Raw genomic sequence first — 56,733 nt, forward strand, 5'->3', positions numbered from 1 at the left:
CTCGGAAGCTGACTAATGCGTATTTTGCTGACTCTGTTGTGTTTGGCCATGGCTCCTTTGGCCCAGGCCGCGCCAGCCAAAGTTGAAGATCTTGCCGCAGTCTTTGAACTGTCTGGTGTGCGCTTGTTATGTGATCAAACCTTGCCGCTGATGCAGCGGGGGCTGGACGCCAAGCAAAAAGCCCAGGTCGACAAGCTTTTTACCGCTGACAAGCTCTGTGATGACCTGGCGAACAGGCTTTCAGCCCAGATCGACTCTGAGCAACTGGAACAGGCGCGTCAGTTGCTGAGCAGTCCACTGGCCGAGCATTTCACCCAGGCCGAGCGAGCTGTTGCAGTTGATGGGGCAGAACAGCTTGCTGATTACCGCAAAAAGCTTTCAGAGCGTGCGCCCAGATCCAGCCGCCTGGCCTTGGTGAAGCGTCTTGATAGCGCCGCTCGCACCACGCAGATGGCGACTTTGCTTCGCTATGAGTCGGGTAAGACCCAGGCGCTTATGACACTCAAAGCGCGGGGCGAGCGCCTGGACGAACAAGGGTTGAGTGCCAAGACCGCTGAACATCAGCGGGCGCTCCATGACTCCAGCCAGAAAGCGGTAGAAAGCTATATGCTGTTTGCCTACCGGCGTATTCCTAGCGATCAACTTGAGCAATATGCTGCCTTGTACGAGCAGCCGGCGGTCAAGCAGTTGCTAGATAGCACCATGCAGGCGCTGCCTGAGTTATTTGCCGAGCGGCGCGCACAGCTGCCTTGAATTGATGCTGTGCATTCAAAGGGCCGCGACGCAGGCCCTTTGTGTTGTACAGGCTGTTAATGCGTTGGATGAATCAACGACGCCAGCTCACGCAATGCCACTTCGGCTGCCAGTACTTCACTGACCACCGCTTCAGCTTTATCGCGGTTGATTTGCAATGAATCGAGCAGGCTTTGCGGGACCTCGGAGCATGGCCCGGAGCCTATTCCTCGGTTGCGTAGCAAATGCACGGCGAGGTTCACCAGCCTTGGATAGGCTGCATTGGCCTCGCTGTAATCCGGGTCGTTCTGAAAGCGCAGGGCATTGGCCAGTTCTTCAGGCATGTCCCATGAACGCATCAGCCAAGCACCAATCTGATCACTGCTGATGCCCAGCAGATGATGCTCGATGTAGTTATGGGTCAGGTGTGGATTGGCCTCGATGTGGCGGCAGATCAGCGACAAGTGCGGCGGGAACACATGGGCCAAGACCAGATAGCCGAAGTTGTGCAGCAAGCCGGCCAGGTATGTCAGGCCGGCCTCGGGACGTTCGGCACGTGGCATGCTACGGGTCAGGCCTTCAATAACCGCAGCGGTGTAGAGCGCCTGGTGCCAGTAAGGTGTCGACTGCTGTGGCTGGTCCTTGGGCGGGCTTAGGGTTTTGCCTAGAGCGAGCCCCAGTGCCAGGTTGATTACCAGGTCAAAGCCAAGCACGCGGACGATGGCGTCTTCGACCGAGCGGATTTTGCCGGGCGCGGCGTAGTAGGGCGATGCAGCCCAACTAATGACCTGTGCCGCGAGCGCCGGGTCGGTTTCAACCACGCCAGTGATGTCATCGATAGTGGCGTTGGGGTCGACACGTAATTTGATGATTTTCTGCGCTGACTCGGGCAGCGGCGGAATCTCGATGGTCTCTTCAAGGCGTTGTTGAATCCGCCGTGCGGTGAAGGCTTGTACGGCGTTGGTGATTTCGCTGCGGTCGTCGTCGGGGCGGTCGAGGTTGAGCTTGATGTTCTTCAGTGGCTCGCCGAGCAAGGCCGCGCTGGATTTGCTCAGCAGCACTTGCAGGTCAGCACGAGCGATTTCCAGCAAGACGCCGCTTTGGCCTGATTCGATAAATACCGAAGGCGCTTTGAGTAAGCGATCATCATAAAGGCATGGCGAGTTGAGCAGGGGCGGGAGTGCGGGCAACTGGTCTAGCCCGTGCTTGCTGAGCATGCGTTGTTGACGCTCGGCTGTCACTGTAACCAGCTTGCGCCCGGTCAAGTCGGCAAGACGACTCAGGTCGAGTAACTGGTCTTGGCTGAACAGCACCAATAGTGGGCCGACTGCATCTTCAAGCATCACCGCTTGGACGCATTGTGCCGCAGGCAAGTTATTGGTTTTACGTCGAACGCTGAATGTCACCCCAAGCTTTTGCAAAAATTGCACGATAACCAAAGGCGGTTGCAGCAGGTTGTCGTGTGCGTTGTTGGCTTCATTCATTAGAAAATCCGACGTTAATGCGCGAGTAAAAACAACAAATCTAGTTCAAGGCTGCTGTTACACAGGATTGCTGGAAGCATCTTCGCCCATTGTATCGGCGGTGTTACAACAAGGTATACCGCTTGTCGTCAAACTTGGCCGTATTGTTGGCCGTGGCGCAACCATCGTTCAAGCAGCGGGCTGACGTGATTTGGCCAATCATGCAGTAAATGCTGGGCGGCATCCCTAACGGCTGGCAATAGATCTGCATCTCGCATCAGATCCGCCACTTTGAACTGCAGCAAGCCGGTTTGACGCGTGCCGAGCATTTCCCCCGGGCCACGTAGCTCCAGGTCCTTTTCGGCGATGATAAAGCCGTCGCTCGTCTCGCGCATGATGCCCAGGCGTTCACGGCCAATTTGCGAAAGTGGTGGGTGATAAAGCAGTACGCAATGACTCGCTGCGCTCCCGCGACCGACCCGACCGCGTAGCTGGTGCAGCTGTGCGAGGCCCAGTCGCTCAGGGTTTTCAATGATCATCAGGCTGGCATTAGGTACGTCCACGCCGACCTCAATCACAGTGGTTGCGACCAACAACTGCAATTGACCCTGTTTGAAGCGATCCATCACAGCGGCTTTTTCCGAGGGCTTCATGCGGCCGTGGATCAAGCCAACATTGAGACCGCCAAGCGCTGCGCTCAGGTCTTCAAAGGTGGTTTCGGCAGCCTGGCAGGTCAGCTCCTCGGATTCCTCGATCAAAGTGCAGACCCAATAGGCCTGGCGGCCTTCATTGCAGGCTGAGCGAACCCGGTCGACCACTTCGAAGCGTCGGCTGTCAGCCACCAGCACAGTATTGACCGGTGTTCGCCCTGGCGGCAGCTCGTCGAGGATTGAGGTGTCGAGGTCGGCGTATGCGCTCATCGCCAGTGTGCGCGGGATGGGGGTTGCCGTCATGATCAATTGATGCGGGCACATACGCCCGCCAACACCTTTCTGACGCAGTGCCAGGCGCTGTTGCACGCCAAAGCGGTGCTGCTCGTCGATAATCACCAAGGCCAGGCGCTTGAACTTTACTTCATCCTGAAACAGCGCATGGGTACCAACCACCATGGGCACACCGCTGGCAATTTGCTCCAGTGCTGCGGCCCGTGTTTTACCCTTGAGCTTGCCAGCCAGCCAGGCAACTTCGAGCCCCAGCGGTGCGAGCCATTTGCTGAAGTTGATGAAGTGTTGTTCGGCGAGAATTTCCGTCGGCGCCATCAACGCGACTTGGTAGCCTGCTTCCAGGGCTTGCAACGCAGCAAAGGCGGCGACCACGGTTTTACCCGCGCCAACGTCGCCCTGGACAAGGCGTAGCATGGGCTCGGGTTGCGCCAGATCGTAGGCAATCTCGGCGCCGACACGGCGTTGCGCGCCAGTGGGCTGAAAACCAAGGTGGTCGAGAAACAGGGCAGGCAGGCGTGTCGCCACCGGTAGCTCAGGCGCTTGCTGGGCGCGCAAGCTTTCACGCAGCCGCTGCAGCGACAGTTGATGGGTCAGCAGCTCTTCGAATGCCAGGCGGTGCTGCGCCCAGTGCCGGCCCTCAGCAAGCTCTTCGAGATCGGCATCCGGTGGCGGGCGGTGCAGGTAGCGAATGGCTTGATCAAGCGGCTGCAACCTGTACTCATCAGCCAGCGCCGGTGGCAACCAGTCGGGCAGGCTGTGTGGGCCAAGGCGGGCAAGTGTCTGTTCACTGAGTTGGCGCAGGCGTTGCTGGGTCAGCCCCTCGGTCGTCGGGTAGATGGGGGTCAGGGTTTGTTCGACGGCAATGGGTTCAGTACCGGAGGTGGCGCGGTATTCCGGATGGTAGATTTCCAGTCCTGATGAACCCGGGCGGACTTCGCCGTAGCAGCGCACATGGATGCCGCGCTTGAGGCCTTCCTTCTGAGCTTGGCTGAAATGGTAAAAGCGCAGGCTCAGGGTGCCGCTGCCGTCTTGCAGGCGCACCAACAGACTGCGGCGGCGGCCCATGACGATATCCGCGCCAGCGACCACGCCTTCAACCACGGCATCCTGACCGGGGCGCAAGGCGCCAATCGGCACGATGCGGGTGCGATCCTGATAACGCAGCGGCAAGTGGAACAATATGTCCTGGAGCGTTTCCAGTCCGACCTTTGCCAGCTTTTCAGCCAACGCTGCGCCAACGCCCTTGAGCGAGGTGACTGAAACCGCTGCTAACTCCGACATGCCAATCCTTACTCGTTTGACGCCTGCGGCTTGACCACCGAACACAGACGTATGGAGTCAGCCAGGATCTCAATCGCCTTGGGCCGTGGAAAGCTGGCACGCCAGGCAATCGCAACGGTGCGAAATGGCGCGGGCGCCGACAGCGGCCGTACTTCAATCACCCCTGGTGAGTAATGATGACTGTTGACCGCCGAGAGCGGCAGAATCGATACCCCAAGGCCGGAGGCGACCATGTGCCGGATGGTTTCCAGCGAGCTGGACTCGACCGTGGTGTGCTTGGCATTGTTGTCACCGCCCTTGCGCAGCGCCGGGCAGGCTTCCAGTACTTGATCGCGAAAGCAATGCCCTTCGCCAAGCAGGAGCAGGCTTTTGTCGTTGAGCAACTTGCTGTCGATGCTTTTAAGCTCGGTCCATGGATGGCCGGCGGGCAGCAGCGCGTAGAAGGGCTCATCGTAGAGCGGCAGGGTCAGTACGTCGGCTTCCTGAAAAGGCAGGGCGATGATTACTGCATCGAGCTCACCGGTGCGCAGCTTGTCGCGAAGCACGTGGGTGAAGTTTTCCTCGATATACAACGGCATTTGCGGGGCGACGCGGTGCAGTTGCGGAATCAGGTGCGGGAACAGGTACGGGCCAACGGTATAGATAGCGCCAATTTTCAAGGGCGCTGCCAGCTGGTTTTTACCTGCCTGGGCCAGTTCACGGATACCTTGAGCCTGTTCAAGCACCTTTTGCGCTTGAGTGACGATACCTTCACCGACGGGGGTGAGGCGAACTGCACTTTTACTGCGCTCGAAGATCAACACACCGAGCTCATCTTCAAGCTTCTTCACGCCGACAGACAGTGTTGGCTGGCTGACATGGCAACGCTCAGCCGCACGGCCGAAATGCTGTTCATGGGCAAGGGTGACTATGTAGCGCAGTTCGGTCAGGGTCATAGTGTTTATCCATTAAGTTGCGCCTTAGCATAGCCTTTGCAATGCCTGGAACCAACAGCGCTAAACTGTGACGCGAATAAAATCTGGAGAATGATGTGATGGCGTTACCAAGCGTGTTGATCGCGGGGTGCGGAGATGTAGGCACCCGTTTGGGTTTACAGTTGGCTGACCAGGGTTGGACAGCCTATGGCTTGCGCCGCTCGGCCCAGGCCCTGCCAGAGCCGATCAGGCCGGTGGCGGGCGATTTGAGTGTCGCCCAGTGTCCGGCGGACTGGCCGCAAGGCTCGATTGATTATCTGGTTTATTGCGCAGCAGCCACTGTGCACGATGAGGCCGGTTATCGCACCGCCTATATTGATGGTATGCGTCATGTGTTGGCATGGTTGAAGCAATGCCAGCAAACACCCAGGCGACTGCTCTTCGTATCGAGTAGCGGTGTTTATGGCCAGCAAGATGGCAGCTGGGTCGATGAGACCTCGGCTACCGAGGCGACAGGGTTCTCCGGCAAGGTCATGGTTGAAGCCGAGCAACTGGCGCTGGATTCGACTATTGCCACCACCCTGGTGCGCTTGACCGGGATTTATGGCCCAGGCCGTGAGTGGCTGCTCAACCAAGTGCGTCAGGGCTACCGGGTAACGAGCGAGCCGCCGCTCTATGGCAATCGCATTCATGTCGATGATGCGGCCGGCCTGTTGGCGTTTTTGCTGCAAGCAGACGCCAAAGGTGTGCCGCTACAGGATTGCTACATCGGCGTTGATGATGCACCGGCGCCACTGCATGAAGTGGTTGCCTGGTTGCGTGAGCAACTGGGCGTCAGTCACTGGGCCGAAGAATCGAGGGTGCGTCGTGCGGGCAGTAAGCGCTGCAGTAATGCGCGGGCTAAAGCCTTGGGCTGGACGCCAAAATACGCCAGTTATCAACAGGGCTATGCGGCGATTTTGCAGGCGTTGGGCTGATGAACGAGGGAAGGGAGGCTATCAACTCATGGCCAGTTTAATCGCTGGCCATGAGCAGTGTCTGGACTTGCCGGCGGCTTATTCGATAACCAGGATCGCGTCCATCTCAACCTGCGCGCCTTTTGGCAGGGCCGCAACGCCAATTGCCGCGCGCGCCGGGTATGGCGGCTCGAAGTAACGGCCCATGACTTCGTTCACAGTGGCGAAGTGCGACAGGTCGGTGAGGAAGATATTGAGCTTGACGATATCCTTGAAGGTACCGCCTGCAGCTTCAGCAACGCATTTGAGGTTCTCGAACACCTGGACGGTCTGCGCTTCAAAGCCTTCAACCAACTCCATGGTTTTTGGGTCGAGCGGAATCTGGCCGGACATGTACAGGGTGTTGCCCGCTTTGATCGCTTGCGAGTAAGTGCCAATGGCTGCTGGTGCTTTGTCGCTGGTGATTACGCTTTTGCTCATGGAATGCTCCTGATTGATGGAAAGCAGACGGGCGTCTGCTCATAGCCGGCTATTGGCGGGCTGTGCCTATGCCTTGACGCGGGTGATGCGCATGACCCCTTTGAGGGCACGCAGCTTCTTGATCACGCGGGCCAGGTGCACGCGGTCATGCACGCTGACCACCAGTTGTACCACGCTGATGCGACCGTCGCGCTCGTCCATGCTGATTTTTTCGATATTGCCGTCAGCGCCGTTAACGCTGCTGGCCAGCAAGGCAATCAAGCCACGCTGGTGTTCAAGTTCGACCCGCAGTTCAACATTGAATTCGCCGGTGACATCTTTCGCCCACGACAGCTGAATGCATTTTTCTGGGTTATTGCGCACGTCGCCGATATTGCGGCAGGTTTCCAGGTGAACAACCATGCCTTTGCCCGCCGACAAGTGACCGACAATCGGGTCGCCCGGAATCGGTGTGCAGCACTTGGCATAACTGAGCACCAAGCCTTCGGTGCCACGGATCGCCAGCGGGCTCTCGGTATTGGGCAGTTCTTCGCCGTCACTGGCGAGCAGGCGGCGAGCGACCACGTAGGCCATGCGATTGCCCAGGCCGATGTCTTCGAGCAGATCCTCGATCACTTCTAGCTTGTACTCATTGAGTGCATGCTGGATGCGTTCAGCCGGGATTTTCTCAAGGTTGTACTCGAAGCTGGCGAGCACTTTGTTGAGCAGTCGCTCACCGAGGCTTATCGACTCGGAACGGCGCTGCTGCTTGAGCGCGTGGCGAATATGGGTGCGGGCCTTTCCTGTCACCACGAAATTGAGCCATGCCGGATTCGGGCGGGCACCTGGAGCGCTGACAATCTCGACCGTCGAGCCGCTTTCAAGCGCTTGGGACAATGGCGCCAAGCGACGGTTTATGCGACAGGCAATGCAGGTGTTACCAACGTCGGTGTGCACCGCATAGGCGAAGTCGACCGCGGTGGAGCCTTTCGGCAGCTCCATGATGCGGCCTTTAGGGGTGAAGACATAGACCTCGTCCGGGAACAGGTCGATCTTCACACTCTCGATGAATTCCAGCGAGTTACCCGCACGTTGCTGCATTTCCAGCACGCCTTTGACCCACTGGCGGGCGCGTGCGTGAGTGCCTTTGGGTTGTTCGTCGTCGTTGGATTTATACAGCCAGTGGGCGGCGATACCGTTGTTGGCCATCTCTTCCATTTCGTGGGTGCGAATCTGGATTTCGATGGGCACCCCGTGCATGCCGAACAAGGTGGTATGCAGCGACTGGTAGCCGTTGGCCTTGGGGATCGCGATGTAATCCTTGAAGCGCCCAGGCAATGGCTTATAAAGGTTATGCACGGCGCCGAGCACGCGGTAGCAGGTGTCGACCTTATCCACCACGATACGGAAGGCGTAAACGTCCATGATCTCGTTGAAGGCCCGGCGCTTGCCGCGCATCTTCTGGTAGATACCGTAAAGGTGCTTCTCGCGGCCCAATACATTGCCTTCGAGGCCTTCGCGCTCCAGGCAGTGCACCAGTGACTCTTCGATCTTGTTGACGATCTCTTTGCGGTTGCCGCGCGCGCGTCTGACCGAGGCGCGAATCAGCTCGGAGCGCATCGGGTGCATGGCTTTAAAGCCAAGGTCCTCAAACTCCACACGCATGCTGTGCATGCCGAGTCGATTGGCGATGGGCGCGTAGATTTCCAGGGTTTCCTTGGCAATGCGCCGGCGCTTTTCGCCAGACAGCACCTCAAGCGTGCGCATGTTGTGCAGGCGATCAGCGAGCTTGACCAGGATCACGCGAATATCGCGGGCCATGGCCATGGCCATCTTCTGGAAGTTTTCAGCTTGGGCTTCAGCCTTGGTCTCGAAGTTCATCTGGGTCAGCTTACTGACCCCGTCGACCAGTTCCGCCACGGACTCGCCAAACTGCGCTTGCAGGGCTTCCTTGGCGATACCGGTGTCTTCGATTACGTCATGCAGCATTGCGGCCATCAGGCTTTGATGGTCCATGTGCATTTCGGCAAGGATGGAAGCTACCGCCAGCGGGTGCGTGACGTAGGCTTCGCCACTGCGGCGGCGTTGGCCGTCGTGGGCTTGTTCAGCGTAGTAGTACGCGCGGCGGACCAGATTGACCTGGTCGTGGCCGAGGTAGGTCGAAAGTCGATCGGCGAGGGCGTCTAGACTCGGCATAAGAAATTCTCCTGCTGAGTGTTGTGACCCTGCGCCTTGCGACGTCGACCCGGCATAGGCTTACTGAGACTCGTTAGCCTCGTCCTCGAAGGCTGCAAACAGCGGCTCTTCTTCGACGATCTCGTCTTGGGCGATAACGTCGTAATCAACCAGACCAGCAGCAATTTCACGCAGCGCAACTACGGTTGGCTTGTCGTTTTCCCAAGCCAGTTTTGGCTCTTTGCCGCCAGTGGCGAGTTGACGTGAACGCTTGGTGGCCAGCATGACCAGCTCAAAGCGGTTATCAACGTTGTCCAGGCAATCTTCAACGGTAACGCGGGCCATGGTGTTCCTCGTAACAAATGCAAGTAAAGCTGGGCCCAAATGGGCGAGCGGACTCAATAGTCTAAAAAATCACCAGCATTAAGGGAAGCTTTAGTTTTGCCAGAGCGCCGTACGGCTTACCCCAACAGCTCGCTGAGCAGGCCGGCGTGACGCTGCTGTTGTGAGTTCTGCTGCAGCTGATTGGCGCGGAAAATCGCTTTCAGGTCGCTCAGTGCATGGGCAAAGTCATCATTGATGATCAGAAAGTCGTATTCGACATAGTGGCTCATTTCGCTGACAGCTTCACGCATGCGTTGTTCGATGATTTCGCCGCTGTCCTGGCCGCGGTTGGTCAGGCGATGGCGCAAGGCTTCCTGGGTCGGCGGCAAAATGAAGATCGAGCGCGAATCAGGCATCAGGCGGCGTACTTGCTGGGCGCCTTGCCAGTCGATTTCAAGAATCAGGTCGTAACCTTCAGCCAGAGTTTGCTCGACCCAGGTTTGCGAAGTGCCGTAGAGATTGCCAAAGACTTCAGCGTGTTCAAGGAATTCGCCCTTATCGAGCATGGCCTGGAACTGCGCACGGTCGACGAAGTGGTAATTAACCCCGTCCGTTTCGCCTGGGCGCATGGCGCGGGTGGTGTGCGAGACCGAGACACGAATCATCGCCTCGCTGTCGATCAGCGCCTTGACCAAGCTGGTCTTGCCGGCGCCGGATGGGGCGGAAATGATGTAGAGGGTGCCGGTGGTAAGGCTCATGATTGCATCCTGAAAAAGCGGTTTGCCAAGCGTAGCAGCGTATGGCGACACATTATAAGGATGTTGTCGGCGGCTGCATCGGGCAATCGTGATTTTCCTCAGTTGCCGGCCACGGCATGGAGCGCAGGTTGATTGGTCAAGACCAACTCTGCGGCGCTTGTGAGCTGGGAATTATTACATCGCCAGGGTTTCTTTAAGCCTCAGGTAAGCCGCGGCATGTTTTTCTGGCGTCATGCTGGCCAGGTTTTGCAGTTTCCAGCGGACGGCTGGTAGCTGGTCAATATTGGGAAGTCCAAGAAGAGTCCAGTCAGGTGTACGATTTTTGAATGACAGTAAAAATGCCCGTTCCTGGGGTGTCAGTGAGGTGTTGATGAGGCTTATCAGTTGTTCCCGTGTTGCTTCAAGGTCAGCCTGGGGGATGTCTTGATCGGCCATATTGCGAAATTCCCCTGCGTAGACACCGGTAATGTCTTTGAGGTTTGGCCTGAGCAGTTCGGCAATAGGTCGAGGATGGCTGATGATGTATACCAGCAGAGCTTTGCGAAGATCAGCTGTGAGTCCTTCGGTGTCGAGTAGTTGCTTGACGTCGAAAAGGTCTCGCGGGTGTTGGCGATCCAGCGCGGCGCATATTTTGCCAGCATACAAATCCGCGAAACTCACGACTGCCATCTCGGCGAAACCAAACTCATCTTCAACGGCTTCACTGACCGCTACTACTTCAGGCTTGAAGACCGTACCGCGCAGCACAGGAGAGAGTTCTATTTTGATTTGAACGCCATCCCGCTCTACCAATAGACGCAGAGCATCCGCTTTATCCTTGAACGAGTAGGTAACCCTCGTATTGTCGATACTTGTCATGATGCTGAGAGCTAGTGAGTTCAGGTTATCCCTTATGGTCTGCAGGGCCTCATGCCGCTCAATCATGGGCAGGAAAACTAGATCGATATCCACCGAAAGCCGGGGAAAGTTACGAATAAACAGATTGATAGCTGTTCCACCCTTGAGGGCGAAGCAGTCGTGCTGGGCAACGAAAGGAATAAGCTGCAGCAGTAGCTGGACTTGTCGATAGTAATGGCTTTGTCTGTCCATGCCATTTACATCTCTTTTGGCACGGTGATTTGCCAGGTTGGCTCAAGCTTGCCCCCTTTTGCGAGCAGTCGCTTACCGTTTCCCAGGGCATATTGATCTGGTCTTAGGTGCTTGAACCAGGCGGGTTGGTGTTTTTCTGCCAGCCAGAGAAAGAGCCGTTTCGCTTTGATGCTGCAACATGCTTTCAGCAAGGTGTCCAGCTTGCGTGGCGAGAGGTTGTGCAATCCCTGCATAAGCTGGTCAGCATGTTCAAAACTGATGCTGTTTGGCACCCCTACCAAGAGCTCTAGAATGGCTTTTTCTGGGCAGGAGTAGTGCAGTGGATCGCATGATGCCTGCCAGCTGTCTTGCCGGAGATACTTATCGTCTTGCATCAGTGTCTCTGGCCACAGGCGGCGTGTGCCGTGCCACTCAAACTGCGCTGGGATTTCAATTCTGCTGAGCCACCGAGGAAGCGCTATATCGCAATAGAGCTGAACTCTTGGCTTGCTTCCTTTGGACAGGTAATGGCCAAGACCTTCTAGCTCTAATGCGGTTAAACCTCCGATATGGACAGGTACCTCGGACATGCGCTGCAAAGAGGCAACAATACCTTTCCAGGATAGCCTTGCTTCCTGTCTTGCATAAACACCGGCTACTAGCGGGATCAACGTCCGGTTTCGCACCGCATTGTCTAGAAAGTGCAGGTTAAGCCCTTGTGCCTCCAGCCATGACTTGGTGGCTACCATATCCAAAGGCAGCACCTTCTGTAGCCGCTGTCTGGCTTCAGTATTCAACATGGCTGGTCTCAATCTGGTTTTAAAAAGGTGAAATGTACGTCAACTATTGACGTGATTTCGACATTTATCAAACCGATTGGCTTCTTTTGGTTTGAAAAATTATAATTTCACGTCAATTAATGCCGTGAAATTAATGATTTTTAAACTCTATCTTGTCGAATATGGTTCAGGCTTTCTCACAAATAAGGGCGCATCTGCATTGCTAATATCTGGACCTGTATGGCATTGCTGGATGGTTGAAAACATCACTCGATATTCTGCACTTGCTCGCGCATTTGCTCGATCAGGACCTTGAGATTGACGGCCGCCTGGGTGCTGCGCGCATCAAACGCCTTGGAGCCCAGGGTGTTGGCTTCGCGATTGAGTTCCTGCATCAAGAAATCAAGGCGGCGGCCAGCGGCTCCCGGCGTTTTCAGTACCCGGCGAACTTCTGTAACGTGAGTGCTTAGCCGGTCGAGCTCTTCGGCTACATCACTTTTTTGTGCAAGCAAGACCATTTCCTGTTCCAGGCGTTGCGGGTCCAGTTCGGCTTGCATCTCCTTGCAGCGCTCGAGAATCTTCTGGCGCTGGGTGCTGAGCATCTGGGGAACCAGCTCGCGCAGTGCGTTGACTTCCTCAGTGATGCCGTCCAGCCGGTCATTGAGCAGCTTTGCCAGTTCAATGCCTTCGCGGGCGCGGCCTTGCTTGAGCTCATCAAGGGCCTGTTTGAAGCTGCTGAGCGCGGCCTTGTTGAGTGCTTGAGGATCTGCCGAGTCGGCGACCAGAACGCCGGGCCAGCCAAGGACCTCGAGCGGGTTGAGCGGCGCGGGCTGTTTGATCAGGCCCGCGACAATTTCGGCGGCTGCTACCAGTTGTGAAGCGCGCTCGCGATCGACTTGCAGGGGTTTGCCGGCGCTTTCTTCGGTAAAGCGCAATGTGCATTCGAGCTTGCCACGCGAAAGCCCCTGGCGCAGGGCTTCACGCACAGCGCCCTCAAGGTCGCGAAATGCTTCTGGCAGCCGCAGGTGGGGTTCAAGATAACGGTGGTTAACCGAGCGCAGTTCCCAGCTAAGGGTTCCGTGGGCCGTCACCTGTTCGGTGCGGGCGAAGGCAGTCATGCTGTGGATCATGCGCGAACCTCTGGAATAAATCGGGGTAAAACAGGCCTGTGTAAGGCCGGTGATTGTAGCGCAGTGCGTCGGCCCGGCCCAATTGGTCATGTCGTCGTAGCCTATGGCGCCCTATAATGACGCCCAGATTTCAATTCAGAGCAGGAATTCCTTGATGAAACGTCCAAGTGGCCGCGCCGCTGATCAACTCCGTGAAGTCCGTATCACCCGTAACTACACCAAGCATGCGGAGGGTTCGGTGCTGGTTGAGTTCGGTGATACCAAAGTGATTTGTACGGTCAGCGTCGAGTCTGGCGTACCGCGCTTTCTTAAAGGCCAGGGCCAGGGCTGGTTGACCGCCGAGTACGGCATGTTGCCGCGTGCCACCGGTGATCGTAACCAGCGTGAAGCCAGTCGCGGCAAGCAAGGTGGTCGTACGCTGGAAATTCAGCGTCTGATTGGCCGCTCATTGCGCGCTGCCCTGGATATGTCCAAGATCGGTGAGTTCACCCTGTACGTCGATTGCGACGTGATCCAGGCGGATGGCGGTACCCGTACTGCATCGATTACCGGCTCCATGGTTGCCCTGATTGATGCGCTCAAAATGATCAAGAAACGTGGCGGCCTGAAAAATGGCGATCCACTCAAGCAGATGATTGCTGCGGTGTCGGTAGGCATGTATCAGGGTGAGCCGGTGCTTGATCTCGATTATCCGGAAGACTCCGCTGCCGAGACAGACCTGAACGTGGTGATGACCAACGCTGGTGGCTTTATTGAGGTGCAGGGCACCGCTGAAGGCGCACCTTTCCAGCCGGAGCAACTCAATGCCATGCTCGCCCTGGCGCAAAAAGGCATGGACGAGTTGTTTGCTATCCAGCAAGCGGCGTTGGCTGACTAATTTAGCTGGGAGGCAGTGATGGAAGAACAAGTGCCAGTTCCGACACCAAGTCAGGAAGCGCGTCAGTGGGCGATGTTTTGTCACTTCGCGGCCTTTCTTGGCTTCATTTTCCCGTTCGGTAATCTGGTTGGCCCCTTGGTGGTCTGGCAGATCAAGAAGGATCTCGATCCTTTTGTTGATGAGCAGGGTAAAGAGGCGCTGAATTTTCAGATCAGCATTACCATCGCCTTTATGATCAGCGTGCTGTTGATGTTGGTGGTGATTGGTTTTGTGTTGACCACGCTCGTGACCATCGTTGCTGTCGTGCTGGCGATAATCGCCGGTATTAAGGCCAACGAAGGCCAGTCATACCGCTATCCGTTCTGTTGGCGCATCGTCAAATAGGCAGAACTGAGCTACAAAAAAACCGGCATTGAGCCGGTTTTTTTGTAGCTGCTGGTTTTACACGCTGAGAATCCAGTCGTAATCAACCATCAGTGGTGCGTGTTGCGAGAAGCGTGGCTGGCGTGGCAGGCGCGCGCTGCGCACGGTGCGACGCATGCCCGAGGTGAGCAGTTGATAGTCGAAACGATAACCCAGGTTGAGCATTTCAGCTTGCTCGCTATCTGGCCACCAACTGAACTGCTCGCCTTCACGGCTCACTTCACGCAGGGCATCAACATAGCCCATGGTGTTGGTGATTTCGTCCATCCACGCTCGCTCAGGCGCCATAAACCCGGGCGACTGTTGGCAGTCGCGCCAGTTTTTGGCGTCGAGCTTCTGGTGCGCCACATACAGCGAGCCACAATAAATGTACTCACGACGCTTGCGGCGCTGCTTGTCCAAGTAACTGGTAAATTCGTCCATGAACTTGAACTTCTGGTTCAAGCTCTCGTCCCCGCTGAGCCCCGATGGCAACAGCAAGGTGGCGATACTTACCTTGTCGAAATCCGCTTGCAGGTAGCGCCCATAACGATCGGCTGCTTCAAAGCCTAAACCGCTAATCACCGCCTTGGGTTGTAATCGTGAATACAGTGCCACACCACCTTGGTCTGGTACTTCTGCATCACATGCATAGAGGAAATAGCCATCCAGTTGGAAGGCTTGGTCGTCCAGCTCAAAGGCGGAGGCTCGGGTGTCCTGCAGGCAAATCACGTCGGCATTCTGTGCTTGCAGCCAACTGAGCAAACCGCGCTCGACTGCAGCATGAATACCATTCACGTTCACACTGATGATCCGCATAAATGGCCCCCAAAAACACGTGGGTGTATGATACCCGAGGTCGCCATTTTTAGCTAAATTACTAGCCTCATCTGTGTACTTTGGGACAATTGATGCAAGCCTATCAGCGTGATTTCATTCGTTTTGCCATCGAGCGTGGAGTCTTGCGCTTTGGTTCCTTCACCCTCAAATCAGGGCGTACCAGCCCATATTTCTTCAATGCGGGCTTGTTTGACAGTGGTTTGGCACTGGCGCAACTGGGGCGCTTTTATGCCGCAGCTGTGGTTGAGAGCGGAATCGATTTTGACGTGTTGTTTGGCCCCGCCTACAAGGGAATTCCACTGGCAGCCACCACTGCCGTCGCGCTGGCAGAGCATCATCAGCGTGATACGCCTTGGTGTTTCAACCGCAAGGAAGCCAAGGATCACGGTGAAGGTGGCACCTTGGTTGGGGCGCCATTGGCTGGCAAGGCATTGATTATCGACGATGTGATTACCGCAGGGACGGCGATTCGTGAAGTCATGCAAATCATTAAATCGCAGGATGCAGGCTGTGCTGGCGTATTGATTGCATTGAATCGCCAAGAGCGTGGCCAAGGCGAGCTTTCGGCTATTCAAGAAGTTGAACGCGACTTTGCGATACCGGTTGTAAGTATCGTCTCGCTCGAACAGGTACTTGAGTATCTGGCAGAAGATGCTGAACTTAAACAGCACCTGCCTGCGGTAGAAGCCTATCGTGCTCAGTACGGAATTTAATACCTTCAATACCCAGAGCTAAGGACTTATTGTGCTGAAACCGGTTTTGCGTTGCTGTTCGCTATCTCTATGCATACTGCTTTCGGTTACGGCCAATGCAGGCGACTTGCTGTATCGCTACACCGACAGCAAAGGCGGCATCGTGATTAGCCGCCAGGGCGTGCCGCCGGAGTTCATCAGCAAAGGGTATGACATTCTCAATGATCAGGGCCGGGTGGTGCAGGTGATTGCGCCGGCACCAACACTTGAAGAGCGCCAACGCCTGCTCAAGGAAAAGGCCCGGGCCAGCTCTGATGCCCAGCTCAAGCGCTTGTACAGTTCGCCTGAAGATATTGATCGGGCGCGTGATCGCAAGCTGGCTGAGCTTGATGGGGTCATTAGCGTGGCGCGCAGCAATCTGCAATCGGTGCGTACGCAACAGGCTAACTATCAAGCGCAGGCCGCAGATTTCGAGCGTAGCGGACGTGATGTCCCAGAGAGCTTGCTGGTGCAGATCAACAACCAAAAGGTTGAGCAGAAGCGGTTGATTGACGATATCAAGCGTTACGAAGCGGTGCGCAAGGAGTCGGAAGCCACATTCAATGCTGACCGCGCACGCTTTGCAGAGATCATGTCGCGCTGAAAAACGCGGGGCGGGGTGGGTGAGGCTTTCATCCGCGATTTGTGGCTGCAATATCGGTTTGCTTGAACACGCCATCGGTTGGGCGATGGCGTGCAATACAGCTCAGCCTAACTGGCAATAAACGTCGGTTATCGCCATTAAATGTCAGTTGCGCGGCAGATCAGCACTGTCGGTGCTGATCTGCCGGCCTGTCATCAGTGGCGCTTGCGGTTGCAGATCTGGGTGCCGACGCCGCTGTCGGTGAAGATTTCCAGCAGCACCGCATTGGGTACCCGGCCATCAATGATGTGCGCGCTGGTCACGCCGCCTTGCACCGCTTCGAGGGCGCAGCGGATCTTAGGCAGCATGCCGCCATAGATAGTGCCATCGGCAATCAGTTCATCAACCTGCTCTGTGGTCAGGCCGGTGAGTACCTCGCCTTGCTTGTTCATCAAACCGGCGATGTTGGTCAGCAGCATCAGCTTTTCAGCTTTGAGTGCTTCGGCAACTTTGCCCGCGACCAGATCGGCATTGATATTGTACGACTCGCCATCAGCGCCCACGCCGATCGGGGCGATCACCGGGATAAAGTCGCCTTTGACCAGCATGTTCAGCAGGTCAGTGTTGATCCCGGTGACTTCGCCAACATGGCCGATATCAATGATTTCGGGCTTGGTCATTTCCGGCGTTTTACGCTCAACGGTGAGCTTTTTCGCGCGGATCAGCTCAGCGTCCTTGCCAGTCAGGCCAATTGCGCTGCCGCCGTGGCGGTTGATCAGGTTGACGATGTCCTTGTTGACCTGGCCGCCGAGCACCATTTCAACCACGTCCATGGTCTGAGCGTCGGTTACCCGCATGCCATCGACGAAGTGGCTTTCAATCGACAGGCGTTTGAGCAGGTCGCCAATCTGTGGGCCGCCGCCATGCACCACCACCGGATTGATACCCACGGCCTTCATGAGCACGATGTCGCGGGCGAAGTTGGTTTTCAACTCGTCGCTTTCCATGGCGTTGCCGCCATATTTGACGACCAGGGTCTTGCCGACAAAGCGGCGAATGTACGGCAGTGCTTCAGAAAGTACTTTAGCCACTTGGGTAGCGGCATCACGCTCAAAGGTCATGCGGGACTCCATAGCGTTAAAACGGTAATTTGATGTCGGGTGCGAGTGCCGTCATTTGCTCACGGAAAATCACTTTGATGCGTTCCAGCTCGGCTTCTGTTTCGGCTTCGAAGCGCAGCACCAGAACCGGTGTAGTGTTGGATGCACGCACCAGGCCCCAGCCTTTTGGATAATCGACGCGGACACCATCGAGGGTCGTGATATTGGCATCGCCCCAAGCACCTTCGCGTTGCAGGCGATCAATGATCTGGAACTTGCTCTCTTCGGTGACCTGGATGTTGATTTCCGGTGTTGAGACGTCGCTCGGGAACGCAGAAAACACATGTTCGGCATCACGTTTGTCCTGACTGAGAATTTCCAGCAGGCGTGCCGCGCTGTAGATGCCGTCGTCAAACCCGAACCAGCGCTCCTTGAAGAAGATATGGCCGCTCATTTCACCCGCCAGCAGGGCGCCGGTTTCCTTCATTTTCTTCTTGATCAGCGAGTGACCGGTTTTCCACATCACTGGGCGGCCGCCGTAGCCGCTGATCAGAGGGGTCAAGCGACGTGTGCACTTAACGTCGAAGATGATATCGGCACCCGGGTTGCGCGAGACAACGTCCTTGGCGAACAGCATCAGCAGTCGATCAGGGTAAACCATGGTGCCGGTATTGGTGACAACACCAACGCGGTCGCCATCACCATCAAAGGCCAGGCCCAGGTCAGCTTTCTCGGACTTGACCTTGGCGATCAGGTCGACCAGGTTCTCGGGCTTGCCCGGGTCTGGGTGGTGGTTAGGGAAGGTGCCGTCGACATCGCAGAACAACGGAATCACTGTGCAGCCCAAGGCTTCGATCAGTTGCGGGGCGATTACCCCGGCAGCGCCGTTACCACAGTCAACCACTACTTTCAGTGGCTTGGCCAGGGCGATGTCGTCGCGAATCTGCTTGAAGTAACGATCCAGCACATCAACCTGCTGGACGCTGCCGATACCGCTGCTGAGGTTGTTGGTGTCGATGCGGGTTTTCAGTGCCAGAATCTGCTCGTTGGCCAGTGTGTCGCCGGCGATCACAATCTTGAAACCGTTGTAGTCAGGCGGGTTGTGGCTGCCGGTGAGCATCACTGCGGATTTTCCGCTGAGGATATTGGCGGCGTAATACACCACTGGCGTTGGCACCATGCCGACGTCACTGACGGTACAGCCGCTGTCGACCAAACCTTGAATCAGCTGCTCTACCAGCTCTGGGCCGGACAAGCGACCATCGCGGCCAACTGCGACATCGGGCTCACCCTTGGCCAGGCTTTCTGAGCCGACTGCTCGACCTACCCAATACGCAGTTTCAGCGGTAAGGGTGCGACCAACAACACCACGGATGTCGTAGGCGCGGAAGATATCAGCAGGAAGTTTAGGTGCGACTTGCGAATTACTCATAACAGATGACTGCTCCAATCCCAGGAGATCCTGGTCTTCATCGAGAATGTCGATATCGAGAATATCGGTATCTTGAAATAGTGGGTCTGCAAAAACTACCGGTTTCTCTGCTGCAATGGATGCCGCCGTTTCAGGCTTGCCGGGAGCCGCCACTGGCGCTTTTCCAGGGGCGGTGCTGTCCGCTCGGCGTGGCATTCTGGCCAATGTTTTTGCCAGGTTATTCAGTGCAGGCAGGCTCAGGCTAAAGGCTTTGACGCTTTTCCCTGCAGAGAGTTCTTTGACCAATTGCTCCAGCTGGTCGATGTCGCCCTCAAGGTGGTTGTTAAAGCTGCGATGCACCAGGTAAAAGCCAAGCGCCGCCCCCAGCAAGGCTAAGAGCCCTGCCAGCGCCAGTAGCAATGGTGAGAATGCAGAGCCATTCAGTGCCGGGCCAGGGGTGAAGCTAAGTTTCCAATTTGGGTTGCCGCTGTTGAGCTGTTGCGGCTTGCCTTGGGCCGAGCCGCGTTGGGTCAGGATTTGCGCGGCTGCGGTGCCAAATTGCTGGCTGAGTTCGATCGCACCGACCTGCGCCGGAAGCGGCGGCAAGCTGGCCAGCAAGCGGTTGAGGTCAAACGCCAACAGCAGCGTGCCTTGCAGTGGTTGGTCTTTGCTCAGGCGCAATGGCGCAACGCTGTAGACCAACCACTGCTGGCCAACCTTGTAGGCCTCGACCGCAGGTGTTTGCCCGTTCTCTACCCGGCGTAGCAAATCCAGTGCGGCAAAATTCATCGGCGCCGTGCGACCCATGTCCTGCACGGCCTGGCCGCGCAGGTTGAGCTGCGCATCGACCACGCCGTTCCAGTATTTCAGCGAGCGCTCTGCTGCTCTTATCTGGGAGATGTCAGCGCTTTGCAGGGCTTCGATCAACTGTGGATTCTGCGCCGCTGCCTGGGTGTCGGCGGCGAGTTGTTTCAAGGCTTGCTGCAACGCTGTCGCCTGGCTCTCGCCCCAGGCGCTGCTCAGGGCTTGATGCTGCTGTTGCTGGGCGCTACCGAGCATGCCGAACCACAACACGCAGCCGGCGAGAACCAGGCCGATGATTGCAGCCAGCAAGCCGGGCTTGAGCGCTTCTAATGCATTTTGCTTATTGCTCGATGCCTTGGCCGCCGCCTGTTTGATCATCTCGTTGGACAATTCGTCCTTGGCGGCGCGTTTGAACAACTTCATCGAACATCTCCCTGACCCATTTTTCTTAGTATTAGCGTCTTGCAGCGTTACAGAACTACGCTGGTGCGTTCAAGGTAGTGCAAAAAAGCTGCAGTTATGCAGCTTAGTTGGTTCCTGAGTGACCGAAGCCACCAGCGCCGCGCTGGCTTTCATCAAAGGCTTCAACCATTTCGAAATGGGCTTGCACAACCGGGACCAGAACCAATTGTGCAATGCGCTCGCCAACGGTGATGGTAAAAGCGCTCTGGCCACGGTTCCAGCATGAAACCATCAACTCGCCCTGGTAGTCCGAGTCGATCAGGCCGACGAGATTGCCGAGGACAATGCCGTGTTTGTGACCAAGTCCCGAGCGCGGCAAAATCATTGCCGCAAGGCCAGGATCGCCAATGTAGATCGACAGTCCAGTCGGGATCAGCACGGTTTGGCCGGGTTCAAGGGTCAGCTCTTGCTTGAGCATCGCGCGCAGGTCGAGGCCGGCGGAGCCTGGCGTGGCGTACTGTGGCAATGGGAATTCGTTGCCCAGGCGTGGGTCAAGGATCTTAGCTTGTAAGGCGTGCATATCAGATTCTGGTATCCATCAATAAAGTTCAGGCGCGGTTCATGCGTTCAGCAATGAAGTCGACCAATTGGCGGGCAATTTTACCCTTGCTGGTCTGGGCGAAGCTGCTTTGTTGCAATTGGCGATCAATGATGGTGATTGCGTTCTCTTCACTATTGAAACCGATGCTGGGGTTGGCCACATCGTTGGCGACAATAAGGTCGAGATTTTTATCTTTGAGCTTGCGTGACGCGTATTCCAGCAGATTCTCGGTTTCTGCGGCGAAGCCGACGCTGAATGGCCGGTCGTCGCGGGTGGCCAGTGTGGCCAGGATGTCCGGGTTGCGCACCATCTGCAAGAGCATGCCTTCGCCGCTGGTTGGGTCTTTCTTGAGTTTGTGCTGGGCGACCACTTCCGGGCGGTAGTCAGCGACTGCGGCGGCGGCAATCAATAAGTCGCAGGGCATAGCTGCTTCGCAGGCTGCAAGCATGTCGCGGGCGCTGACTACATCGATGCGGGTGACACGCTCTGGCGTCGGCAAGTGTACCGGGCCGCTGATCAGGGTGACTTTGGCTCCGGCCTCGGCGGCTGCTTCGGCCAGTGCAAAACCCATCTTTCCCGAGCTATGGTTGGTGATATAGCGCACCGGGTCTATGTTTTCCTGGGTCGGGCCAGCAGTAATCAATACATGGACGCCGCTAAGGCTTTTGCGCTCGAAGCAGTCAGCCGCCAGCTGCGCAAGGTCGTCAGCTTCCAGCATGCGTCCCAGGCCAACGTCGCCACAGGCCTGGCTGCCGGAGGCAGGGCCGAATATATGCAGGCCGCGCTGGCTGAGAATCTGCGTATTGGCCTGGGTCGCCGGGTCGCGCCACATGGCTTGGTTCATTGCTGGGGCCAGGGCGACTGGGGCGTCGGTGGCCAGCACAAGCGTCGTCAGCAGGTCGTTGGCAACTCCTTGGGCAAGGCGCGCCATCAGGTCGGCGGTGGCCGGGGCAATCAGCACCAGGTCGGCCCAGCGCGCGAGTTCGATGTGCCCCATTGCAGCCTCGGCCGCAGGGTCGAGCAGCTCTTGGTGTACGGGATTGCCGGACAATGCCTGCAAGGTCAGCGGGGTAATGAATTCACGGCCGCCGTGGGTCATGACGACACGTACGTCGGCGCCTTGATCTTTCAGTCGGCGTACCAGTTCTGCGCTTTTATAGGCTGCAATGCCGCCACCCACGCCGAGAATGATGCGTTTCCGATAAAGACGCTGCATAGGCCTGCCTTGCTCAAGGTGAATGTACGTCGCGGTAATGACGCCTCCCCAGGCCGATCACCGCGAAAAAAGGAAGGCTACGATAGCACAGAGGCTGCAACGGAACAGCGGCCTTGGTAGAGACTGGCTCTATTGGGCTGGCGTGTACGGGGTTCACCCATGACATGGAGGTTTTGTATGAGCATTCGCGACTGGCCCGCGGCAGAACGCCCGCGAGAAAAGCTGTTGGCGCAGGGCGCTGCGTCCCTGACCGACGCTGAGTTGCTGGCAATATTTCTGCGAACAGGGGTTGCCGGGCGCAGTGCGGTGGATCTGGCACGCCATTTATTGTCGCAGTTCGGCACTTTGCGCAACTTGTTGCAGGCGGATCTTCCGACATTTTGCCAAAGCCTTGGGTTGGGCCCGGCAAAGTTCGCGCAACTGCAGGCGGTGTTGGAAATGGGGCGCCGACATCTGGCTGAACAAATCCAGCGCGACGACGCGCTGCAAAGCCCGCAAGCCGTGCGTGATTACTTAAAAGCCGTGTTGCGTCATGAGCCGCACGAGGTGTTTGGCTGTTTATTCCTGGATGCCAAGCACCGGGTGTTGACTTACGAGTCGCTGTTTAGTGGGTCGATCGACAGTGCCAGTGTCTATCCTCGGCAAGTGGTCAAGCGCGCCTTGGCGCATAACGCGGCGGCGCTGATTCTGGCGCACAACCACCCCTCCGGCATCGCTGAGCCAAGCCAGGCCGATAAAATACTGACTCAACGCTTGAAGTCGGCTTTGGAGTTGGTTGAGGTGCGTGTGCTGGATCATTTTATCGTCGGCGAAGGCGAGCCGCTGTCGATGGCGGAGCTCGGCTGGATCTAGCCAGGCCAGCGAGAGGCCGCAACCGGCTTCTCGCTGGGTGCGTTTATTTGCCGATACTGACCTTGGAGAAGTCCTGACGACCAAAGGGGCTTACGCTGTAGCCATTGACCGTGCTGCGCGTCAGGGCGGTGGCGGTTGGGTGCGCCAGCGGCACCCACAAGGCCTGCTGCTGGATAATGGCCTGGGCTTTTTTGTAGATATCACTACGCGCTGCTTGGTCGCTAACCAGCTTGCCTTGGCTGATCAGTTTGTCCAGTTGCGGATCGCAGTAGCGCGCAAAGTTCAGCCCGGACTCGACCGAGGCGCAGGAAAATTGTGGCGTGAGGAAGTTATCCGGGTCGCCGTTATCGCCCGCCCAGCCCATAAACAGCAAATCATGCTCGCCCGCTTTGGCGCGACGGATCAACTCGCCCCACTCAATCACTCTAATTTCGGCAGTGATGCCAATCTTGGCCAGATCAGCCTGGAGCAGCTGTGCGCCTAATTTCGGATTGGGGTTAAGCAGACTGCCGCTTGGGCGAGTCCAGATAGTGGTTTTGAAACCCTCAGCAAGGCCGGCTTCCTTGAGCTTGGCTTTGGCTTGTTCCGGGTCGTAGGCATAGCCAGGCAAGTCTTTGGCGTAGCTCCAAGTGTTTGGTGGGTAGACGCCGTTGGCGGCCTCGGCGCTGTCTTCAAATACCGCCTTGAGATAGGTGGCTTTATCGAATGCCAGGTTTATGGCTTGGCGTACTTCGGGCTTGTCCAGCGGTGGATGCTGGGTGTTGATGCCAACAAAGGCGGTCATAAAGGCGTTGGTCTTGACCACTTTCAGCGCCGGATCCTTGGCGGCTACGCTGATATCCACCGGTTTTGGCGACAGGGTGATCTGGCACTCGTTATTGCGCAGCTTCTGCAGGCGTACGTTGGCGTCAGGCGTGATGGCGAAGACCATTTTGTCGACCGCAGGCTTGCCCGCGAAGTAGTCCGGGTTGGCGTTGTAGCGGATCACGGCGTCTTTTTGGAAACGCTTGAAAATAAAGGGGCCGGTACCGATTGGCTGGCTGTTGAGGTTGTTTTGTTTGCCTGCTTTGAGCAATTGGTCGGCATATTCAGCGGAATAAATAGAAGCAAAGCCCATGCTTAATGTGGCCAGGAAGGTCGCATCTGGATGAGTCAAGGTGAAGCGCACGGTGTTAGCGTCCGGCGCATCAATATGCTTGATCAGGCTCGGCAGCTGCATGGATTGAGCATGTGGATAACCGCTCTGGGCGAAGGCATGCCACGGATGCTTGGGGTTGAGCATGCGCTCGAAGCTGAACACTACGTCGTCAGCGTCCATGGTCCGGCTTGGCTTGAAGTAGTCTGTGGTATGAAAGCTGACATCGGGCCGCAGTTTGAATGTATAGCTCAGGCCGTCGTCGCTGACCGCCCAGCTCTGCGCGAGGCTGGGGACGACTTTGCCGCTGCTGGCATCAAAGTCGACCAGGCGGTTCATCAATACATCGGCTGAGGCATTGGTGGTGGTCAGCGAGTTGTATTGCACCACGTCAAAACCATCGGGGCTGGCTTCGGTGCAGACGCTCAGGGTCGAAGCCTGTGCCAGCACCGGGCTTAGCAGCGGTAATAGAAAAAGCGATAAGGTTTTACGGCGCATGGGCATATTCCTTGACGGTGGCGTGCCGCGCATCCATCGGCGCGTAGCAATGACCTACCCTAGTTCATAATGGCGCACTAAGACAATCCAGCGGGGCGACGAGCGGTAATTAGTGATTAAGCCCCGCAGCGCTAGCCCGATGCGATAGAATGCGGGGTTCAGCGTTGTGGTGGAAAGTGTGTTAATCCTTGTTGTGCGATAGCCTTTCTGGTATAAAGCAGCGCTCTTTTCTAGGGGCCCGGTTGTTGCGCTTTAAGGTGTGGCCGGTAAGACCCTCGAGAAACGCGGCGCTTTTGCGCCAATGACACTGAATTTAAGCGGCCAACCCATGCCGGGTTGGGCATGTGGTTTTAGAGGGCTGAGGCATGTCAAGAGTCTGTCAAGTTACCGGTAAGGGTCCGGTAACCGGGAACAACGTTTCCCACGCACACAACAAAACCCGTCGTCGTTTCCTGCCAAACCTGCAGCATCACCGCTTCTGGGTTGAGTCTGAGAATCGCTTCGTACGTCTGCGCGTATCTGCCAAAGGCATGCGTTGCATCGACAAGCGTGGCATTGATGTTGTGTTGTCCGAGCTTCGTGCTCGTGGCGAAAAGGTTTAAGGAGCTAAATCATGCGTGAATTGATCCGTTTGGTGTCGAGCGCCGGTACTGGCCACTTCTACACCACCGACAAGAACAAACGCACTACTCCGGACAAAATCGAAATTAAAAAATTCGATCCGGTTGTGCGCAAGCACGTGATCTACAAGGAAGGCAAGATCAAGTAATTGATCAAGCATTCTTGTTGCACAAGCTTGACGAGAAAGCCCGCCACCATGGCGGGCTTTTTCTTGCCCTGAGTTTCACCTCGACGAATCATCAGGAGCCTGCCCGGTAAATACCAGGCAATAAAAAATCCCGCGCATGGCGGGATTTTTTATGTTGGCTTCGTTGCGCCGGGCTTATTCGCTGGCCTGCTCGAAGATCACATAGACCTTGCGGCAGGGTTCGAGCACTTCCCAGGTGCCGGAAAAGCCCGCCGGGATCACAAAGCGGTCACCAACGCGCAGCGTCTTTGCATTGCCGTCCTTGTCACGCAGGACTGAAACCCCTTGCAGGATTTCGCAATATTCGTGCTCGCTGTAGTTCACCGTCCACTGGCCGACGGCGCCCTCCCAGATACCCGTATTGAACTGGCCGCATGGGCTGGCGTAGTGATTACGCACACTTTGATCTGGGTCACCCTTGAGAATTTTCTCTGCAGCTGGACGATAGTTTTCCAGAGGGCTGTTGGTTTGGGCGAAGTCGACAATCTGCTCAATTTTCATCTGTGGCATCTCTGCGTATTGGCTTGTTGTGCGGGTCAGACATATGGCGCTGGCTGAGTCTATGTTTAATAAAACGAACATGACAAGGCTGTTTGCGGCTTATTTGTCAAATATATTGAAAATGTAGAGCCCTCTGGTTTAGTGTTGCGGGCAGGAATGGCCTTACAGAATTATTGACAGTGCGCACGCCAAATGTGCGGCACTCTTTACCGATAGAGGAAGCTTGCATGACTAGCCTGACTCGCGCCGACTGGGAACAGCGCGCCAAGACGTTGAAGATTGAGACTCGTGCGTTTGTACATGGTGAGTACTGCTCGTCTGAGTCTGGTGAAACCTTTGAATGCATCAGCCCGGTAGATGGTCGCTTGCTGGGCAATGTTGCCAGCTGTGATCTTGCCGATGCCGAGCGCGCTGTGCGTGATGCACGTGCCACCTTTAATTCGGGTGTGTGGTCGCGCATGGCGCCGGCCCAGCGCAAGAAGATCATGATTCGCTTTGCTGAGCTGATCGAGGAGCACGCTGAAGAGCTGGCTCTGCTGGAAACCTTGGATATGGGCAAGCCGATCAGTGACTCACTGAACATCGACATGTCGGCTGCGGCCAATGCCATTCGCTGGAATGGTGAAGCCATCGACAAGATTTACGATGAAGTTGCGGCGACCGCGCACGATGAGCTGGGTCTGGTCACTCGCGAGCCAATCGGTGTGGTGGCGGCTATCGTGCCGTGGAACTTCCCGTTGCTGATGAGTTGCTGGAAGCTTGGTCCGGCGCTGGCGACCGGTAACTCAATCATCCTCAAGCCTTCTGAAAAATCACCGCTGACCGGCATTCGTGTTGCCAAGTTGGCTATCGAGGCTGGCATTCCAGCGGGCGTGTTCAACGTGCTGCCTGGTTTTGGTCACACGGTGGGCAAGGCCCTGGCCTTGCATATGGATGTAGACACGCTGGTATTTACCGGCTCTACCAAAATCGCCAAGCAGCTCATGATCTACGCAGGCGAGTCGAACATGAAGCGTGTTTGGCTGGAAGCCGGTGGCAAGAGCCCGAACATTGTTTTCGCCGATGCGCCTGATTTGCAGGCGGCTGCTGAATCTGCCGCTGGCGCTATCGCCTTCAACCAGGGCGAAGTCTGTACTGCAGGTTCGCGCTTGCTGGTCGAGCGCTCGATCAAAGACAAGTTCTTGCCCCTTGTGGTCGAGGCGATCAAAGGCTGGAAGGCAGGCAATCCGCTTGATCCTGAAACCAATGTCGGCGCGTTGGTTGATACCCAGCAGATGAATAACGTATTGCGCTACATCGATGCAGGCCACAAAGACGGCGCCAAGCTGGTTGCTGGTGGTAAGCGGGTGATGGAGGAGTCGGGCGGCACTTATGTTGAGCCGACCATCTTCGACGGCGTGAGCAATGCAATGACCATCGCCCAGGAAGAAATTTTCGGCCCGGTACTGTCGGTGATTGCCTTTGATGATGCCGAAGAAGCGATTGCGATCGCCAACGACACCATCTACGGTTTGGCCGCTGCCGTGTGGACCAGCAACCTGTCGAAGGCGCACATGACTGCCAAGGCCTTGCGTGCAGGTAGCGTCTGGGTCAACCAGTACGACGGCGGTGACATGACTGCGCCATTCGGTGGCTTCAAGCAGTCGGGTAACGGTCGCGACAAGTCGCTGCACGCGTTCGACAAGTACACCGAACTCAAAGCTACTTGGATTAAGTTGTAAGCTGAAGCAAGGCGTTCGCGCTTTGCCTAAAGGGCCTCTGAAAAAAAACTGCTGCGCTCGCGGCCTTTTTCAGAAGATCGCTAAGGTCCGTCTCTAGTTAAGAGGCCGGCTCACATGAGCCAAACCTGCGGCCGGGTTTTCCGGGGAGTTATTTCCCCTGGGAGCCTGGCCGTTTTGCTTTTCGCGGTGCAGGGCAATAACTACAAAAGGAGCCAGGTAATGCGTTGGGGTACTTATTTCGCCGTGTCCATGGCAGTGATCAGCATCGGCTTGGCGCTGGGTGTGACCATGCCGTTGGTGTCGCTGCGCCTTGAGAGCTGGGGCTATGGCTCGTTCGCCATTGGTGTGATGGCCGCCACGCCGGCTGTTGGTGTACTGCTTGGCGCTTCGTTGGCCGGCCGCCTCGCAGGGCGGCTCGGAACCACGGTGTTAATGCAGACCTGCTTGCTGGTCGGCGCGCTGTCTGTGGCGATGCTGGCCCTGGTGCAAAATTACACTGTGTGGCTATTGCTGCGTTTACTGCTGGGCGTCGCCCTGACCATGGTGTTTATTCTGGGCGAGAGCTGGATCAACCAGTTGGCTGTGGAAAAGTGGCGTGGCCGCTTGGTGGCGCTCTATGGCACCGGTTACGCCTTGAGTCAGCTGTCCGGGCCATTGCTCTTGCATGCCCTTGGCACCGAAAGTGATCGTGCATTCTGGACCGGCACTGGCCTGCTGATGGGCGGCTCACTGATTTTACTGGGTCGCAGTGGCGCGCCCAAGGTTGATGGTCACAGTGCTTCGTCAAAAGGGCTGTTGGCGTTTTGTAGCAAGATGCCAGCGATTGCTTGGGCGGTAGCCTTGTTCGCCGCTTTCGAGTCGATGATGCTGACGCTCTTGCCCATCTATGGGTTGCGTCAGGGTTTCAGTCAGGACGTTGCGCTCTTTATGGTCAGCGTTGTGGTGGTCGGCGATGCTGTCTTGCAACTCCCCATTGGCTGGCTGGCAGACCTGATGTCGCGGCGCAACTTGTTCCGTGGCTGCGGTGTGGTGCTGTTGTGCTCCAGCTTGAGCATTCCGCTGGCATTGCATTCGCCCTTGATCTGGCCGGTATTGGTGCTGTTCGGCGCCAGTGCGGGCGGTTTGTTCACTCTGTCATTGATTCAGATCGGCGAGCGCTTTCGCGATGATGCGCTGGTGCGTGCCAACGCCCATGTTTCCCAGTTGTGGGGGATTGGCTGCCTGCTGGGGCCATTGCTGACCGGCGCGGCAAGCCAGTGGGTCAGTGGCCATGCCTTGCCGCTGCTGATGGCGCTTGGCGCCGCGGGCTTTGTGGTGCTGGCATGGCGCCCCGAGCCACAGCAGGTTGTGGTTGCTTCCTGAGACGCAGGTGGCTGTCAGTCGGGCGAGGCAAGCAGTTGCGCAACGGTTTCGCCAACCTTGCGCACTGCATTCTCGATTTCGGCTGTGGCCTTGGTGGCGTAGTTCAGGCGCAGGCAATTACGGTACTTGCCGGTTGCCGAGAAAATACTGCCGGGCGCGATCTGTATGGCGTGCGGTAGCAGGGCGCGATTCAGGCGCTGGCTGTCGAACTGGCGATCAAGCTCGATCCACAGCATAAAGCCACCGTCTGGCTGGCTGACGCGGGTACCTGCAGGGAAATAACGGCTCACCCAAGCGGTCATCAGGTCGCGATTGCGGGCGTACTGGCTGCGCATGCGCCGCAGGTGTGGCTCGTAATGGCCCGCGCCGATGTACTCCGCCAGCGCTAGCTGCGGTAACTGCGCAGCCATGCCGGTGCCGATGTATTTCAAATGCAGAATTTTCTGCAGGTAGCGTCCGGGTGCGATCCAGCCGATGCGCAGGCCGGGCGCCAGGGTTTTCGAGAACGAGCTGCACAGCAGCACCCGACCGTCTTCGTCGTAGGATTTGATCGTGCGTGGGCGAGGGTAGCTGTAGGCCAGCTCGCCGTAGACATCATCTTCGATAATCGCCACGTCATAACGTTGGGCGAGCGCGAGCAGTGCGCGCTTGTTGGCGTCCGGCATGATGTAGCCAAGAGGGTTGTTGCAGGTCGGAGTCAGTTGGATGGCTTTAATCGGCCACTGTTCAAGTGCGAGCTCCAAGGCATCTAGGCTGATGCCGGTGAGCGGGTCGGTCGGCAGCTCAAGGGCTTTCATGCCAAAGCCTTTGAGTGCCTGCATCACGCCGTGAAAGCTGGGTGAGTCGACCGCGACTACATCGCCGGGCTTGCAGGTGGCGCAAATCGCCGTGGACAAGGCTTCATGGCAGCCGGTGGTTGTGACTATGTCCTCGGCCGGAATCTGGCAGCCAGAGTCGAGCATCAGTCGTGAAATCTGCTCGCGCAGCGCCGGGTCACCATTGATGCAGCCATAGCTGAGCTCTTTTACGCTTTGTCGACGGCTTAGGCGTGAGATTGAACGTAGCAGGGGTTTTAGCGTCGGGCTGCTGATGTCGGGCATACCGCGACCTAGCTGCAAGATGTCGCTGCCCGGCGCGATGCTGATCAGTTCGAGCACATTGTCCCACTGGGAGACATCCAGCGGCCGCTGAGCGGCGCGATTGACCATCGGCAGCTCAGGTTTCTGACGGCTTGGCGGCACGAAATAACCTGATTTCGGGCGCGGTGTCGCCATGCCCTGATCTTCAAGATGGCGATACGCCTGCTGCACCGTGCTCAGGCTGACACCGTGCTCGACGCTCAATGCACGTACCGAAGGCAAGCGATCGCCGGGACGATACAAGCCTTGCTCGATGCGGGAGCTGATCATGGTGGCGAGGTCGATATAGAGCGTCATGGGCAATCTCGCAGAGCATATGTTTGAAAGTGATCGGTTATAAACCAGTACAGTTTCTGCTGAAAATTACAATTCAGCGGTCAATTCAAATCATCTGTATGGATTTAATATGTGTTTTCTGAATCTGTCATGCTTTTTATGTTCGCGCCATTATCTGCTCTCGAAATGACTGAATTTCAGGAGCAAGGAGATGAATGGTTTAAGCGATGTGCGGTTGACCCTCGGCCAGCAAGAGTTGCAGCAAGATGCCGCACCGCGGATGTCTACGCCTGCGGCCTATGGTCCGCCAGTGTCGCGTTGGACACTGTTACTGCGCCGTATCAGTACGCGTCGGGCATTGCTCAGGCTTAATGATCAGCAACTGGCTGATATTGGCCTGACGCGCGCGCAGGCACATCGCGAAGCTACGCTACCGTTCTGGAAGCTCTAAAGGGTTGGGAGAACGACGTATGAATATCGCGATTTTGACATTTGAAGGTTTCAACGAACTCGACTCGTTCATTGCCGCAGGCATATTGAATCGGATGAAAGGTCAGGGCTGGAATGTGCAGATCACCTGCCCGGATGATTACGTAACCTCGATGAACGGAGTCAAGGTTGCCGCGCAGCAACCTCTGGAATTTGCCAATACTGCCGATGTGGTTTTAGTGGGCAGCGGTATCTACACCCGCGACATCGCCAAGGATCGGTCGATTCTGGAACGGCTCAATCTAGACCCTGCCAAACAACTGGTGTGCGCGCAATGCTCTGGTGCGTTGCTGCTTTCGGTGCTGGGCATCTTGAACGGTCTGCCGGCATGTACGGATTTGACCACCAAGCCCTGGGTGATTGAGTCGGGGGTTGAGGTGTTGAATCAGCCGTTTTTCGCCGAAGGCAATGTCGCCACCGCTGGCGGCTGCATGGCTTCGCAATACTTGGCGACTTGGATCATCGCCAAGCTGGCAGGCGATGACGCTGCTGCTGCGGCCATTCACTATGTCGCGCCAGTGGGTGAGAAAGATGCCGCCGTCGCCCATAGCCTGTCGGTGGTCCAGCCTTACATCGAGCAGCCAGCCTTTGCATAAACCGGGGGCGAGCCCCCGGTCGCAGGCTTACAACACTTCCTTCATGCGGTGCCAGAGCATACCCAGCGCCAGCAATGGCGAGCGCAGGTATTTACCGCCCGGGAAGGTCATGTGCGGCACTTTATCGAACAGCTCAAACCCGCTGCTGGCTTGACCGGCAATAGCTTCAGCCAACAGCTTGCCAGCCAGATGGGTCGCGTTGACGCCGTGACCGGAGTAGGCCTGGGCATAAAACACGTTGTTCTGATCCTTGAGGCGCCCGATTTGCGGCAGGCGGTTGGCGCCAATGCCGATCATGCCGCCCCACTGGAAGTCGATCTTGGTGTTCTTCAGGTGTGGGAATACTTCCAGCATTTTTGGCCGCATATAGCCGCTGATGTCTTCAGGATCGCGTCCAGAATAGTGGCAAGCGCCGCCAAACAATAAACGGTTATCGGCAGATAGGCGGTAATAATCCAAGGCGACACGTTGATCGCACAGCGCCATGTTCTGCGGAATGATCGCCTGTGCTTGCTCGGCGCTTAAGGGTTCGGTGGCGATGATATAGCTGCCCGCCGGGAGCACTTTGCCACCAAGGTTGCTGTTCAGCTCGCCAAGGTAGGCGTTGCAGGCCAGAACCAGGTTGCTGGCACGAACCACGCCGTTCGCAGTGTGAACCTTGACCTCGGCACCATACTCAATTCGTGTGACGGCGGAGTCTTCAAAAATCTGTACGCCCAGGGCCTGGGCTGCAGCGGCTTCGCCCAATGCCAGGTTGAGCGGGTGCAGGTGCCCGGAACCCATGTCGATCAAGCCACCGACGTAGCGGTCTGAACCAACCACTTCGTGCATTTGATCAGCTTGCAGCAAGCGCAACTCATGCTGATAACCGAGGCTTTTCAGCTCTATGGCATCTTCAGCGAAACCGTCGAGGTCGCGTGGCTTGTTGGCCAGGTCGCAATAGCCCCACGTCAGGTCACAGTCGATGCTGAATTGCTCGACGCGCTTGCGCACGATTTCAACCGCTTCGAGGCCCATCAGTTTAAGTTCGCGCACGCCTTGGGCGCCGATCACCGACTCAAACTGCTCGACGCCGTGGCCAACGCCGCGAATCAGTTGGCCGCCGTTACGGCCGCTGGCGCCCCAGCCGACCTTGCGGGCTTCGAGCAGCACCACTGAGAGGCCTTTCTGGGCCAGTTCAATCGCCGTATTGAGGCCCGAGAAACCACCACCGACAATGCACACATCAGCGCGCAGCTCACCTCCCAAAGGTTGCAGCGCAATGGTGCGGTTAGCACTGGCGGCGTAATAGGAGGCAGCATGCTGGTTGTTGTGAACCGGTTGGTGAACGCGGGCGTTCATGTGCGAAATCCTGTTTATTGTGTTTGGAAAATTTTACGAAGCATAAGCGCGGACTTCCTTGATCGCCAAGTGCCACGTACCAAAAATCGACAATTAATTATCAGTGGAGGCTATTCAGCGCTAAACAGTTACCATGGCTTACCAACACCGAGATGCTGTTATGAGCTGTACCCGTCGTAAAATAGATCACCTGCGCCTGCATATTCCGCGCTTTGACTGCATACCTGGCTGCCACGACTGTTGCGGGCCGGTTACGGCTTCATCCGAAGAAATGTCGCGGCTGCCACACAAAAGTGATGCCGAGCATGAGGCTGCGCTGGAAGAGCTGAACTGTGTACACCTGGGCCCGCAAGGCTGCGAGGTGTATGACCAGCGACCATTGATTTGCCGCCTGTTTGGCACCACGCCGCGCTTGCCATGCCCCCATGGGCGTGGTCCGGATGAGCCGATTGATCCGCAGGTTGAGCGACAGGTGCACAACCTGATTGCAACCACGCGCCAGGTTTTGGTCTAGGGCTACTCAGGAACCGGCAGGCTGAGGCTTTCTTTGACCTCTTCCATGACGATATAGCTCTTGGACTCGCGCACATGCGGCAGCTTGAGCAGAATGTCGCCCAGCAGCTTGCGGTACGAGGCCATCTCGTTAATCCGTGCTTTAACCAGATAATCGAAATCGCCAGAAACCAGATGGCATTCCAATACGTGCGGCAATTTAAGCACCGCTCGGCGAAACTCCTCAAAGGTGTCGCCAGATTTGTAATCGAGGCTGATCTCGACAAATACCAGCAGGCTGGCCTTGAGATTTTGTGGGTTCAGGCGAGCGTGATAACCCATGATGATGCCTTCGCGCTCAAGCCTGCGTACCCGTTCGGTGCAGGGGGTAGTCGACAAACCCACGCGCTCGCCGAGCTCGGTGAAGGATATGCGGCCATCTTCTTGCAGGATACGCAGGATGTTGCGGTCAATCTTATCCAGGTCGCGGCGGGATTGATGCTGGGTGCGCATAAGAAATACTCCTCCGTACAAGCGGGTTTTTTCGAGAGTTATTACTAAATATAGGCTGATGTTTAGTTAATTGCACTGCTCGATGATTCATATACTAGCCGCATCTACTCTCATGACAAAAAACGCCAGTGCATAATCTCGGCGAGGAGAAAAACGATGCGGGTTCTGGTTCTCGGCAGTGGTGTGATTGGCACCGTCAGCGCTTACTATTTGGCTCGTCAAGGGTTCGAGGTGGTCGTTGTCGACCGTCAAAACGGCCCTGCACTGGAAACCAGCTTCGCCAACGCCGGCCAGGTGTCACCTGGCTATGCATCTCCTTGGGCTGCACCGGGCATTCCACTCAAAGCCATCAAGTGGCTGTTGCAAAAACACGCTCCGCTGGCAATCAAGGCCACTGGCGATGTTGACCAGTACCTGTGGATGGCGCAAATGCTGCGCAACTGCACGGCCAGCCGTTATGCGGTAAACAAGGAGCGCATGGTGCGCTTGTCTGAATATAGCCGTGACTGCCTTGACGAGTTGCGCGCCGAAACGGGCATCGCCTACGAAGGCCGCAGCCTTGGCACCACTCAGTTGTTCCGCACCCAGGCGCAGCTTGATAACGCCGCTAAAGACATCGCTGTGCTCAAGCAGTCGGGCGTGCCGTTCGAGCTGCTCGATCGCGCCGGTATTGCTCGCGTTGAACCCGCTCTGGCAAGCGTTACCGATAAACTCGCCGGTGCCCTGCGTTTGCCAAATGACCAGACGGGCGACTGCCAGATGTTCACCACCAAGCTGGCCGAGATGGCTCGCAAGTTGGGTGTCGAGTTCCGCTTCGGCCAGAACATCGAGCGTATTGAAGCGCTGGGTGATCGGGTCAACGGCGTATGGATCGACGGCAAGCTGGAAACCGCAGATCGCTACGTGCTCGCGCTCGGCAGCTTCAGCCCGCAACTGCTCAAGCCGCTGGGTATCCGTGCGCCGGTTTATCCACTCAAAGGCTATTCCTTGACCGTGCCAATCGTTAATCCGGACATGGCGCCGATGTCGACCATCCTCGATGAAACCTACAAAGTGGCGATGACCCGCTTTGACCAGCGCATCCGGGTGGGCGGCATGGCTGAAATCGCCGGTTTTGACATGAGCTTGAACCCGCGTCGCCGCGAAACCCTGGAAATGCTGGTCGGCGATCTTTATCCACAGGGTGGCGATTTGGCCCAGGCTGAATTCTGGACCGGCCTGCGCCCGGCGACACCAGACGGCACACCGATTGTGGGTGCTACTCGCTACCGCAACCTGTTCTTGAATACCGGTCACGGCACTTTGGGTTGGACCATGGCCTGCGGTTCCGGACGTTTCCTGGCGGACACCATGGCGTCCAAGCGTCCGCAGATCAGCGCCGAAGGGCTGGACATTTCACGTTATAGCCGCACCAAGGAAGCAGAAAAACATGGCTCTACAGCGCCTGCGCACTGAAACCCGTTACAGCGAAATAGTTATCCACAACGGCACCGTCTATTTGGCTGGCCAGTTGGCGGATGATTACAGCGGCGACGCTGTCGAGCAAACCAAGCAAACCCTGGCCAATATCGATTTGATGTTGAGCGAGGCGGGCACCGACAAGAGCCGTATTCTGTCGGTGACGATTTATCTGAAGGACATGGCGCGTGACTATGCCAGTCTCAATCAGGTTTGGGATGCCTGGGTTGCACCCGGCACGGCGCCGGCCCGCGCTGCAGTCGAGGCCAAGATGTATCGCCCGGATGTACTGGTGGAGATGAGCGTTATTGCCGCTCTGCCGTAAAGCCCCGAATGTTTTCAGAGGCTCCTAGGCCTGTGAAGTGGTTTCAACTGTTACGTGTCACCGTCTAGCCCAGCCCCGCTGGGCTTTTTTTAATCAAGTCAGCCATCTGCCAAGAAGCTCAATTTATGCGACCAGCCCGTGCCCTGATTGATCTCAATGCCTTGCGCCATAACTACCGCCTGGCGCGCGAGGTTTCTGCTGCCAAAGCGTTAGCCGTGATCAAGGCAGATGCTTACGGACATGGTGCGGTGCGCTGCGCCCAGGCGCTTGCCGATGAGGTTGATGGTTTTGCGGTGGCCTGCATCGAAGAGGCGCTGCAACTGCGCGAAGCCGGCATCACTCAGCCAATTTTGCTGCTTGAAGGTTTTTTTGAGCCTGAAGAGTTGGCGCTGATCGAGCAGCACAGGCTTTGGTGTGTGGTGCATTCAATGTGGCAACTTGAGGCGCTTGAACAAGCCAACTTCAGCCAGCCGCTGACCATTTGGTTGAAGCTGGATTCGGGCATGCACCGCGTCGGCCTGCATCCAGACGACTACGCCGCGGCTTACAAGCGCCTGGCGCAATGCGCGCAGGTAGAAAAGATCGTGCTGATGAGCCATTTTGCCCGCGCCGATGAACTTGATTGCTCGTGCAGTGCAGAGCAAGTAGCGGTTTTTGAACAAGCCCGCAAAGGCCTTGATGCCGAGGTTAGCTTGCGCAATTCGCCTGCGGTGCTGGGGTGGCCCGAGGTGCCAAGTGATTGGGTGCGCCCGGGCATCATGCTCTATGGTGCAACCCCGTTCGAGCAGGCACAAGCGGTGGCTGCGCAATTGCAGCCAGTCATGACCTTGGAGTCAAAAATCATCAGCGTGCGTGAGCTGCCGGCGGGGCAACCGGTGGGCTACGGCGCGCGCTTTGTCACTGAGCGACCAACCCGCGTGGGCGTCGTTGCCATGGGCTATGCCGATGGTTATCCCCGTCATGCGCCAACGGGAACGCCGGTGATGATTGACGGTAAGCCAAGCCGATTGATTGGCCGGGTGTCGATGGACATGTTGACGGTCGACCTGACTGACTTGCCAGATTCAGGGCTTGGCAGCCGAGTCGAGTTGTGGGGCAAGCAGGTGTTGGCCAGCGATGTTGCCGCCCATGCAGGGACAATTCCTTACCAGTTGTTTTGCAACCTGCGCCGTGTGCCACTGCTCTATCTGGGGGGTTAATAACTGCAAGTGCGGTTCTAACTATTCGGCTGGACAATATTTAGGCACAAACTGTTGTAAATACTGAACGCTATTGCCATGATACGGCTACTTTTCCGTATCTTCCCGAGGGGGACGCAAGCATTGGACGTCGGTGTACGACTGCAATCCATCCGTAAGTTAAAAGGCCTTTCCCAGCGTGAACTCGCCAAGCGTGCGGGCGTCACCAACAGCACTATTTCGATGATCGAGAAGAACAGCGTAAGCCCTTCGATCAGTTCGTTGAAAAAGGTGCTGGCGGGTATCCCAATGTCGCTGGTGGAGTTTTTCTCCCTCGACGTGGAACAGGACAGCAACACTCAAGTCGTCTACAAGGCGAATGAGCTCATTGATATCTCCGATGGCGCCGTGACCATGAAATTGGTCGGCAAGGCTCATCCCAGCCGTGCTATCGCCTTCCTCTCAGAAACCTACCCGCCTGGCGCCGATACCGGCGACGAGATGCTCAATCACGAAGGTGAAGAGGCCGGGATGCTGATTGAAGGTCGGCTTGAACTGGTGGTTGGTAGTGAAAGCTATATCCTCGAAAAGGGCGATAGCTACTACTTTGAGAGCAGTAAACCGCACCGTTTTCGTAACCCCTACGATGAGCCAGCCAAGCTAATCAGTGCGACAACACCGGCGAATTTCTAATGGATTTGTGAAAAGCGCTGCGCAGGGCTTTTTGCTGTATATCTGTTAAAACGCGCGAAAATGCAGCTTCCGCCAGCTCTGCCGGGCTGTATGGCTTATAAATCTGGCTGCAACTGCGGCATTTGGTGTGTTTCAGCTTGCGGGGCTTCTCGTTATACTTAGCTCCCGCTCGCGAAACCGTGGCCGCGGGCGAACCAAGCCACGATGAGGGTGTAAGCGTGAATATGATTAAAAAAATGTTGGTTGCTCCTGCAGCCGTGCTGGCTATCTGGGCAGCTTCTGCCCAAGCAGCGACTGACGATGCAATTGCTGCTCGTTTGAAACCAGTGGGCGAAGTCTGTGTCCAGGGCGAAGAGTGCAAGGGCGTTGAAATAGCTTCCGCTGCTGCAGGCGGTGGCGGTGCCAAGTCTCCAGACGACATCATCACTGGCCATTGCGGTGCTTGCCACTCGACAGGCGTATTGGGTGCACCAAAAATCGGTGACGCCGCTGCCTGGAAGAAACGTGCAGACGAGCAGGGCGGCATAGACGGCTTGCTGGCTAAGGCCATCACCGGCATCAACGCCATGCCGCCAAAAGGCACTTGTGGCGACTGCACCGATGAGGAACTCAAAGCGACCATCGAGAAAATGTCCGGCCTGTAAGCCGACAGTTTTTTAGCGCCGCAACAGAGCGGCGGGTCATCCGAACACCCTGCGCGGGCGATGCTTGCGCAGGGTGTTTTCGTTTCTGCGCCACACAACGGGCGGAGGCTGACTTCAGGTCAATTGATCGCTATTGCGAGTAATGGGCTGACATAGATTTTGTTTCGGGGCGCAATTGCGATGCGGGTATAGTCGAACAGGACAAACCAGCTAAGCGCAAGGAGTGCTTGATGCCGCAACTGTGTTCGATTGATGACGCTGTAGAGCGTGTCCTGCGCGAAATTGACGGGCCTATCCATCTTGGCCTGCCGCTTGGCTTGGGCAAGCCCAACACTTGGGTGAATGCGCTGTACCAGCGCTGTAAACAATTGCCTGAGCGCGAACTCAACATCTACACGGCCCTTTGCCTGGGGCGCCCGCATGCTGAGCAGGGCTTGCAACAACGCTTTCTGCAGCCGTTCGTGGAGCGTGTGTTTGCTGATTACCCCGAGTTGGACTTTCTCGGCGACCTGCGTCGTGGCGAGTTGCCAGCAAATATCCGGGTCGAGCAGTTTTTTATGCAGCCCGCAAGCATGCTCAACAATGACCAGGCGCAGCAAAACTACGTCAGCAGCAATTACAGCCATGCCGCGCGCGATATCAACAGCCGGGGCCTCAATGTTCTGGCGCAACTAGTGGCGACTGACCCGCTGCGGCCTGAACATTTCAGCCTGAGTTGCAACCCCGACATCACCCTTGACCTGTTGCCGATGCTGGACAAGCGCCGAGCCAATGGCGAGAAAATCCTCTATCTGGCCCAGGTGCATAGCCAACTGCCCTATATGGCGGGTGATGCCGAGATTGCCTGTGAGCGCTTTGATATCCAGTTGCAAGACGCTGAAACGTCAGCCTTGTTCTCAACCCCCAATATGCCGATCAGCTTGCAAGATCACTGTATTGGCATGCACGCCAGCACGCTGGTGCGCGATGGCGGTACCTTGCAAATTGGCATTGGCTCCATGGGCGATGCCGTCACCGCCGCACTATTGGCGCGACATAGCAACAACAGCCAATACAAGGCGTTGCTTGATGCATTGAATTGCACAAACGATTGGCATCAGTGGATCGAGCGGGTTGGTGGCACCGCTGCCTTCGACCAAGGGCTGTACGGCTGCAGCGAGATGTTCGTCAATGGCTTGTTGCTGCTGGCCGATGCCGGGATCATCCGGCGGGCGGTCTATCCTGAGCTGCTGGTGCAGCAATTGGCGTGTGCTGGTGCACTGGATGACCATGGTCGGCCCCGCAGCGTCCAGGCCCTGCTTGATGCCGGGTTGGCATCCAGGCTCGATGAGCAGCACTTGGCCGAGTTGCAGGGCTACGGCTTGCTCGCACCTGAAATCCGCGAGATTGAAGGACAGCTAAGCCTACCCTCAAATCTCGCGGTGCCAGCGGACCTGGCTGATGCCCAGACCCAGCAAGCCCTGGCTGAATATTTACGGCCAGCCAATAACGCCGTGGTCTTGCATGGAGGTTTTTTCCTCGGGCCGCGTTCGTTCTACGAGCGCTTGAACGAACTGAGCTTCGAACAGCGCAGGCGCTATGCAATGACTGGCATCTGCTTTATCAACGAGCTTTACGGGCAGGAGCAGTTAAAGCGGTTGCAGCGCCGCGATGCACGCTTTATCAACACGGCATTTACCATGACCTTGATGGGCGCCGCGGTGTCTGACCAGCTTGAAAACGGTCGTGTGCTCAGTGGCGTTGGCGGTCAGTACAACTTTGTTGCCCAGGGCCATGCGCTTGAGGATGCGCGTTCAATACTGCTGCTGCGCAGTTGGCGTGAGGCCGACGGCGAGGTGCGCTCCAATATTGTCTGGGAGTATGGCCACGTCACGATTCCCCGGCATCTGCGTGACATTGTGGTCAGCGAATATGGCATTGCCGATTTGCGCGGCAAAAGTGATTCGCAGGTGATCGAGGCGCTATTGAAGATCAGTGATTCGCGTTTCCAGGCCGAATTGATCGCGCAAGCGCAAGCCAATGGCAAGCTCGACAAAGCATTCGAACTCGATGCGGCCTACGGCAATAACCTGCCCGAGCGCCTGGAGGCGCTACAGCTTGAGCACGGTGCATTGTTCGATGAGTTTGCCCTGGGCTGCGACTTCACCCCTGTGGAGCGCGACTTGCTGCGCGCCCTGACTTGGCTCAAGCGCAAATTCAAGCTCTCGGAAATATTGCGTCTCGGCAAGGCCACGCTTGACGCGCCCGAGCCAGAGGCATTTATGCAGCATTTGCAGCGTATGGGCCTGGCTCAACCGGACGGTTTGCGTGAGGAACTGTACCAACGATTGGTGTTGGCGGGCCTGCAGGCTACGCAAAGCTCTAACGGGTGATTCAGCATCAATGGCGCGCTATGAGTGCGCCATTGATGGGCTGCAGCACTTACTCGAGAAAACTGACCTTGCCGTCTGCCAGCGAGCTGATGCGCGCCAGTGACTCAACGCGGAAGCCTTGTTCGTCCAGCTCGTTACGGCCAGCCTGAAACGACTTTTCGATCACCACGCCAATCCCGGCGATGCTTGCGCCAGCTTGTTGGATCACATCAATCAGTGCTTTTGCCGCGCGCCCGTTGGCCAGGAAGTCATCAATCACCAGCACGTGATCATCGGCAGTCAGGTGCTTGGCCGAGACCGCGATGGTGCTTTCCGTCTGCTTGGTGAAGGAGTAAACCTTGGATGTGAGCAGGTTGTCCTTTAGCGTCAGCGACTGATACTTGCGGGCGAAAATGACCGGGATCCCGAGTTCCAGGCCCGCCATTACCGCCGGTGCGATACCTGAGGCTTCGATGGTGACAATTTTTGTGATCTTCTGGTCACGGAAGCGAACCGCGAACTCATGACCAATCTGTTGCATCAGCTTGGGATCAATCTGATGGTTTAAAAAAGCATCGACTTTAAGTACCTGCTCTGAGAGCACAATGCCTTCTTCGCGAATTTTTTGTTTCAGCGCTTCCACGCAATAGCCCTCATTTAGTGTGAAACCCCAGTCTATGCCGGGGTGTTTGCCTTTAAGGAGTCAGCTGCGCCTGAGCCATCCAAGGTGGGGCGGCCCAGGTGCGCAATTTTTCAAAAAATCCCTGACTCAAATAATCGGCGATAGATAAACCGTCTATTTTTTCAGCATTGCCCGCAGGTCCGCCAGTGCCGCATTGCCACGGGCAGCCTTGACTTCAACCGGGGCCTCTTCCAAGCCTTCCCACTGCAAGTCCTCTGGTGGTAACTCATCGAGAAAGCGGCTGGACGTACAGTCGATTATCTCACCGTATTGTTTGCGCTTGGAAGCGAAGGTGAATGCCAGCGTTTCGCGAGCGCGGGTGATACCAACGTAGGCCAGGCGCCGCTCTTCTTCAATGGTGTCGGCCTCGATACTGGAGCGGTGCGGAAGGATCTCTTCTTCCATGCCGATGATAAATACGTACGGAAATTCCAAGCCTTTGGAGGCGTGCAAGGTCAGCATCTGCACGCCATCGGCGCCTTCCTCTTCTTCTTGCTGGCGTTCGAGCATGTCGCGCAACACCAGTTTTCCGATGGCGTCCTCGATGGTCATGTCACCGTCTTCGTCGCGTTCCAAGGTGTTTTTCAACGCCTCGATCAGGAACCAGACGTTACCCATGCGCGCATCGGCTACTTTGTCGTTGGAGGCGTTCTGGCGCAGCCAGTTTTCGTAATCGATGTCCATCACCATGCTGCGCAGCGCGGCGATGGGGTCGTTCTGTGCGCATTGCTGGCGCACGCCGTCCATCCAGCGGGTAAAGCGGGCCAACCGGTCGGTGAAGCGGCTGTCGAGGTGTTCGCCCAGGCCAATTTCGCCTGCGGCCTGGTACATGCTGACTTTGCGCTCGGTGGCGTAGTTGCCCAGTTTTTCGAGGGTTGCCGAGCCGATCTCGCGGCGAGGCACGTTGATCACCCGTAAAAAGGCATTGTCGTCATCGGGGTTCACCAGCAGGCGGAAATAGGACATCAAGTCCTTCACTTCCTGGCGGGCGAAGAAACTGGTGCCACCGCTGAGGCGATAGGGAATCTGGTGGTGCTGGAGCTTGAGCTCCATCAGCTTAGCCTGGTAATTACCCCGGTAAAGGATGGCGAAGTCGTTGTAGGGGCGATCGGTGCGCAGGTGCAAGGTGAGGATTTCCATGGCCACGCGCTCGCACTCGGCGTCTTCATTGCGGCAACGGATCACGCGGATCTCATCACCCACACCCATCTCGCTCCAGAGTTGCTTCTCGAAGGCGTGCGGGTTATTGGAAATCAAGGTATTGGCACACCTGAGTATGCGGCTGGTGGAGCGGTAATTCTGTTCCAGCATGACGATCTTCAGTGACGGATAGTCTTCCTTGAGCAGCATCAGGTTTTCCGGCCTGGCACCGCGCCAGGCATAGATCGACTGGTCATCGTCGCCGACCACGGTGAACTGGTTGCGCGTGCCCACCAGGAGTTTTACCAGCAAATACTGGCTGGCGTTGGTGTCTTGGTATTCGTCGACCAGCAGGTAGCGAATACGGTTCTGCCACTTCTCCAGAATGTCGGCATGTTCCTGGAACAGCTTGACTGGCATCAGGATCAGGTCATCGAAATCAACAGCGTTATAGGCCTTTAATGTGCGCTGGTAATGCAGGTAGACGATGGCCGCTGTTTGCTCTTTGGGGTTGCGTGCCTCGGCCAGTGCCTGATCGGGCAGGATCAGGTCGTTTTTCCATGCACCGATGTAGTTCTTGATCTCGTCAATGCCGTCATCACCGGCATACTCTTTTTGCATGATGTCGCTGAGCAGCGCCTTGATATCGCCTTCGTCGAAGATCGAAAACCCTGGCTTATAGCCCAGGCGCGCATATTCCTTGCGGATAATGTTCATGCCAAGGTTATGAAAGGTCGAAACCGTCAGCCCTCGCGCTTCGGCGCCTTTGAGCAGAGTACCGACGCGCTCTTTCATCTCGCGCGCAGCCTTGTTGGTAAAGGTCATGGCGACAATATGTTGGGCGCGGATGCCGCAGTTTTGCACCAAGTGGGCAATCTTGCGGGTGATGACGCTGGTCTTGCCGGAGCCTGCACCGGCGAGCACCAAAAGAGGGCCGCCGACGTAGTTCACGGCTTCCTGCTGCCGGGGGTTCAGTCGGGACATTACAGTTATCACATGGAGGAATGGGCGCGCATTTTAGCAGGCTCAGCGCTTTGTGCCTCGACCTTCTGGAAGTGTGTGTTAGTGCACGGAGTTAGATAAGGCAGGCTTGGTTCTTCTGCGAATTACAGTAGTCTGCGCAGCGATGACATGCATTTGTATAGTGGCTAAAAGCCATGCTTGCGTTGGCAGCGTTTGAGCGGAGTCAATCAGCTCCTACGCCAACCCAGTAACCTCATCTGAGGGGTACTTGTCGAAGGCTCTACTTTAGAGCAGGATGCGTGAGCACAGCAGGGATGTGCGGACTAGACGCCAACAATGGCGCATTTGGCGAGGGAGCTGCTGCATTATTTTGTTTTTGGGGAGGTTGTTTGTCTGCGTTCGTCGAGCCCTTAACGCTGATCCTGCTTGCAGAGGATTCCTCATGGCCAGCGTTGTTGCATGAATGCCTCCAGCCATTGGATGGGGCGTATTCGCTTATTTCAGCGTCCTCCTGGAATATTGCGCGCAACCAGTACGGCAATCATGCCAACACCGTTTTGTTGACCACGCCGAGCCATCAGCCTTCGCTGGGCGTTTGCCCGCTGCCGATAATCTTGTTACTTGAGCAAGAACCCCACGATGAGCCCCAGGGTATCAACGACTGGCTGGTCCGCTCGCAACTGACCCAGGATGTACTGCGCCGCTGCCTGCGCTATGTGCAAGAGCAAGGTTCGCTCAAGCACACCCTCAACCGTTTGGCTGAGCAGGATGCACTCACGGGGATTGCCAATCGCCAAGGCTTCCAGACCCTGCTTACAGCTCGGCTAGCGGCAGCCGATAGCCGTGGCCTGGCGCTTGGCCACCTGGACTTGGATAACTTTCGTCACGTCAACGATGCCTTGGGGTTTCAGGCCGGCGATAACTTGATCCTGCAAGTGGTGGCGCGGCTCAAGTCGGTCCTGCAATCGGGTGATCAAATCGCGCGCTTGGGCAGCGATGAGTTTGCGGTGTTGCTCGATACCCGGCGTGATGCGCTGCGTGCAGAACGCTTTGCCGAGCGGGTAACTGAAGTGTTGGCCGAGCCTTACTGGGTCGATGGCGAGAGCCTGATGCTCGGTTGCAGCCTTGGCCTTGCACATGCCCGCGCGAATGCGGGGCCTGATCCCTTGATGTGGCACGCACACATTGCCATGCAGCAGGCGAAGAACCAGCAAGGCTGCACCTCGTATATTTATGATGAGCGGATCAACCACAATGCGCGCAGCCAGGCAGATCTTGAAAGCGAACTGCGCCGGGCGCTGCGCCGCGATGAGCTGGAACTGCATTATCAACCGCGCCTGTGCCTGAAAACCGGCAATATTGTTGGTCTTGAAGCCTTGGTGCGCTGGCGCCATGCTACCCGTGGCCTGCTTGCACCCAATGAGTTTGTGCCGCTGGCCGAAGAAAGCGGCTTAATTGTGCCACTTGGCTACTGGGTTATCTCCCGCGCCCTGCGTGATATGCAGTGGCTGCGTGGGCGAGGGCTGGAGCCGCTGCATATGGCGGTCAACCTGTCATTCCGCCAGTTTCAGGACAGCCAGTTATTGCCAACGCTCAAGCGTTTGATCGACGAGCGCGGGATTGATGCGCAGTGGCTGGAGTTTGAGCTGACCGAAACCGCCATCATGCGCCGCAGCGACCATGTGCGTCAGACCATGTTGGCGCTGGGTGAATTGGGTGTGCGCTTCTCGCTGGATGATTTTGGCACTGGATTCTCTTCGTTCGTCCACCTCAACAGCCTGCCGATCACCTTGCTGAAGATCGACAAGAGCTTTGTCGGCGGCATGTGTGATCGCTCGGAGAATCGCCTGCTGGTGCGGGCAATGATTAATTTGGCGCACAACCTTAACTTGCAGGTGGTCGCTGAGGGTGTCGAAAACGCCGAGCAGCTCGCCATGTTGCGTCAGTTCGGTTGCGACCAGGCGCAGGGCTTCCTAATCAGCAAGCCTATTGCTCTGAGTGAGTTGGCGAAATTTCTGGTCTATGGCGTACGAAATGTGCTGCCGGGCATGAGCCAGAAGAACTAGGCCGCCTTGCTACCGATTTCGAGCGGAGTTTGCTTGAGCATCCGGGCGGTTTTCCATTCAAAGCCCAGGCTCAGGCTGATGGCGGCGCAGGCAAGACCGCTGGCTAAACCCCACCACACACCTGCAGCGCCCCAGTCGAAGACAAATGTCAGGGCCCAGGCCATGGGCGCACCAATCAGCCAATAGCAGACCAGGCCGGTGTAGAAGGTGGTCTTGGCGTCCTTGAGCCCGCGAATCGCACCCATGGCAATGGTTTGAATACCATCAAACAGCTCAAACCAGGCCGCAATCGCCAACAAGCTGATGGCCAGCGCGATAATCGACTCAAACGCCGGGTCATTGCGGTCGAGAAACAAGCCAATCACCCATTGCGGCGCGAGCCAGAACAGCAAGGCAAAGCCGAGCATGCAGGTTGCGCCAAACATGATCCCCAGCCGGCCGCTGCGCCGCGCCTCAAGCAAGCGGCCAGCGCCATAATGCTGGCCAATCCGGAAGGTTACCGCGTAAGAAATACCGACCGGCACCATAAAGGCGACATACACCGATTGCAGGGCAATTTGATGGGCGGCCATCTGTGTACTGCCCAGCGCGCCCATGCACAGCGCAGCAAAGGCAAATAGCCCAGACTCCACCGCATAGGTGCCGCCAATGGGTAGGCCAAGGCGGATAAGCTCCTTGAGTTCTTGCCAGTCTGGCTGCCAGACGCCTCGCTGCAATGGGTAGGCGCTATAGGCGCGGTGATGCATCACATGCCAGGCCAGAATCAAGGCCATGGCGCTCATTACCAGTGATGTGACCAGGCCGATCCCAGCCAGACCCAACTGCGGCAGGCCAAACCAGCCTTTGATCAGGGCGTAGTTGAGAATGAAGTTGGCCAGCGCGCCACCAATGCTGATCGCCATGACTGGCCCGGGACGACCGATTGCACTGGTAAAACCACGCAGCGCCATAAAGGTCATGTAGCCGGGCAGGGCGAACACCAGAGTTGAGAGAAAGTGCATGGCGCGCTCAACGTTTTCTGGTGTTTGCTGCGCATGCTTGAGGGCCGGTTCGAGGTTCCACAGTATCAGGCCTGCCAGCAGGGCCAAGCCCCAACCCATCCACAAGCCGTTCTGGGTCAGGCGCGTCACGCCTGCTGTATCCGCAGAACCGTGGCGGATGGCAACCAGGTTGCCCACTGCACCTATGGCCCCAACACAGAAGATCGAGATAAACGAATAACATGCCGCGCCGAGCCCGCCCCCGGCCAGTTCTTGAGGGCCTAGCAGGCCCATCATCACAGTGTCGGTGAAGACCATCACTACATGTGCCAATTGCGCCGCGACCAGCGGACCAGACAGACGCAATATAGCCAGCAACTCAATACGATTTGGACTTGGCATGCCAGGTTTCTTCAGAAAAGTGAATAAGGTTTGCCTGCGCTGCCATCAGCAAAGCGGCCGCTGCGAAATGCGCTTACATCGAGTGACGTGTTGCCCTGCGTGACCCATTGCGCCATCAACTGACCGACGATTGGGCCCATGGCGAAGCCATGACCGCAAAAACCAGTCGCAATCAACAGGCCGGGGATCTGGCTGGGCGCATCGAGTACGGGAATACCGTCGGGCAAGACGTCGATAAAACCGGCCCAGCTTTCTATGACGCGCACCTCATGCAACGCGGGGAAGGCGCGCGCCAACGCTTTTTCAGCGGCGCGGATACGACTGGGCTCGGGCCTGGCGTGTGGGTCACGCTCGCCGAGGGCTTTGTTTTCGCCGCGCAGACGTAATTTCAGGTCATGCAGCAGCGCGCTATTGAGGTGGAAGCGAAAGCTGCGGTGATGCTCCGGCAATAAAGGCAGATACCAGGAAGCACCGCGCATAAAGTCCAGGCTCAGATCGACATCAGCTTGTGCTTCATCCGCCAGGTTGAGACTGCCGTCAGCGCGCTGGCGAATGCCAATGCCGTGGCCGATAAAGCTACAGCCGCCGATGTCGGGCACCGGGCTGGTGCGCGAGACCGTGCTGCGCAGCGCCTGCTGAGGGATCTCAAGACCAAGTGGCGCCAGTAACCGCCAACTGCTGGCCCCGGCCGCGACCAGCACGCGGCTGGTTTTCACATAGCCGCGTTCGGTTTGTACACCACAAATCGCGCCGCCTGCTCGGTCAATCGCTGTGACGCCGCAACCTTCGGCAAATACCACACCGGCCTCGGCCGCGCGCAGTGCATAGCCCGGCGCTACCCGACGTGGCTCTGCCTGACCGTCACTGGCGGTGAACAGCCCACCTTTTGCCGGGTTGGCCAGCGCAGGTAATTTGGCGGCGACCTCACGGCTGCTGAGCAAGCGGGTGTCGAGGCCATGGCTGGCGGCGACATCCAGCCAATCATGGTATTGGCGCAGGTGCTCATCATTTTCAGCCAGGTACATGCAGCCATCCTGGCGCCACTCCAAAGGTAACTGCAACTCATGCTCAAGCTGTTTCCACAACTCGATGGCAGCCATCATCAATGGCACTTCGGCAGGGTCGCGCGCCTGTTGACGCACAAAGCCCCAGGCCCGGGTCGATTGCTGGCTGGCTAGCCCGGCCTTGTCACAGACCAACACCGACAAGCCCTTTTGCCGCAAGTAGTAGGCCGTTGCACAGCCCATGATGCCTGAGCCGACAATGACAATGTCAACTTCGCGTGGCAGCGCGGCAGCACTGCCGATGGCGGGATGGAGAGGGTAGCTGCCATGGGACATAAGTGGGGGCCAGGTCGAGTATTGAGCTGTGCAGTATGTGAAACTGATGGCACATACTGCAAAATGAAAATACCTCTGCTTAGTATGAGTTTTAGTTATCCATGAGCCGCAAGCTACCTCCTTTATATGCGTTGCGCGCCTTTGAGTCGGCCGCGCGTCACTGCTCGTTTACCCAGGCGGGTGAAGAACTTGCGATCACGCAAAGCGCGGTCAGCCGTCATGTGCGCACGCTTGAGGAGTATTTCGACTGCCGTTTATTCGAGCGTTGTGGGCGCAGTCTCAAGCTCACTGAACCGGGTCGCACCTTGCTCCCTGGCTTGCGTGAGGGTTTCGATGCGCTTGAGCGCTCCTGTGCGCCCTTGCAGGCGGATGATGGGGTATTGCGCTTGAAGGCGCCGTCGACCTTGACCATGCGCTGGTTGCTTGCCCGGCTTTCGCGGTTTCGCATGCTTAGCAGTGATATCGAAGTGCAGCTGACCAGCGCCTGGATGGATGTCGATAAAGTCGACTTTTTGCACGAGCCCTTTGACTGCGCGGTACTGCTGAGCACCGGCAATTTTGCCGATGACTGGGAAAGTGAGTTGCTATTCGCTGAGTGGTTGATCCCGGTGTGCGCCGTTGATGTCCTGGGCGATAACGCCTGGAACCTGGCACAACTGCAATGCGCCGAGTTGCTCCACCCAACGCCAGATCGCCGTGATTGGCGCCGATGGTTACAGGCCATGAACCTGGCTGACCAAGTACCGCTGCGCGGTGGCCAGGTGTTCGATACCCTGGAGTTGGGCATGGTTGCGGCGGCGCGCGGCTACGGTGTGTCGATCGGTGATCTGGTCATGGTCGCGGAGGATGTGGCGCAAGGGCGCCTCGGTTTACCCTGGCCCACAGCGGTGCCCAGTGGTGAGAGCTATTACTTGGTCTGGCCCAAGGCGCGGCGTAATCAGGAGCGTTTCCGGCGCTTGCGCGACTATCTGGTCAGCGAAGTTGCCGCAATGCAGCTACCGCAGGTCGAGTGGATCAAATAATCCCCTGAGCGGTGCTTAAGTTCCAGGGGACTGGGCCGATTAAGCCGACAGAGTAGTGATGCATCCTTTGTTTTGGGTGCGCATGCGTATTTTTTTGTCGGAGCTTTCATGAACCCATCTCGTTCTTCCATCACTCGGCAGCTGGCGTTGGCGCTGGCGATTGTCCTGACTGTGTTGATTAGCCTCAGCACAGTGTTCGCCTTGCGTTCTTTGAGTGATGCCAACGTGGCGATCCGTGAAGAACATTTGGCCAGTGAGTCGCGCTTGATGGCCGACCAGTTAACGACCTTCAACGCCAGCTTGCTTGAGAGCACGCAGCGCCTTGCCGGTCTGTTCGAGAAGCGCTTCAGTTCGGGGGTCGTGGTTAAACCTGATGAGCGAGTAGACGTAGTCGGGGTGCAGACACCTGCGTTGTATGCCGACGGCGAGTTGCTGAACAATGTTTTTGAGCGCGTGGATGAATTCAAAAACCTGACCGCCGGGGTGGCCACCGTATTTGTCCGTGACGGTTCCGAGTTTGTTCGGGTTACCACCTCGCTAACCAAGCAGGATGGCAGTCGTGCCATTGGCACTGCGCTGGATCACAATCACCCAGCCTACCAGCGCTTGCTCCAGAACGAGAGCTATGTGGGCCGTGCATTGCTGTTTGATCGCGCCTACATGACCCAATACACACCGGTTACCGACAGCCAGGGCCAGGTGATTGCGGTACTGTTTGTCGGCTTTGACTACACCGATACGCAAAACGATCAGTTTGCCGCACTTAAGAACTTCCGCATTGGCGAGGCCGGTTCGCTGGCTATTTTCGATGCAAGCGGCAAGTGGCTGGTTGCCCCTTTCGCCGCACAGAAGTCGGATTCAGCCCCTGCGCAACTGATTGAGCACTCTGCTACACCCAGCCAAGGCATGATTTGGAGTGATGGCCAGCAAGACTTCTACAGCGTTAGTGCACCTTTCAGCGCTGGCGGTTGGCAGGTGGTGGCGAGCATGCCCATGACTGAAATTCAGGCGGTAACCTGGTCACTCGGCTGGCAACTGGCGATTGGCAGCCTGCTGGCGCTGGTCTTGGCGGTCGGCGCGGTGATCTGGTTGCTGCGCCGTAAATTGCAGCCGCTTGGCCAGTTGGTCAAGCAAGCGCATGCGCTGGGTGCTGGCGACCTGAGCGCACGCTCAGTGGTTAATGGCAACGATGAAATCAGCGACCTTGCCACTAGTTTCAATCAAATGGGTGAAGCACTGGCGAGCATGGTTTCGCGTATTCGCAGTTCGGCCCAGGCGGTTAGCAGTCGCGCTCAAGCGTTGTCGGGACTTTCCAGCGGCGCCTATGAAGGCATCGAGCAGCAGTCAGGCGAAATTACCAGCATGGCTGGCGCGGTTGAGGAGTTCAGCGCAACATCCCTGAACATCGCCGACAATATGCGCCAGACCGAACGCCTGGCCAGTGATAACGCACAACAGACCAACATCGGTCGCAGCTCAATGGACGAGGCGTCAAAGGCGCTGGAGCAGATTGCTCACTCGCTGGACGCTACATCAGCTGTTATCAACACCTTGGGTCAGCGTTCGCAGGAGATCGGCGGAATTGTCAGCGTAATCACTTCGATTGCCGAGCAAACCAATTTGCTGGCCCTCAACGCAGCGATTGAGGCAGCACGGGCAGGGGAACAAGGGCGCGGTTTTGCCGTGGTTGCTGATGAAGTGCGCAGTTTGGCGGGACGTACCCGTGATGCAACGACAGAAATTTCCAGCATGATCGGCAGTATCCAAACTGAAACAGCCACTGCCATCAGCACCATGCAGCAAGGCCAGTCATTGATGAACGAAGGTTTGCAGCTCAATTCTCGGGTTGTCGAGGCGTTGGCACAAATTGCCGAGCAAACCAGCATGGCCGGGGAGCAATTTGCCTCGATTACCACCGCCACGTCAGAGCAAAGCAGCACCGCAACTGCCTTGAGCAGTAATCTGCAAAGTATTGCCCTGGCCAATAACGAGCAGCACCAAGTGATCTCCAACCTGGCAGAAACAGCCCGCGAGCTTGATGGCTTGGCGGGTGAGTTGCGCAATGAAGTCGGGCGCTTTCAATAGCGCTAAGCCGATGTGGAGTTGCGTCGGGCCTAGACATGGCCGCGGTACTGCATCGCTTCGGCCAGATGCTGGCGGTTTATGTCAGCGAGGCCTTCAAGATCTGCCAGGGTTCGCGCCACTTTGAGCACGCGATGAGCGGCGCGTAGGGATAAGGCCAGTCGCTCACAGGCGGTTTCCAGCCATTGCTGATCCGCCGCCTGCAGTGAACAGTGCTGGCGCAGGCCTGCCAAGTCCAGAAATGCATTGGCGCAGCCCTGGCGCTGCATTTGCCGTTTGCGGGTATTGGCGACATGGGCGGCGCTGGTTGTGGTTTCACTCATCGTGCTTTCAGGCACAAGCAGTGCTGTCGCTTCACGGGCCACGGTGACGTGCAAATCAATACGGTCGAGCAAGGGGCCGGAGAGTTTGGCCCGGTAGCGTTGAACCTGCTCGCTGCTGCAACGACAGCGCCCGCTGGGGTCACCGAGAAATCCGCAGGGGCAAGGGTTCATGGCCGCAACCAGTTGGAAACGGGCCGGGAAGCGTACTTTGTCGCGAGCGCGGGCAATTACGATATGGCCGCTTTCCAGGGGTTCGCGCAATACCTCAAGAACTTTGCGATCAAACTCGGGTAGTTCGTCGAGAAACAGCACACCGTGGTGGGCAAGGGTTATTTCGCCGGGTTGCGGTCGACTACCGCCGCCGACCAGTGCCGGGCCGGATGCACTGTGATGGGGCGTGCGGAAAGGGCGTTGTGGCCAGGCTGTCAACGGGGTGTGACTGGCTACCGAGTGAATAGCGGCGACTTCCAGCGCTTCTTGCTCGTCGAGGGGTGGCAGCAAACCGGGCAGACGGCTGGCGAGCAGGGTTTTGCCAGTGCCGGGCGGGCCGCTAAAGAGTAAATTATGGGAGCCGGCTGCGGCGACCAGCAATGCACGCTTTGCCGCTAATTGGCCCTGTACTTCGGATAAGTCTGGGTAAGGCGGCGCATGGCGCAACAGGCCTTGTGATTGATAGGGCGCAATCACTTCCAAACCATTGAAATGCGCCGCCAACTGCAACAAATGTTCTGCCGCAATCACATTCAGTCCGGAGGCGAGACTGGCCTCCTCGGCGTTGGCGCTGGGCACCACTAAAGTGCGGCCACAGGCTCTGGCAGCCAGAGCTGCAGGTAATACTCCGCGCACAGAACGAATTTCCCCGGACAATGCCAGCTCACCTAGACATTCGATGTTCTCAAGCTGCGTCGCGGGTATTTGTCCGCTTGCGGCGAGAATCCCCAACGCGATAGCTAAATCAAATCGGCCGCCGTCTTTGGGTAAATCGGCGGGCGCTAAGCTGAGGGTGATGCGACGTGGGGGAAACTCAAATGCAGAGTTGAGAATGGCGCTGCGTACCCGGTCTTTGCTTTCTTTTACCGCTGTTTCGGGTAAGCCGACCAAGGCCAATGATGGTAAGCCATTGGCAAGGTGCGCCTCGACGGTGACAGAAGGCGCATCAACGCCCACTTGGGCGCGGCTGTGGACTATGGCCAGCGACATTATTCACTCCTTGAAATACAGGGCATCGCTTCCTGCGATAGAGCGAGCGTAGCAGGTTGCGCTGGAGTGGTACGCAACCTGTTGGTTTAGCCATGCATTGGTATTGAGTAATAGAAACGGAGCTTGAAAGCTCCGTTTCTATTAGTTGTTGCCTGGGATTAAAACCTCAGGCGCATGCCGACGGTGCCGTTGACGGCCGTGCTGTCGCCGAAGTTATTCACAGATGAGTCGACAGACACCTCGCCGTATAGCGAGAGTTTGTCTTCATTCCAGTTGTAGCTTCCGCCCACCCCTAGGCCAGTCCAGAGTCGTTCAGGACGATTTTTGAGTTTTACGTCGGCAACATCAACCTGGGTGCCATCGAGGAACTCGTAGTACAGGTTGCTGATTGCATAGACATGGCTGCGGCGGATCTTGTTGGTGTCGTCCAGCCAGCGACTGTCGTGATCCAGCGAAACACCCAGGCGTGAGCGCAGGCTATCGGCAGAGTCCAATGAGGTGCGGGTGTTGAATTCATCGGTGAAACTGTCGAAATCAACGTGCGAGTAGATCAGCTGCGCTTGTGGCGTCAGGCTTAGGCTTTCGTTGAGTTCAAGTTGCTTGCCGCTCTCGACCGAGAAGGCGTAGCCGAAACCATCATTGTCCGAGGCTAGCTGACGATCCGTTTCGTCAGAGTCGATATCGGTTTTGTACCAGGTTGCCGAGGCTTGCGAGTCAACATAAAAGCCATCTTCCTGTAGCCAGGTTAGGGTCAAGCCGACGCCGTAGCCACGGCTGTCGATATTGCCGTCACCGAAAAATGACTCAACCTGAGAAGCCGAGGTGCCGTAATGCGCCGTCACGCCGCCAATCAGTTTGTTGCCTTGTTGATCCTCGTTCAGCAAGGCGTCCAGGCCTGCCTGCATTTTCCAGCGATTGGTTTCTGAGTCGGTATCGATCGTTCCGGCATTGGGCCGGTTACGCTGATAGCTGCCTTCCACCCGCGCCCAGCTTGCGCCGTTTTCGATGTAAGTCTGTTCGCCGTCAAGGCTGGTGGTTGTGCGGGTTTGTGCTGTGCCGGCGGCGGCATGCCAGTAACGATTGCCGACACGCTGTTGCATGGTTGGCAGGCTGTTCATGTCGAGCAAGGCTTGACCATATTGCTGGTAGAGCGCAGCGCTAGGGCTGTAGCGCGGCTCGTTCGGCGTGACTGGCGCCACCGGATCGAAAGGCGTATCGGGGCTGGCAGCCGCAATGGCCGAGGTCAGGTACCAGTCGCCCGTTTCTGCCTTGCGTAGCGTGTAGGCGTAGGCACCGGCGACCACGGCTTGTTGGTTGTCTTTGGTAATGAAGTCGCCATTGAGTGCGAACACCCCGTTTGAGTTACCGGTAACCTGCACCACTTCGATGCCGTTGCGGGTTTGGGCGCCGCTGCCACCGAGATTGTTGACGCTAAGCTGGGTGCTGCCGGCAGAGTCGCCTTGAATCACCAGCTTGTCGGTTGGTGAATTATCATCGCCGAGCACTGTGTCGATTTTCAGGCTGGCGTCTTGAGCGCGGTAATTGCCGGAGGCGCCGTTTGGATTGGTGGCGACGACAAAGCGATCACCCGCGCTGTTGTTTTGTAGGTCAATAGTGCCACGGTTATTAACGTCGCCCGTCACCGCGAAGCGTGACTCTGTGGTGCGTACGGTTGCACCCTGATTGATGATCAGGCCACGCGCCATCGCATCGTTACTACCGCCAACGGTGAGGCCTGAGCCGCTAAAATTGATGCGCGAACCTGTATCGAGAATCACTTTTTCCCAATTTTGCAGCCTGTCTGCAGCGACATTTCGCTCGCCACCGACAAAGGTCAGGCTGTCTCCGCCGCCGTTGAGGTTGTCATAGACGCCGTCGCCACCATCGAAAACGCTAACGGCTGAGATGTCTGCATCGCTGGCAATAGTTGCACGGTCGGCACCCACGCCAAGCATAACCTTGCCGCTGGTTGTGCTGCCCGCCAACAGGTTTAACTGGTCATCACCGGCGTTGGTAAGGATGTCACCGTTAATGGTGCCCGCACTGTTGATCGTGCTGTTACCGCTGCCGTCGAGAATCGCGATCCCCGAGGCAGCGCTTACATTGGCTGTTGCGCTGAGGTCAACGCTGCCATCGGCTTGGGTGCTGGTTTTGATACCGGCGCCCTGACCACTGCCACCAAGCAACGTACCGGCTGCATTGATCCTGTAGCCTTGTCCGGGTGCAACCGCTTCAGCAAAGATCGCCGATGCATTTTCTCCGCTCACTTGGACGCTCGCCGTTGGCCCTTGGCTAACGCCTACATCGCCGCTGACTGAATAAGCATAGAGGCCATGACTGCCATTTCCTGTTGTGGTGACGGTGCCGCCACTTTGGTTGATGGTGCTGTTACCTGAGCCGGTGGCTTCGGCCAGAATCCCGTGACTTAGCTGCTGCCGTTCACCCGTGCCTCTGGTGTTGATACTGCCACCGGACTGGTTGATGGTGACATTGCCTTTGCTCAATGGATCACTCTGTGCCAGCAAGCCGACGGCGCTATTACCTTTGGTGGTGACCGTGCCGCCGCTGAGGTTGATGATGCTGTCGTTGTCGATCCGGCTGGCGGCACTGTTATCGGCCTGGACAAAGATACCTTCGGCCTCTTCGGCAAATGTAGTGATACTGCCGCCACTCATATCGACTTGAGCGACACCCGGGCCGCCGCGGACCAGCGCATAGGCACCTTCAGAGTCATAACCGCTGCTGGCTGTACCGGTGGTAATACTGCCTGCACCAATTTCGATGCGTGCATCGCCGCTGCTGTTCTGTACGCGCAAGGCGTCAGACCCATCACCCAGTGTGCTCAGCGATGCGCCGGGCGTATTGAATATAATCGTCGAGTTCTTGGCGTTGTTGATATTGCCAACAGCCGCCGTGTCGATGATGACGTTGGCGCCTCCGGCGACATATATACCTTCGCTATTGTCGCCGGTGACCTTGATATCGACCTGCTCGCCGCTGATGACTACGGCGTTATCCTCGCCGGTGGCAATAATGCCAAAGGTTTCGGAGCGACTATTGAGGTTTGCCAACTCAATGACTGAGCCTGGCGTGCCATTGGCTTCAATCGCGCGGCTGACCACATCAAGCAGGGTGTCGCCTTGAACCTTGATGTTTGCGCCGTTGCTTGCGCGTAAGCCGTGTTCAAGGGTTACAGCGGGTTTATCGCTGCTGCCTGCGGGGCCGCGGGAGACGGCATCGAGGTTGCCTTTCAGCAAAATGCTACCTCGGTTGGCGTCAATCGCGATGGCATCCGCCTGCGTGGTGATGAGTCGGGTATTGCCGCCGACGACAATCGAGCCGCCGACGGTCGAGCGCAGAAGTTGACCGGTTTCAGTGCCTTCTGCGCCGTTCAGTATGCTGGTGAGGTTGCCCTCAATACTCAAGGCCGCATCGTGGGCGAATACCACGGCGCGATTACCCTCGGGCGTGCTTGGCAAGACTTCGGCGCTGACCTCTGGAGCAGTCAGCGTCAGTGAGCTGTTGGCGCTGCTGCGGATAGGTACATTGATGGTATTGGAGCTAAAGCTTGTGCCAGCGCTGGTGCAGGTCGAACCTTCGGTTGCACCGACGCCAGACTGGTTGACACAGGCTGCATAGGCGCTGTTGGAGCCACTAAGGGCCAAGACCAATAGGGCGCTGAATGAGACGCTCTGGAGAGTACAGCTTTGGCGTCCTGCCCTTAGGCTAAAGGTCAGGGTGGAGGGGGCGTTATCTTCTGTTGTCCGCTTCATAGTCGACTTCCTCTGTCGTTATCTTCGAGGCGCATCGGGGCCGCGCAGATCCATCTGCTATCAAGGCCTGATGTTGAAAGTCGATTTTATTCGGGGTGCAGCGTTTAGGCGCTGTTCGAAAGAATTGTTTAGATTTTAAGCGCCCAGGACGCGTGGCTTGCCCGTTCATTCGCAAAGGAAGTGGGGCGCACGGCCTTGGGGCAGGGGTAACGCAGGGATGTCCTTGCGGCTAGTGAGTAGCGTCTAGGTTGTTATTGCTCGTTGGTCGGTTGGAGTTCTTTAGCTTCGAGCTCCAGGACTTTGGCTTCGAGCGCCTCTAAACGTGCACGGGTGCGAGCCAAGACCACCATCTGGCTGTCGAATTCTTCGCGGCTGACCAAATCCAGTTTGCTGAATCCGCTTTGCATCAGTGCTTTGAATTGCGCTTCGAATTCAGCG

The 56,733-nt window shown here is 57.0% G+C and carries 50 protein-coding genes and 1 pseudogene (1 of these 51 cut by a window edge); 24 read left to right on the plus strand and 27 right to left on the minus strand.

Going from position 1 to position 56,733, the window contains the following annotated elements; all coding sequences use genetic code 11:
* Window positions 1-15 precede the first annotated feature (15 nt).
* Window positions 16-753: a hypothetical protein gene (locus AACY26_RS10480; protein WP_339513732.1), complete on the plus strand. Its 738-nt coding sequence runs from the start codon at window positions 16-18 to the stop codon at window positions 751-753.
* Window positions 754-809: 56 nt separating this feature from the next.
* Here AACY26_RS10480 and AACY26_RS10485 read toward each other — a convergent pair whose 3' ends face one another.
* The 3 genes from AACY26_RS10485 to AACY26_RS10495 form a co-directional block, all read right to left on the minus strand.
* Window positions 810-2,216 (minus strand): aminoacyl-tRNA deacylase and HDOD domain-containing protein, encoded by a 1,407-nt coding sequence (locus AACY26_RS10485; RefSeq protein WP_339513734.1) that lies wholly within the window; start codon window positions 2,214-2,216, stop codon window positions 810-812.
* A gap of 128 nt (window positions 2,217-2,344) precedes the next feature.
* On the minus strand, window positions 2,345-4,420 hold the full coding sequence (recG, locus tag AACY26_RS10490; RefSeq protein ID WP_339513736.1) for an ATP-dependent DNA helicase RecG: 2,076 nt from the start codon (window positions 4,418-4,420) through the stop codon (window positions 2,345-2,347).
* An 8-nt stretch (window positions 4,421-4,428) separates the two neighbouring features.
* The gene (locus tag AACY26_RS10495) at window positions 4,429-5,355 is read right to left on the minus strand and encodes a hydrogen peroxide-inducible genes activator (protein WP_089360203.1); all 927 of its coding nucleotides are present in this window, start codon (window positions 5,353-5,355) and stop codon (window positions 4,429-4,431) included.
* 98 nt (window positions 5,356-5,453) lie between these two features.
* On the opposite strand from AACY26_RS10495, the gene AACY26_RS10500 reads away from it, so the two are divergent.
* Window positions 5,454-6,311, plus strand: coding sequence for an SDR family oxidoreductase (locus AACY26_RS10500; RefSeq protein WP_339514103.1), 858 nt, complete (start codon window positions 5,454-5,456; stop codon window positions 6,309-6,311).
* Between the two features lie 78 nt (window positions 6,312-6,389).
* Here AACY26_RS10500 and AACY26_RS10505 read toward each other — a convergent pair whose 3' ends face one another.
* The 7 genes from AACY26_RS10505 to AACY26_RS10535 all read right to left on the minus strand — a co-directional run bounded on the left by AACY26_RS10505 (window position 6,390) and on the right by AACY26_RS10535 (window position 12,983).
* Window positions 6,390-6,770 carry a RidA family protein gene (locus AACY26_RS10505; RefSeq protein WP_010489176.1) on the minus strand — a complete coding sequence of 127 codons (381 nt, stop codon included), beginning with the start codon at window positions 6,768-6,770 and terminating at the stop codon, window positions 6,390-6,392.
* A 66-nt stretch (window positions 6,771-6,836) separates the two neighbouring features.
* On the minus strand, window positions 6,837-8,945 hold the full coding sequence (spoT, locus tag AACY26_RS10510; protein ID WP_339513739.1) for a bifunctional GTP diphosphokinase/guanosine-3',5'-bis pyrophosphate 3'-pyrophosphohydrolase: 2,109 nt from the start codon (window positions 8,943-8,945) through the stop codon (window positions 6,837-6,839).
* A 60-nt stretch (window positions 8,946-9,005) separates the two neighbouring features.
* The gene (rpoZ, locus tag AACY26_RS10515) at window positions 9,006-9,269 is read right to left on the minus strand and encodes a DNA-directed RNA polymerase subunit omega (protein WP_010489179.1); all 264 of its coding nucleotides are present in this window, start codon (window positions 9,267-9,269) and stop codon (window positions 9,006-9,008) included.
* Between the two features lie 116 nt (window positions 9,270-9,385).
* On the minus strand, window positions 9,386-10,006 hold the full coding sequence (gene gmk / locus AACY26_RS10520) for a guanylate kinase (RefSeq protein WP_339513742.1): 621 nt from the start codon (window positions 10,004-10,006) through the stop codon (window positions 9,386-9,388).
* A gap of 174 nt (window positions 10,007-10,180) precedes the next feature.
* Window positions 10,181-11,095: a nucleotidyl transferase AbiEii/AbiGii toxin family protein gene (locus AACY26_RS10525; protein ID WP_339513744.1), complete on the minus strand. Its 915-nt coding sequence runs from the start codon at window positions 11,093-11,095 to the stop codon at window positions 10,181-10,183.
* Window positions 11,096-11,100: 5 nt separating this feature from the next.
* Window positions 11,101-11,874 carry a type IV toxin-antitoxin system AbiEi family antitoxin domain-containing protein gene (locus AACY26_RS10530; protein ID WP_339513746.1) on the minus strand — a complete coding sequence of 258 codons (774 nt, stop codon included), beginning with the start codon at window positions 11,872-11,874 and terminating at the stop codon, window positions 11,101-11,103.
* 245 nt (window positions 11,875-12,119) lie between these two features.
* Window positions 12,120-12,983 (minus strand): YicC/YloC family endoribonuclease, encoded by an 864-nt coding sequence (locus AACY26_RS10535; protein ID WP_339513748.1) that lies wholly within the window; start codon window positions 12,981-12,983, stop codon window positions 12,120-12,122.
* A 154-nt stretch (window positions 12,984-13,137) separates the two neighbouring features.
* Here AACY26_RS10535 and rph point away from each other — a divergent pair, with 154 nt between their 5' ends.
* On the plus strand, window positions 13,138-13,860 hold the full coding sequence (gene rph, locus AACY26_RS10540) for a ribonuclease PH (RefSeq protein WP_339513750.1): 723 nt from the start codon (window positions 13,138-13,140) through the stop codon (window positions 13,858-13,860).
* Window positions 13,861-13,878: 18 nt separating this feature from the next.
* Window positions 13,879-14,244: a DUF4870 domain-containing protein gene (locus AACY26_RS10545; protein ID WP_339513752.1), complete on the plus strand. Its 366-nt coding sequence runs from the start codon at window positions 13,879-13,881 to the stop codon at window positions 14,242-14,244.
* A 57-nt stretch (window positions 14,245-14,301) separates the two neighbouring features.
* On the opposite strand, the gene AACY26_RS10550 is transcribed toward AACY26_RS10545, so the two are convergent.
* Complete coding sequence (locus AACY26_RS10550; protein WP_010489186.1) at window positions 14,302-15,081, minus strand: exodeoxyribonuclease III; 780 nt, start codon at window positions 15,079-15,081, stop codon at window positions 14,302-14,304.
* A 92-nt stretch (window positions 15,082-15,173) separates the two neighbouring features.
* On the opposite strand from AACY26_RS10550, the gene pyrE reads away from it, so the two are divergent.
* Window positions 15,174-15,815: an orotate phosphoribosyltransferase gene (gene pyrE, locus AACY26_RS10555; RefSeq protein ID WP_339513754.1), complete on the plus strand. Its 642-nt coding sequence runs from the start codon at window positions 15,174-15,176 to the stop codon at window positions 15,813-15,815.
* A gap of 31 nt (window positions 15,816-15,846) precedes the next feature.
* Window positions 15,847-16,437 carry a DUF4124 domain-containing protein gene (locus AACY26_RS10560; RefSeq protein WP_339513756.1) on the plus strand — a complete coding sequence of 197 codons (591 nt, stop codon included), beginning with the start codon at window positions 15,847-15,849 and terminating at the stop codon, window positions 16,435-16,437.
* A 194-nt stretch (window positions 16,438-16,631) separates the two neighbouring features.
* Here AACY26_RS10560 and argB read toward each other — a convergent pair whose 3' ends face one another.
* The 4 genes from argB to coaBC all read right to left on the minus strand — a co-directional run bounded on the left by argB (window position 16,632) and on the right by coaBC (window position 21,950).
* Window positions 16,632-17,537 (minus strand): acetylglutamate kinase, encoded by a 906-nt coding sequence (gene argB, locus AACY26_RS10565; protein WP_339513758.1) that lies wholly within the window; start codon window positions 17,535-17,537, stop codon window positions 16,632-16,634.
* Window positions 17,538-17,553: 16 nt separating this feature from the next.
* Complete coding sequence (gene algC / locus AACY26_RS10570) at window positions 17,554-18,948, minus strand: phosphomannomutase/phosphoglucomutase (RefSeq protein ID WP_339514105.1); 1,395 nt, start codon at window positions 18,946-18,948, stop codon at window positions 17,554-17,556.
* Between the two features lie 1,309 nt (window positions 18,949-20,257).
* On the minus strand, window positions 20,258-20,713 hold the full coding sequence (gene dut, locus AACY26_RS10575) for a dUTP diphosphatase (protein WP_339513760.1): 456 nt from the start codon (window positions 20,711-20,713) through the stop codon (window positions 20,258-20,260).
* 28 nt (window positions 20,714-20,741) lie between these two features.
* Window positions 20,742-21,950 (minus strand): bifunctional phosphopantothenoylcysteine decarboxylase/phosphopantothenate--cysteine ligase CoaBC, encoded by a 1,209-nt coding sequence (gene coaBC / locus AACY26_RS10580; RefSeq protein WP_339513762.1) that lies wholly within the window; start codon window positions 21,948-21,950, stop codon window positions 20,742-20,744.
* A gap of 177 nt (window positions 21,951-22,127) precedes the next feature.
* Between coaBC and radC the strand changes: the two genes are divergently transcribed.
* A complete protein-coding gene (radC, locus tag AACY26_RS10585; RefSeq protein WP_339513764.1) occupies window positions 22,128-22,802 on the plus strand; it encodes a RadC family protein in 675 nt (224 codons plus the stop codon).
* 43 nt (window positions 22,803-22,845) lie between these two features.
* Here radC and AACY26_RS10590 read toward each other — a convergent pair whose 3' ends face one another.
* Complete coding sequence (locus AACY26_RS10590) at window positions 22,846-24,435, minus strand: ABC transporter substrate-binding protein (protein WP_339513766.1); 1,590 nt, start codon at window positions 24,433-24,435, stop codon at window positions 22,846-22,848.
* A 365-nt stretch (window positions 24,436-24,800) separates the two neighbouring features.
* Between AACY26_RS10590 and rpmB the strand changes: the two genes are divergently transcribed.
* Together rpmB and rpmG are read left to right on the plus strand one after the other, a co-directional pair.
* Window positions 24,801-25,037, plus strand: coding sequence for a 50S ribosomal protein L28 (gene rpmB, locus AACY26_RS10595; protein WP_010489195.1), 237 nt, complete (start codon window positions 24,801-24,803; stop codon window positions 25,035-25,037).
* Window positions 25,038-25,048: 11 nt separating this feature from the next.
* A complete protein-coding gene (rpmG, locus tag AACY26_RS10600; RefSeq protein ID WP_002551515.1) occupies window positions 25,049-25,204 on the plus strand; it encodes a 50S ribosomal protein L33 in 156 nt (51 codons plus the stop codon).
* A 174-nt stretch (window positions 25,205-25,378) separates the two neighbouring features.
* Here rpmG and AACY26_RS10605 read toward each other — a convergent pair whose 3' ends face one another.
* The gene (locus AACY26_RS10605) at window positions 25,379-25,744 is read right to left on the minus strand and encodes a cupin domain-containing protein (RefSeq protein ID WP_339513768.1); all 366 of its coding nucleotides are present in this window, start codon (window positions 25,742-25,744) and stop codon (window positions 25,379-25,381) included.
* 227 nt (window positions 25,745-25,971) lie between these two features.
* On the opposite strand from AACY26_RS10605, the gene AACY26_RS10610 reads away from it, so the two are divergent.
* A complete protein-coding gene (locus AACY26_RS10610) occupies window positions 25,972-27,465 on the plus strand; it encodes an aldehyde dehydrogenase (RefSeq protein ID WP_339513770.1) in 1,494 nt (497 codons plus the stop codon).
* A gap of 219 nt (window positions 27,466-27,684) precedes the next feature.
* On the plus strand, window positions 27,685-28,827 hold the full coding sequence (locus AACY26_RS10615; RefSeq protein ID WP_339513772.1) for an MFS transporter: 1,143 nt from the start codon (window positions 27,685-27,687) through the stop codon (window positions 28,825-28,827).
* A gap of 14 nt (window positions 28,828-28,841) precedes the next feature.
* On the opposite strand, the gene AACY26_RS10620 is transcribed toward AACY26_RS10615, so the two are convergent.
* Entirely contained in the window at window positions 28,842-30,263 is a 1,422-nt protein-coding gene (locus AACY26_RS10620) for an aminotransferase-like domain-containing protein (RefSeq protein ID WP_339513774.1), read from the minus strand.
* Window positions 30,264-30,453: 190 nt separating this feature from the next.
* On the opposite strand from AACY26_RS10620, the gene AACY26_RS10625 reads away from it, so the two are divergent.
* The gene (locus AACY26_RS10625) at window positions 30,454-30,693 is read left to right on the plus strand and encodes a DUF1127 domain-containing protein (RefSeq protein WP_339513776.1); all 240 of its coding nucleotides are present in this window, start codon (window positions 30,454-30,456) and stop codon (window positions 30,691-30,693) included.
* 19 nt (window positions 30,694-30,712) lie between these two features.
* Window positions 30,713-31,327: a DJ-1/PfpI family protein gene (locus AACY26_RS10630; protein WP_339513778.1), complete on the plus strand. Its 615-nt coding sequence runs from the start codon at window positions 30,713-30,715 to the stop codon at window positions 31,325-31,327.
* A 27-nt stretch (window positions 31,328-31,354) separates the two neighbouring features.
* Here the strand turns inward: AACY26_RS10630 and AACY26_RS10635 are convergent, their stop codons facing one another.
* A complete protein-coding gene (locus AACY26_RS10635; protein ID WP_339513780.1) occupies window positions 31,355-32,668 on the minus strand; it encodes an NAD(P)/FAD-dependent oxidoreductase in 1,314 nt (437 codons plus the stop codon).
* 160 nt (window positions 32,669-32,828) lie between these two features.
* On the opposite strand from AACY26_RS10635, the gene AACY26_RS10640 reads away from it, so the two are divergent.
* The gene (locus tag AACY26_RS10640; protein WP_339513782.1) at window positions 32,829-33,182 is read left to right on the plus strand and encodes a YkgJ family cysteine cluster protein; all 354 of its coding nucleotides are present in this window, start codon (window positions 32,829-32,831) and stop codon (window positions 33,180-33,182) included.
* Window positions 33,183-33,184: 2 nt separating this feature from the next.
* On the opposite strand, the gene dadR is transcribed toward AACY26_RS10640, so the two are convergent.
* Window positions 33,185-33,673 carry a transcriptional regulator DadR gene (dadR, locus tag AACY26_RS10645; protein ID WP_339513784.1) on the minus strand — a complete coding sequence of 163 codons (489 nt, stop codon included), beginning with the start codon at window positions 33,671-33,673 and terminating at the stop codon, window positions 33,185-33,187.
* 156 nt (window positions 33,674-33,829) lie between these two features.
* On the opposite strand from dadR, the gene dadA reads away from it, so the two are divergent.
* The 6 genes from dadA to AACY26_RS10675 all read left to right on the plus strand — a co-directional run bounded on the left by dadA (window position 33,830) and on the right by AACY26_RS10675 (window position 40,343).
* Entirely contained in the window at window positions 33,830-35,128 is a 1,299-nt protein-coding gene (dadA, locus tag AACY26_RS10650; RefSeq protein WP_339513786.1) for a D-amino acid dehydrogenase, read from the plus strand.
* Window positions 35,103-35,456 (plus strand): RidA family protein, encoded by a 354-nt coding sequence (locus AACY26_RS10655; protein WP_339513788.1) that lies wholly within the window; start codon window positions 35,103-35,105, stop codon window positions 35,454-35,456. Before dadA ends, AACY26_RS10655 begins: the two co-directional genes overlap by 26 nt.
* Before the next feature lie 125 nt (window positions 35,457-35,581).
* Window positions 35,582-36,655: an alanine racemase gene (gene alr, locus AACY26_RS10660; protein ID WP_339513790.1), complete on the plus strand. Its 1,074-nt coding sequence runs from the start codon at window positions 35,582-35,584 to the stop codon at window positions 36,653-36,655.
* A 123-nt stretch (window positions 36,656-36,778) separates the two neighbouring features.
* The gene (locus AACY26_RS10665; RefSeq protein WP_339514107.1) at window positions 36,779-37,327 is read left to right on the plus strand and encodes a cupin domain-containing protein; all 549 of its coding nucleotides are present in this window, start codon (window positions 36,779-36,781) and stop codon (window positions 37,325-37,327) included.
* A 218-nt stretch (window positions 37,328-37,545) separates the two neighbouring features.
* Entirely contained in the window at window positions 37,546-37,971 is a 426-nt protein-coding gene (locus AACY26_RS10670) for a c-type cytochrome (protein ID WP_339513792.1), read from the plus strand.
* Window positions 37,972-38,201: 230 nt separating this feature from the next.
* The gene (locus AACY26_RS10675; RefSeq protein WP_339513794.1) at window positions 38,202-40,343 is read left to right on the plus strand and encodes an acetyl-CoA hydrolase/transferase C-terminal domain-containing protein; all 2,142 of its coding nucleotides are present in this window, start codon (window positions 38,202-38,204) and stop codon (window positions 40,341-40,343) included.
* Window positions 40,344-40,392: 49 nt separating this feature from the next.
* Here AACY26_RS10675 and AACY26_RS10680 read toward each other — a convergent pair whose 3' ends face one another.
* Together AACY26_RS10680 and rep are read right to left on the minus strand one after the other, a co-directional pair.
* A complete protein-coding gene (locus AACY26_RS10680) occupies window positions 40,393-40,965 on the minus strand; it encodes a xanthine phosphoribosyltransferase (RefSeq protein WP_339513796.1) in 573 nt (190 codons plus the stop codon).
* A 153-nt stretch (window positions 40,966-41,118) separates the two neighbouring features.
* Window positions 41,119-43,128 (minus strand): DNA helicase Rep, encoded by a 2,010-nt coding sequence (rep, locus tag AACY26_RS10685; RefSeq protein ID WP_339513798.1) that lies wholly within the window; start codon window positions 43,126-43,128, stop codon window positions 41,119-41,121.
* A gap of 368 nt (window positions 43,129-43,496) precedes the next feature.
* Between rep and AACY26_RS10690 the strand changes: the two genes are divergently transcribed.
* Window positions 43,497-45,173 (plus strand): putative bifunctional diguanylate cyclase/phosphodiesterase, encoded by a 1,677-nt coding sequence (locus AACY26_RS10690; RefSeq protein ID WP_339513800.1) that lies wholly within the window; start codon window positions 43,497-43,499, stop codon window positions 45,171-45,173.
* Here AACY26_RS10690 and AACY26_RS10695 read toward each other — a convergent pair.
* Complete coding sequence (locus AACY26_RS10695; protein WP_339513802.1) at window positions 45,170-46,555, minus strand: NorM family multidrug efflux MATE transporter; 1,386 nt, start codon at window positions 46,553-46,555, stop codon at window positions 45,170-45,172. The two genes, AACY26_RS10690 and AACY26_RS10695, sit on opposite strands and share 4 nt — an antisense overlap.
* Window positions 46,556-46,566: 11 nt before the next feature.
* Window positions 46,567-47,895, minus strand: a complete 1,329-nt coding sequence (locus tag AACY26_RS10700) for an NAD(P)/FAD-dependent oxidoreductase (RefSeq protein WP_339513804.1) — start codon at window positions 47,893-47,895, stop codon at window positions 46,567-46,569.
* A 101-nt stretch (window positions 47,896-47,996) separates the two neighbouring features.
* Between AACY26_RS10700 and AACY26_RS10705 the strand changes: the two genes are divergently transcribed.
* The 3 genes and pseudogenes from AACY26_RS10705 (at window position 47,997) to AACY26_RS21370 (ending at window position 51,002) form a co-directional block, all read left to right on the plus strand.
* Window positions 47,997-48,917, plus strand: a complete 921-nt coding sequence (locus AACY26_RS10705) for a LysR substrate-binding domain-containing protein (protein WP_339513806.1) — start codon at window positions 47,997-47,999, stop codon at window positions 48,915-48,917.
* A 267-nt stretch (window positions 48,918-49,184) separates the two neighbouring features.
* A pseudogene (locus AACY26_RS21365) lies at window positions 49,185-50,144 on the plus strand (Cache 3/Cache 2 fusion domain-containing protein); the annotation flags it as partial.
* 135 nt (window positions 50,145-50,279) lie between these two features.
* Window positions 50,280-51,002 carry a methyl-accepting chemotaxis protein gene (locus AACY26_RS21370; protein WP_445261298.1) on the plus strand — a complete coding sequence of 241 codons (723 nt, stop codon included), beginning with the start codon at window positions 50,280-50,282 and terminating at the stop codon, window positions 51,000-51,002.
* Between the two features lie 29 nt (window positions 51,003-51,031).
* Here the strand turns inward: AACY26_RS21370 and AACY26_RS10715 are convergent, their stop codons facing one another.
* The 3 genes from AACY26_RS10715 to AACY26_RS10725 all read right to left on the minus strand — a co-directional run.
* Entirely contained in the window at window positions 51,032-52,522 is a 1,491-nt protein-coding gene (locus AACY26_RS10715; protein WP_339513810.1) for a YifB family Mg chelatase-like AAA ATPase, read from the minus strand.
* Between the two features lie 158 nt (window positions 52,523-52,680).
* Window positions 52,681-56,295 (minus strand): autotransporter outer membrane beta-barrel domain-containing protein, encoded by a 3,615-nt coding sequence (locus AACY26_RS10720; RefSeq protein ID WP_339513812.1) that lies wholly within the window; start codon window positions 56,293-56,295, stop codon window positions 52,681-52,683.
* A gap of 251 nt (window positions 56,296-56,546) precedes the next feature.
* Window positions 56,547-56,733 carry the 3' portion of an accessory factor UbiK family protein gene (locus AACY26_RS10725; protein ID WP_339513813.1) on the minus strand. It continues 80 nt past the right edge of the window, so only the last 187 of its 267 coding nucleotides appear in the window; its start codon lies beyond the right edge, outside the window; its stop codon occupies window positions 56,547-56,549.

Source organism: Pseudomonas sp. RL_15y_Pfl2_60, assembly GCF_963970595.1.
GTDB lineage: Bacteria > Pseudomonadota > Gammaproteobacteria > Pseudomonadales > Pseudomonadaceae > Aquipseudomonas.

Excerpts from the sequence above, each read along its gene's own strand:
- alr (WP_339513790.1), top strand. The coding sequence starts at position 35,582 with ATGCGACCAGCCCGTGCCCTGATTGATCTCAATGCCTTGCGCCATAAC.
- AACY26_RS10590 (WP_339513766.1), bottom strand. The coding sequence starts at position 24,435 with ATGCGCCGTAAAACCTTATCGCTTTTTCTATTACCGCTGCTAAGCCCG.
- pyrE (WP_339513754.1), top strand. The coding sequence starts at position 15,174 with ATGCAAGCCTATCAGCGTGATTTCATTCGTTTTGCCATCGAGCGTGGA.
- AACY26_RS10480 (WP_339513732.1), top strand. The coding sequence starts at position 16 with ATGCGTATTTTGCTGACTCTGTTGTGTTTGGCCATGGCTCCTTTGGCC.
- AACY26_RS10535 (WP_339513748.1), bottom strand. The coding sequence starts at position 12,983 with ATGATCCACAGCATGACTGCCTTCGCCCGCACCGAACAGGTGACGGCC.
- AACY26_RS10530 (WP_339513746.1), bottom strand. The coding sequence starts at position 11,874 with ATGTTGAATACTGAAGCCAGACAGCGGCTACAGAAGGTGCTGCCTTTG.
- radC (WP_339513764.1), top strand. The coding sequence starts at position 22,128 with ATGAGCATTCGCGACTGGCCCGCGGCAGAACGCCCGCGAGAAAAGCTG.
- dadR (WP_339513784.1), bottom strand. The coding sequence starts at position 33,673 with ATGCGCACCCAGCATCAATCCCGCCGCGACCTGGATAAGATTGACCGC.
- AACY26_RS10715 (WP_339513810.1), bottom strand. The coding sequence starts at position 52,522 with ATGTCGCTGGCCATAGTCCACAGCCGCGCCCAAGTGGGCGTTGATGCG.
- AACY26_RS10495 (WP_089360203.1), bottom strand. The coding sequence starts at position 5,355 with ATGACCCTGACCGAACTGCGCTACATAGTCACCCTTGCCCATGAACAG.
- AACY26_RS10625 (WP_339513776.1), top strand. The coding sequence starts at position 30,454 with ATGAATGGTTTAAGCGATGTGCGGTTGACCCTCGGCCAGCAAGAGTTG.
- AACY26_RS10655 (WP_339513788.1), top strand. The coding sequence starts at position 35,103 with ATGGCTCTACAGCGCCTGCGCACTGAAACCCGTTACAGCGAAATAGTT.
- argB (WP_339513758.1), bottom strand. The coding sequence starts at position 17,537 with ATGACCTTTGAGCGTGATGCCGCTACCCAAGTGGCTAAAGTACTTTCT.
- spoT (WP_339513739.1), bottom strand. The coding sequence starts at position 8,945 with ATGCCGAGTCTAGACGCCCTCGCCGATCGACTTTCGACCTACCTCGGC.
- rph (WP_339513750.1), top strand. The coding sequence starts at position 13,138 with ATGAAACGTCCAAGTGGCCGCGCCGCTGATCAACTCCGTGAAGTCCGT.
- AACY26_RS10525 (WP_339513744.1), bottom strand. The coding sequence starts at position 11,095 with ATGGACAGACAAAGCCATTACTATCGACAAGTCCAGCTACTGCTGCAG.
- AACY26_RS10705 (WP_339513806.1), top strand. The coding sequence starts at position 47,997 with ATGAGCCGCAAGCTACCTCCTTTATATGCGTTGCGCGCCTTTGAGTCG.
- AACY26_RS10615 (WP_339513772.1), top strand. The coding sequence starts at position 27,685 with ATGCGTTGGGGTACTTATTTCGCCGTGTCCATGGCAGTGATCAGCATC.
- AACY26_RS10700 (WP_339513804.1), bottom strand. The coding sequence starts at position 47,895 with ATGTCCCATGGCAGCTACCCTCTCCATCCCGCCATCGGCAGTGCTGCC.
- algC (WP_339514105.1), bottom strand. The coding sequence starts at position 18,948 with ATGAGTAATTCGCAAGTCGCACCTAAACTTCCTGCTGATATCTTCCGC.
- AACY26_RS10675 (WP_339513794.1), top strand. The coding sequence starts at position 38,202 with ATGCCGCAACTGTGTTCGATTGATGACGCTGTAGAGCGTGTCCTGCGC.
- rpmB (WP_010489195.1), top strand. The coding sequence starts at position 24,801 with ATGTCAAGAGTCTGTCAAGTTACCGGTAAGGGTCCGGTAACCGGGAAC.
- AACY26_RS10640 (WP_339513782.1), top strand. The coding sequence starts at position 32,829 with ATGAGCTGTACCCGTCGTAAAATAGATCACCTGCGCCTGCATATTCCG.
- AACY26_RS10545 (WP_339513752.1), top strand. The coding sequence starts at position 13,879 with ATGGAAGAACAAGTGCCAGTTCCGACACCAAGTCAGGAAGCGCGTCAG.
- recG (WP_339513736.1), bottom strand. The coding sequence starts at position 4,420 with ATGTCGGAGTTAGCAGCGGTTTCAGTCACCTCGCTCAAGGGCGTTGGC.
- rep (WP_339513798.1), bottom strand. The coding sequence starts at position 43,128 with ATGTCCCGACTGAACCCCCGGCAGCAGGAAGCCGTGAACTACGTCGGC.
- AACY26_RS10500 (WP_339514103.1), top strand. The coding sequence starts at position 5,454 with ATGGCGTTACCAAGCGTGTTGATCGCGGGGTGCGGAGATGTAGGCACC.
- rpmG (WP_002551515.1), top strand. The coding sequence starts at position 25,049 with ATGCGTGAATTGATCCGTTTGGTGTCGAGCGCCGGTACTGGCCACTTC.
- rpoZ (WP_010489179.1), bottom strand. The coding sequence starts at position 9,269 with ATGGCCCGCGTTACCGTTGAAGATTGCCTGGACAACGTTGATAACCGC.
- AACY26_RS10605 (WP_339513768.1), bottom strand. The coding sequence starts at position 25,744 with ATGAAAATTGAGCAGATTGTCGACTTCGCCCAAACCAACAGCCCTCTG.
- AACY26_RS10620 (WP_339513774.1), bottom strand. The coding sequence starts at position 30,263 with ATGACGCTCTATATCGACCTCGCCACCATGATCAGCTCCCGCATCGAG.
- AACY26_RS10550 (WP_010489186.1), bottom strand. The coding sequence starts at position 15,081 with ATGCGGATCATCAGTGTGAACGTGAATGGTATTCATGCTGCAGTCGAG.
- AACY26_RS10505 (WP_010489176.1), bottom strand. The coding sequence starts at position 6,770 with ATGAGCAAAAGCGTAATCACCAGCGACAAAGCACCAGCAGCCATTGGC.
- AACY26_RS10610 (WP_339513770.1), top strand. The coding sequence starts at position 25,972 with ATGACTAGCCTGACTCGCGCCGACTGGGAACAGCGCGCCAAGACGTTG.
- dadA (WP_339513786.1), top strand. The coding sequence starts at position 33,830 with ATGCGGGTTCTGGTTCTCGGCAGTGGTGTGATTGGCACCGTCAGCGCT.
- gmk (WP_339513742.1), bottom strand. The coding sequence starts at position 10,006 with ATGAGCCTTACCACCGGCACCCTCTACATCATTTCCGCCCCATCCGGC.
- AACY26_RS10720 (WP_339513812.1), bottom strand. The coding sequence starts at position 56,295 with ATGAAGCGGACAACAGAAGATAACGCCCCCTCCACCCTGACCTTTAGC.
- AACY26_RS21370 (WP_445261298.1), top strand. The coding sequence starts at position 50,280 with ATGGCTGGCGCGGTTGAGGAGTTCAGCGCAACATCCCTGAACATCGCC.
- coaBC (WP_339513762.1), bottom strand. The coding sequence starts at position 21,950 with ATGCAGCGTCTTTATCGGAAACGCATCATTCTCGGCGTGGGTGGCGGC.
- AACY26_RS10630 (WP_339513778.1), top strand. The coding sequence starts at position 30,713 with ATGAATATCGCGATTTTGACATTTGAAGGTTTCAACGAACTCGACTCG.
- dut (WP_339513760.1), bottom strand. The coding sequence starts at position 20,713 with ATGCACGCCTTACAAGCTAAGATCCTTGACCCACGCCTGGGCAACGAA.
- AACY26_RS10635 (WP_339513780.1), bottom strand. The coding sequence starts at position 32,668 with ATGAACGCCCGCGTTCACCAACCGGTTCACAACAACCAGCATGCTGCC.
- AACY26_RS10485 (WP_339513734.1), bottom strand. The coding sequence starts at position 2,216 with ATGAATGAAGCCAACAACGCACACGACAACCTGCTGCAACCGCCTTTG.
- AACY26_RS10695 (WP_339513802.1), bottom strand. The coding sequence starts at position 46,555 with ATGCCAAGTCCAAATCGTATTGAGTTGCTGGCTATATTGCGTCTGTCT.